Origin of the sequence: Ferrovibrio sp. (assembly GCF_017994015.1) — a bacterium.
Lineage (GTDB): Bacteria > Pseudomonadota > Alphaproteobacteria > Ferrovibrionales > Ferrovibrionaceae > Ferrovibrio.
In genome coordinates this window covers 1-55,253 of the sequence record NZ_JAGOLP010000018.1, presented here as the reverse complement: position 1 = coordinate 55,253, position 55,253 = coordinate 1, and the positions used below count along the sequence as shown (strand labels likewise).

The window sequence follows — 55,253 nt, the reverse complement described above, 5'->3', positions numbered from 1 at the left end:
CGGCTGAAATCCGCGCCAGTCTGGCCGCTCTGCCCAATACCGCCACCTTGGCTGCCGTGTCCGGCGCGGCAGCACAAAGCCTCGCCGATAGCCGGCTGATGCTGGCGCGCGGTGCGGTCAGCCAGGTTTCCTTCACGCCCAAGCAGGCTTTGCCGGCAGGGCAACTGGTGCTGGCCGGCCCGCCCGGTATCCGGGTTGACCGGCTGGAACGCAGCGGCGACGGGTTGAGTGCCAGTATTGCAGCAACGGCGCCGCTCAAGGCCGGGCCGCTGGTGCTGCGGCTGTTTGCGCCCGGCCATGGCTTCGTCGCCTTGCAGAATGTGCCGGCCTATGTGTTGGCCGGCGATGGTGAACCGGCTTTGCCGGCGCGGCGCGGCACTGATCGTGCCGAGGCGGCGCCGGTTTTGCAGGTCGGCGATTCGGTGACTGATCCACTGCCGGCGGCCGGCGGGCGCAATCATTACCGGCTGCTGCTGGCGCAGCCCGGCAGCTATCGCTTCAGCACCAGCGGCGCCACTGACACCGTGTTATCTATTCTGGATGCCAATGGCACACGCCTGGGCCGCGATGATGATTCCGGCCAGCGCTACAATGCCCGCTTGGGCCTCAGCCTGGCGCCGGGCCTTTACACCATCGTGGTGGAGCATTGCTGCGCCGGCCAGGGGCAATACCGCCTCGATATCGCTGCGGGGCCATGAATCTCTTGGCTGTGAGCCTGGTGCTGGCCGGGGCGGCCTGGGGCAGTTTTGCCGCCACGGCGGCGCAGCGCGCAGCAAGCGGCGGCAGCGTTCTGCATCCCAGCCGCTCATCCTGCGCCGGCTGTGGCCGCAAGCTTGGCTGGGGCGAATTGTTGCCGATTGCCGGTTATCTGCTGTGTCGTGGCCGCTGCCAAAGCTGCGGCGCAACGATCCCGGCGCTTTATCCGCTGGCTGAATTGGCTGGGCTGCTGATCGCGCTTACAGCCGTGCTGGCCTTTGGCGATGCCGGATGGCGCCTCGGCGCGGCTTTGCTGTTTGGTGCCGTGCTGCTGGCCATTGCCTTGCGCGATGCGGTGGATTTTATCATTCCCGATCTGCTCAGCCTGCCGCTGCTGCTGCTGGGCCTGGGCGCCATTGCCTGGCTGGAACCGGCAGCCTTGCCGGATCATGCTTTGGCCGCCCTGCTGGGCGGCGCGCTGCTCTGGCTGGTGGCCTGGCTCTATCGGCGGCGGCGCGGCCGCGATGGCCTTGGCCTGGGCGATGTGAAGCTGTTTGCCGCGCTTGGCGCCTGGCTCGGCCTGGAAGGGCTGGCGCCCTGCCTTCTGCTGGCGGCGTTTGGCGCGCTCGGCTATGTCGGCCTGCAAGCGTGGTTCTCAGGCCGGCCGATTGATGGCGCCGCCATGGTGCCGTTTGGCACCTGGCTCGGTTTTGCCGGCTGGCTGGTATATGTTGCGCCCATGCTGCTGGAGAAAATCTGATGCCGCCCGCCGCCTCGTCGCATGCCGAAGGCAATGCCGTGCTCGGCCTGCTGCTGGCGCGCGGCCAGGTACGGGCCGGCGATCTGGAACGTGCCGCCGAACTGGCGCGCAGCAGCGGCGCCAGCCTGGAAGCGGTGTTAAGCCGGCTGGGTCTGGTGGGTGATGCTGATATGGCCACCGCCATGGCCGAAGCGTTGCAAGTGCCCTATGCCGAACCGGCGCAGTTTCCGGCCCAGCCGCCGCTGGCCGAACGTCTGGCGCTGTCCTTCCTGCGCCATGCCTGTGTGCTGCCGCTGCGGGATGATGTGGCTGGGCTGGATGTTGCCATGGCCGATCCGCGCGATGATTTCACCGTCAACGCGCTGCGCCTGATGGTGCAGAAGCCGGTGCGCCGCTTTGTGTCGCCGCGCGGCGCCATTGAACGCGCGCTGGATCGCCTTGGCGAGGCGGCGGCGCCGCTGGTTGCAGCCAGCATCATGCCGGGCAAGGCGGCAGACCGCGATATGCTGGCCGATGCAGCCAGCGGGGCGCCGGCGGTGGCCTATGTGCAGAAGCTGCTCGGCGCCGCTGTGCGGCTGGCGGCTTCCGATATTCATCTGGAGCCGGGCGACAGCCGGCTGGAAATCCGTTTCCGGCTGGATGGCCGCCTGCTGCGCCAGCCCGACCCGCCGGCCGATCTGGCTGCCGCCATCATTGGCCGGATCAAGGTGCTGGCTGGGCTGGATATCGCCGAAAACCGACTGCCGCAGGATGGCCGCGTGCGCCATAGTGTGGATGGCCGCGAGATCGATATCCGGGTTGCCACCCTGCCGGCCCTGCATGGCGAGGCGGTGGCATTGCGCCTGCTGGATCGCGGCCATCTGCGCCAGGATATTGCCGCGCTCGGTTTTGATGCCGGGTTGTCGGCGGGTTTGGAAAAGTTGGTGCAGAAGCCACATGGTATCCTGCTGGTCACGGGTCCTACCGGCTCGGGCAAAACCACCACGCTGTATGGCCTGCTGGCGCGGCTGAACCGGCCGGATGTGAAAATCCTCACCGCGGAAGACCCGGTCGAATTCCGCCTCGATGGCATCAATCAGATTCAGGTGCGGCCCGGTATCGGCCTGGATTTTGCCCGCGTGCTGCGCGCCTTTCTGCGCCACGATCCGGATATCCTGATGGTGGGTGAAATCCGCGATGGCGAAACCGCCCGCATTGCCATTCAGGCGGCCCTCACCGGGCATCTGATCCTGTCCACCCTGCATACCAACGATGCGGTGGGCGCGATTCCGCGCCTACTCGATATGGGCGTGGAGCCTTATCTGCTGTCGGCCACGCTGAATGGCGTGTTGGCCCAGCGCCTGGTGCGCCGGCTGTGCCCGGATTGCGCCCGACCGGTTGCGGTTGACGGGCGGGCCGCGGCCGTTTTTGCCGCTGCCGGGCTGCCGGCGCCGGATCATCTGCATGAAGCCGCCGGCTGCCCGGCCTGCCATGGCACCGGCTATCGCGGCCGCCTAGCGATTGGTGAATTACTGCTGGTGGATGATGCCATCGCCGCGCTGATCGACCGCCGCGCCGATGCCGCCGAGCTGCTGGCGGCGGCGCGCCGCGCCGGCATGGGCAGCCTGCGCGGCAATGGCCTGGCGCTGGCCGCCAGCGGCGCCACGGCGCTGGATGAAGTGCTGCGCGCCACGAGCGGCCGCTGATGCCCAATTTCCGCTATCAGGCGCTGGATCGCAGCGGCGCGGAACGGAAAGGTATCCTGGCTGGTGCTGATCGCGCCGCCGTGGTGGCTGAATTGCAGGCCGGCGGGTTAATGCCGGTGGCTGTGGAGGCGGTGACGCTTGAGCTTGAGGCGGCAGCGGCTCCGGCGCTTTACAGCGTGAAACACTGCGCCGCGCTGTTTGGCGGGCTGGCAACATTGCTGGTGGCCGGCTTGCCGCTGGATCAGGCGCTGGCGGCCTTTGCCGAGATTGCCGCTGCCGACAAGGCCGGCGCCGCAACCCTGCTGCCGCTGGCCCAGCGCCTGCACCAGCGCTTGCGGCGCGGCGATGAATTTGCGGCGGCGTTGCAGGCCGAGGCGGGTTTGGGCCGTGGCTTCGAGCCGCTGGCCATCGGCCTGGTGGCGGCCGGGCAGGCCAGTAGCGACATGCCCGGCGCGCTGGCGCGGCTGGCGCGGCTCTATGAACGGCGCCAGCGCAATCAGGCGGCGCTGCAATCGGCTTTGCTCTATCCGGCAATCCTGCTGTTTGTCACCCTGCTGGTGCTGGCGCTGCTGCTCAGTTTTGTGATTCCGCAATTTGAACTGATGTTCCGCGATGCACGCCACGATCTGCCTTTGGTGACCAGGCTGGTCTTCGGTATCGCGGAAGGCTTGGGCCAGGCGTTGTGGCTGCTGGCTGTGCTGGCCCTGCCGGCCTGGCTGCTGCTGCGCCGCCGGCTGCGCGCTGGCGATGCACTGGCAGAATCCTGGCGCCTGCGCCTGGATGCGCTGTGGCTGCGGCTGCCGCTGCTGGGCGATCTGCTGCGCGGCCTGGAAAGTGAGCGGCTTGGCTTTGTGCTGGCCAGTCTGTTGTCGGCCGGTGTCGCCCTGCCAGACGCACTGCGCTTCACTGCTGATACGCTACGCAATGCGGTATTCGCGGCGGCCTTGCGCATGGCGGCCGTGAAACTGCGCCAGGGCAGCCGCCTGGTCGATGCCATGCCGGCGGGCGATCTGCTGCCGCCGCTGCTGCGCCGCCTGATCGTGCTGGGCGAGGCAGGCTCAAACCTGCCGGCGATGATGCTGAAGGCGGCGGGCTTGCATGAACAGGAAAGCGAAAGCCGCATGCGCCGCCTGATTGGGCTGATCGAGCCGGCTTTGGTGGTGGTGCTGGGCGGCATCATCGCCGTCACGCTGGTGGCGGTGCTGTCGGCGATTGTCGATCTCAACCGCCTGCCGTTATAATCCTCCCATGCGCAAGCGAGTCCAAGCCGGTTTCACCCTGATCGAATTGCTGGTCGTGCTGGCTATCCTGGCCCTGCTGGCCGGGCTGGTGGCGCCGCAGGTGGTGCGTTATCTCGGCACCGCCAAATCGGAAACCGCGCGTTTGCAGATTCAGATGCTGGTTTCGGCGCTGGAAATGTATCGCCTGGATGCCGGGCGTTATCCGGCCCAGGCCGAAGGATTGCGGGCGCTGGTGGAAAAGCCGGCTGCGGCGGCACGCTGGAACGGGCCGTATCTGCGCGGTGCCGGCCTGCCGAATGATCCCTGGGATCGACCCTATCTGTATCGCCAGCCGGGCCGCAACGGTGCTGATTTTGAGATCGTGTCGCTGGGTGCCGATGGCCAGCCCGGCGGCAGCGGCGAGGCCGCCGATGTCAGCAATATCCCGGCGAAATAACGCCGGCTTCACCCTGATCGAACTGGTGCTGGTGCTTGGCCTGATTGCCGGCGCTGCCTTGCTGCTCTGGCCGCTGGCATTGCGTCTGATGCCGCAGGCCAGTTTGCAGCGCAATGCCGAAGCGGTGGCGGCGCAACTGAACGGCGCCCGCATGGCGGCGATGCGGCAGAACCGCGTGCTGCGCCTTGGCCCGGCTGATTTCAGCCTACCGCCCGGCTTTCGCCTGGCCTTGCCGCCCGGCGGGGTGGATTTTGCGCCGGATGGCTTTTCCGCTGGCGCCCGCCTGCTGCTTCAGGATGCCGATGGCGCCAGCATCACCCTGCTGGTGGAGCCGGTGACTGGGCGGGTGCGGCTGCCATGAAGCACAAGGCCGGCTTCAGCCTGCTGGAAGTGCTGGTTGCCCTGGCTGCCGCGGCTTTGGTGCTGGCAGTGGCGTTGCCGCAGATGCGGCTGACGCTCAGCGCGGCGCGTCAGGCCGAGCGCCAGTCGCTGGCTTTGCTGGTGGCGGAAAGCAAACTGGCGGAACTGGCCTTGCAGCCGGACTTCACGCCATTTGAGGCCAGCGGCGAGGCCGAGGCCGGGCTGCTCTGGCAGGCCAGCATCCAGCCGGCGGAAGGCGTTGCCACTACTAGGCTTGGCCCCAGCCTGTGGCGCCTTAGCGTGCAGGTGCGTGATCGTAGCGGTGAAACCCGGCTCGATCTTGCCACCCTGCGTCTGGCCGAGGCCGGGCAATGAAACCGCGCAGCAGGCCGCAGGCCGGTTTCACCCTGGTGGAATTGCTGGTGGCGCTGGCGCTTACGGCTCTGGCCGCCCTGCTGGTAGCGGCGGCCTTACGCGCCGGTACGCTGGCGCTGGAGCGGGTGACACAGCATCAGCAGCGCACGGAAGCCTTGCGTGAAACCGCGCATCTGTTCCGCCGCCTGTTGCAGGCGGTGCCGCCGGTGGGGCAATACGAGCGCGGCCGGCTCTTGCTGTTTTTCAGCGGTGCGGCCGATAGCCTGGAATTACCGCTGGAAACCGCGCGTGGCCTGGAACGGGCGCGGTTTTATCTTGATGCCGGCAGCCTGCGCATGGCCTTGCTGCCACCGCCCTTTCCGTTGCCAGGTGCAACTGTAGCGCCGCTGCCGCCGGTGGTGTTGCTGGAGGATGTGACGGTTTTGCGCTTCGGTTATTTCGATGGCCGGACGTGGCAGCCGGCATGGCTGCTGGCGGAAAAACTGCCGCAGGCGGTGCGGATCGAGATGGTGCGGCAACACGGCGATGTCTGGCCGGCGCAGATTGTCGAGATCGCGACGGCGCCGAAATGAAGCCTGCCAAAGATAAAACAGGTAAGCAGCAGGGCTTTGCCCTGGTGGTGGTGGTGGCCGGCCTGGCCTTGCTGGCCGGCGCCCTGGCCTTGCTGGCACAACGCGGCGTGGCCGAATCTTATGGCACCGCCAATCTGCTGCTGCGCGCGCGCCAGATCCAGGCGGCGGATGCCGGCCTAGCCATCGCCTTGCAGGCTGTGCTGCGCGAAACATCGGTGCCGGCTGAGGCCGAGTTTGACGGCATGCGGCTGGGGTTGCGGGTTGGCGATGTGGCGCAGCTTGTGGATGTTAATGCGCCGACGGCTGCCGAAAAACTGTTGCCACTGCTGCGCCAGAACGGCGTGGATGCCGCCGCCGCCCAGGATTTGCTGGCGGTGCTGGCCGATTGGATCGATGCCGATGACCGGGCGCGGCCACAGGGGGCCGAAGCGGTAGCCTATCGCGCTGCCGGCCTGGGCTATGGCCCGCGTAATGCGCCGCTGGAAAGCCTGGCCGAATTGCCCTTGCTGTTCGGTTTTCCGACCGAGCTTTATCCCCGCCTGCTGCCGCATCTGACCGTACATAACGCCGCAGCGGGGGCGGTGCTGGTGGTAGATGTGGCGGTGGGCGCGCCCGGCGAGGCCGGCATCTTTCTGCGCCGCAGCCTGGTGGCGTTGCAGCCGGCCGGGCGCCGCAACTGGCAATTGCTGGCGCAATACGACCTGCCCGAATAGTTGCCCGCATCCGGCCGGGGCGATAGCCTGCGCTGGGATTTGGGGGAATGTTTTTATGGCGATGGGGCGCACAGCCACGCTCGCAGATATACCGGCGGCCTTGCGCAGCCTGGGCGGGGCTTTGCCGGCGCCGTTGCGCCGGCTCTGCGGTTTTGAGCCACAGCGCCTGCTGCTTGATCTGGCCGGCGACCGTATCGTGGCGCAGTTTTTTGATGGCCACCGTGCCGGCTCACGCCAGGTTTTGGCGCTTGATGAGGCGGCGGCGGTGGCGGCGTTGCGCAGTCTGGCCGCCCGGCCATTGGATGAAATTGTGCTGCGGCTTGGTGATGATGCCGTGCTGAGCACGGAATTGACCCTGCCCAACGCCGCGGCGCGTGCGCTGCCGGCGCTATTGCCGTTTGAACTGGAACGCCTGGCGCCGCTGCCGTTGAACCAGCTTTGCCATGGCCACGTGCTGCTGGCCGCCGGCCGGCCGGGTTTGCGCGTTTTGCTGCAGATGGCACCACGGGCTGCCATTGAAGCAGTGTTGCAACGGCTTGCCGGGTTTGGCCTGCGCCCGGATCGGGTGATCGGCTCCGGCGAGGCGGTGGTTTTCACCCGGCTGAACCTGCTGCCCGGCGCTGCCCGCGCTGCTGATTTGCGCCCGCTGCCGCCGCGCCGGCTGGCAAACCGCGCCGCCTGGATTCTGGCGCTTCTGGCCCTGGCTGCCGCGCTGGCCTCGCCATTTCTGCATCTGGCCTGGCAAAGCCGGCAAGTGCAGGCCGAGAGTGCGGCTTTGCGCGCGCAACTGGCCGCGCGGCAGGCCGCCGAACCTGTGCGCGGGCTGCAAACTGCGGCGGCGCAGCGGCTGCAAAAGCTGCAAGCCTTGCAGGCAGCGCGGCCGGCTGCCGTGCTGGTGCTGGAGGCATTGACCCGCGCTCTGCCGGATGATGCCTGGCTGACACAGCTCAATCTTGCTGATGGTCAGATCGAGATTGTTGGCCAGGCGCGTGCCGCCACCGCCTTGGTGCCGCTGCTGGAAGCCATGCCGATGCTGGCCGGCGTGCGTTTCCTGACCCCGGTGACCCGCGACGCCGCCTCGGGCCGCGAACGCTTCCATTTTGCTTTGCTGCTGAAGCCTGCCGGGGGGGCGCCATGAACCGCCTGCTGCCCAGCCTGATCCTGCTTGGCCTGATCTTTGCCTTTGGTTTGGTGGCGCAGCTCGGCTTTGGGCAATACCGCCTGCTGGCTGCTGAACTGGAAGCTTTGCGCCTGGAAGCCGCCTTGCTGCGGCGTGAGGCACAGCAGCCGGGTTCGTCGGCCGCGAGCGATCCGGCGCTGCTGGTGCGCGGTGCCAGCGAGGCGGTGGCGCAGGCCGGTTTACTCGATTTCATCAAAAGCGTGGTGGAAGGTGCCGGCGGCCAGGTGGTGGCGTTGCAGCCCCGGCCGGTAACCGGCATTGCAGACGACGGCGCCGTGCTGCTGCGGGCGCAGTTCAATGCCGATTCTGCCGGTTTGCAGGAGGCGCTGCATGCCATCGAAGCCAGCAAGCCGGCTCTGCTGGTGGAAGGGCTGTTGCTGCGCCAGGCCGGCAAACCCGCTGATGGCGCGGCGATGCGGCTGGATGCCACGCTCGACCTGCGCGCATACCGGTATCCCGAATGAGCGAGATTCGTTCTGCCATGCTGCCTGTGCCGCGCCGGGCGCCGTTGCGGCCATTTCCGCTCTTGCTGGCGGCATTCTGCCTTGCTTTGGCAGCCTGGCCCTGGCTGATGCCAAGAACGGATTTGCCGGCCAGCATAAAAACGCCACCAGCCGAGGCGCCGGTGGCTTTGCCCCTGCCGCCGCTGGATAGCCTGCGCGAAACCATGCGGCGGCCCTTGTTTGAAAGCCTGCGCCAGCCGGCCGCCAAGCCAGCAACGGCGCCGCCGCAGGATGGCGCACCGCTGGTGCTGGGGCGTTATCGGCTGCTCGGCATTGTCGGCAGTGGCGGGCGCCGCTCGGCTTTGCTGGCGCCGCTGGCTGGTGGTGCCAGCCGCTTGCTGGCGGCGGGCGATATGCTGGAGGATTGGCGCATAACACAGGTGGGCGAAGCTGATCTCACCCTGATGCGCGGCAGCGAAAGCCAGACCGTGGCGTTGCGCCATGCCAGATAGCAGAGCGAAAAGAAAATTGTGCCATATCAGGGATTCCGCTTAAGGTGCCGAGCATGTTGATCCACCGCCCCCATTTCCGCGCCTTTGTTGCCATGATGCTGCTGCTGGCCGGTCTGGCCGGCTGCACTGTCGAGCAGCAGCAGCAGCCCGCCAGCCAGCCGCGCCTGCCGCCGCAGGCAGCGGCGCAGAATGATCGGGTTTCCGGCCCGGTGCGCCCGGCCAATCCAGGGCAGCAGTCCGGCAAGATCGCCGAGGTGTATCGCGGCGCCGGCACGCAGAGCCAGGTGACCACTTTGGGCGGGCGCGGGCCGGCAGCAGCGGCGACTCCGAGGCCGGCCGGCGATATCACGCTGAATTTTGAGGATGCCGATGTGCGCGAGGTGGCGCAGGTGGTGCTGCGCGACCTGCTGCGGCTGACCTATACCATCGATCCGGATGTGCAGGGCCGGGTGACGTTCCGCACCAACAGCCCGCTCACCCGCGAGCAATTGCTGCCGGCTTTGGAAAGCCTGCTGCGCGCCAACGATCTGGCGCTGAGTGCGGCCGGCGGCGTCTACCGCGTCAGCCGCGCCGGTGTGGTGGCATCCGGCAGCGGGCTATCCGCGCCGCGCACACCAAGCAGTGCAGGCGGCAGCGGCACGGTGCGGGTTTTCCCGCTGCGTTTTGTCTCGGCTGATGAAATGGGCAAAATCCTCAAGCCGGTGGTGGGCGAAAGCCGCGTGCTGCTCACCGATGCGGCGCGCTCGCTGGTGGTGGTGCAGGGTTCGGCTAATGAGCTCAGGCTGGCGGCGGAGACAATCCAGGTCTTCGATATCGACCAGTTGATCGGCCAGACCGTGCTGCTTGAAAGCCTGCTCAATGCCGATGCCGGCACGCTGGCGCTGGAACTGGAAAACCTGTTTCAGAGCGGCAAATCCGGCATGCTGGATGGCGCCGTGCGCATCATCCCGATCGAGCGCATGAATGCCATCATGGTGATCACGGCGCAGCCGCGTTACATCGAGGAAGCGCGCAACTGGATCGCCCGGCTTGATCGCACCCGCAATGCCGCGCAGCGCCGCCTGTTCGTGTATTACATGCAGAATGGCAAGGCGGCTTCGGTGGCCCGCACCCTGCGCGGCATCTATGGCCTGGGTGATGGCGGTGGCAATGCCGCGCCGGCCCGCGGCCAGTCTCTCGGTAGTCAGTCGCTGTCCACCGGCAATGCCGCGCTGGGCCGGCCGGCCATGGCGGCGCCGGCACTCACGGCACGCGGCCAGCCGAATGATCCAAGCGGGCTGCTGGGCCAGGTGCGCAACGCCCAATCGGGGGCGCCGGGCGAGGGCGAAGGCGGCGTGCGGATTTTTGCCGACGAAGCCAATAACGCCATTCTGGCACTGGCGACGCCGAGCGAATACCAGTCGATTGAGGAAACGCTGTCGAAGCTTGATCTGGTGCCGTTGCAGGTGCTGATCGAGGCCAGCATCGTGGAAGTGGCGCTGAATGACACGCTGCGTTTCGGCGTGCAATATTATCTCAATGGCGACCCGTTCAACGAATCGACCGGCGTGGCCGGTGTGCTGAATGCTGTCGCGCGGCCGGCCTTGCCGGCGGGTCTGGTCTCGTCGCTGGATGCCGCCGGCGCCAATGCCGGTGGCTTTTCGCTGTTTCTCACCCGGGGCGGCACGCCGCGCGTGGTGCTGGATGCGTTGTCCTCGATCACCGAACTCAACATGATCTCGTCGCCTTCGCTGCTGGTGCTGGATAACCAGGTGGCGCGGCTCCAGGTGGGCAGCGCGGTGCCGATCATCACCCAGTCAGTGGTGGCGGCGCCGAGCGGCAGCGTCACGCCCACCGGCAATTCCACCAATATCGCCAATGCCATCGATTACCGCGATACCGGCGTGATGCTGGAAGTGGTGCCGCGGGTGAATGCGTCCGGGCTGGTAACGCTGGAAATCGCCCAGGAGGTCAGCGATGTGAGCCAGCCGGTTGCCGGCGCCACGATCCAGTCGCCCACCATCAACCAGCGCCGCATCGTTTCCACCGTGGCCGTATCCAGCGGTGAAACCGTGGTGCTGGGCGGCCTGATCCGCGATGGCCAGAGCGTCACCGACCGTGGCCTGCCCGGGCTGCATAGCCTGCCGATCATCGGCCCACTTTTTGGCACCAAGGGCAATGCTTCCAGCCGCACCGAACTGATGGTGATGCTCACCCCCAAAGTGATCCGCAACCAGCGTGAAGCGCGCGATGCCAGCCAGGATTTGCAGCGCAAATTCCAGGCGGTGCTGACCCTGATGGGTCGTGGCATCAATCCGGCGCCGCGTAACCCGCAGAATGTGTTTGCTGATTAATCTAATTCAGGTTGCAAGATTGTTTCAGTGAGTAGCGAGAGGTTGTCGCTGCGGCTAATCTCGCCGCCATGCAGGCCACACTCGACATCTCTCCGCTGGAAGGCGGCTCGGCAATTTGCCGGCTGCGTGAGGATGTGTTCTCGGCACCGGCACGCGAGGTGATTGCCCAGGCGGCGCGCAACTGGCTTGATCGCCGCCGGATCACGGCGCTGGAACTGACCCATCATGCCGCGCATGGCCGCGCCCTGGCCGATGACGGCACGCATTACGCCAATATGGTGCAGCGTGTGGCCGTGGTGCAGGTGCGCGGCAGCCAGCGCGGTGTTGGCGAGCGGGTGAAGGAACTATACGACCTGGTGGACCAGGCCGGCCAGATGCTGCGCCAGGCCGAACAGGCTATGCCGGCTGATCTGGCGGCGCCAAACGCGACGGCACTGGGCGCGCATTGGCAGGCTGGGCGGCAGTTTCCCGCCATGGTGGCGCTGGCCGGTTGGCTGGCGCCGCTGGCCGATTGGCCGGCCAAGGCCAGCCTCTGTCTTGATCTGCTGGGCGACGAAACGGCTGCGGCGCCGTTGCTGGATGCGCTGCTGGCGGAAATCCTGCAAGCCGATGCGGCTTTGCCGGCTTTGTTTGGCGCCGTACCCAATATGGGCGCGCGGCTGGAGCAATTCCTGGCGCTGCTCTCGGGCCAGGAATTGCCGCTTTTCGCAGCGCCCGATGCCGAAACCCTGGCGGTGCCGGCGGCCGGGCTGGAACGCCGCCTGGCCGGCATGCTGGCGCGTCATGAAATGCCGCGTTTCCGCGCCGGCCTGGTGGATCGTTTCCAGCATTTGCTGGCCGCCCATGGTGGCCTGGATGATGGTGAACCGCCGAATGAACTGAGCGCCCTGCGCAGCCTGCGCAAGGCGATGGCGCCGCTGCCGGCACTGGCACAGGCCGAGGCGGTGCGTGCGGCGCTGAACCGGCGCTATGCCCGGCTCTCAACCCCGGAGGCAATCATCGCGCTGTTCGAGCCGGCGCCGGGCTGGGGTCTGCGCGTCGCCGAGGCGTTCCGGCTGCATGAGGAGCTGGAAGACGGCGCGGCGCGGCAGAATGCGATGAAATACATCGCCTATGCCTTTGACCACCGCGATTTCCTGCGTGATTTTGCCCCGGCCGGCGCGGATCGCGGCAAACTGGCCACGGCTTTGCGCAGCATGGTGAACCGCTCCAGCGCCGCACCGCATCGCAAGGAAGTGTTTAACCGCGCCCTGGCCGGCCTGGGGGCTGCCGTGGATGCCGCCGCCGAAGCCGAGCGCCGCCGCATGGTGCGCAGCCAGGCCGGGCCAGAAGACAAGGTGACTTACAACGGCCGGCATTATGCCCTGCGCAACTGGAGTCCGCTCGGCCTGGTGTTTGGCCCGGTGCCGCAGCCGCCGGCACCGGAACAGCCCTGCCATCTGCATGTGCGTATCCGCAATCCGGTGCTGACGGTGAATTTTGAGGCCGATGCCACGGTGGCGCGGGTGGACGATGGCGGCACCGTGGCCGTGCGCTACCGCTGCCGCGACAAATCCGCCGAGCGCAAGATCAAGGAATATTTCGGCCTTTGACGTCTTAGGCCGCCAAGGCTCGGCGCCGGTCCTCCACCACGCGGTCGGCCAGCCTGCCGCTCAATTCCTGCAAATGGTCGAAATGCGCCTCGAAGCCGCCGACGCCCAATGTGGCCGAGCGCAGTTCGGTGGCCAGGCCGGCCATTTCGGCTTCCGGCATGTGGCAATCGATGATGTCCCAGCCCGGCCAGCCCTCGCGCGCCGCCATGCCCAGGATATGGCCGCGCCGGCTGGAAACAATCGCATGCACCTTGGCGGTAAAGCCATTCGGCACGGCAAAGCATACTGCCTGGATCGGTTCCAACAGCACCGGGCCGCAATTCGGCAGGCCTTCATGCATGGCCATGCCGCCAGCGGTGCGGAAAGCCTGGTCGCTGGAATCCACCGCATGCGACTGGCCGTCCAGCAGGCTGACCGCCACATCCACCACCGGAAAACCCAGCGGGCCGCGTTGCAACGCTTCGCGGATACCCTCATCCACTGCCGGGATGTAGTTTTTCGGAATGGCGCCGCCCACCACGCGGTTATGAAAGACATAGCCGGCGCCGCGCGGCTGCGGATCAATATGCAGCTTCACATCGGCGAATTGGCCATGGCCGCCGCTCTGGCGCTTGAAGCGGGCATGATAGGGCGCGCCATGGCGGATGGTTTCGCGATAGGCGCAAAGCGGCGCCGTGGTGCGCACCGAAACATTGAAGCGTAGCTGCAAACGCTCCACTGCCAGCTTGAGATGGATTTCACCCTGGCCTTTGAGCAGCAATTGCCCATAGGCGCCGCCATGCTCCAGGCTCAGGGCGCGATCCTCCTCCAGCAGCTTGTGCAAGGCGGCGGTAAGTTTCACCTCGTCCTTGCGGTCGGCCGGGGCCAACGCCAGGGCCAGCACCGGTGCCGGCGCGGCGGGCCAGTCGGGCTGCGGCGCCGGGCGGCCATCGCTGCCGATCAGGTCGCCGGTATTGGCCTCGTCCAGCTTGGCGATGGCTGCCACCATGCCGGGCTCGGCCAGGGCCAGTTTCTGCATCTCGCTGCCCATTGGCCGCAGCAGGCCGGCAATGCGGCGGCCGTTCAGGGGTGCATTCTCGGCCAGGCTGCCAGACCAGATGCGGCATAATGAAAGTTTGCCGGTATGCGGCTGATGCAGGGTCTTGAACACGCTGGCGCTGAAGCCCGCCGTTGCATCAAGCCTGAGCCGCGCCGCTGTCTGCGCCGGCTCCGGGGCTTCATGGCGCAAGGCTTTCAGCAGCCGCTGCACGCCGTTGCCATGTTCGGCCGAGCCGAAGAAAACCGGCACGATCAGGTCCTGTTGCAGGTCGCGGGTCAGCTGCGCATAGATTTCCTCGGCCGGCGGGATGCGGTCTTCCAGCAATTGCTCCAGCAGCGCATCGTCGAAATCGGCGATGGTTTCCAGCAGGCCCTGGCGTGCCTCGGCCTCGCGCGGGCGCAGGCTTTCCGGCATGGCGATCAGGTCAGAGGGGGTATTCTCACGCCAGCGATAGGCGCGCTGGCTCACCAGATCAACATGGCCCAGCACCTGCTCGCCATCGCGGATCGGCACTTCGCGCAACACCAGCGGCCGCGCCGATACGGTCTGTAATGCAGCGAGCAGATCGCGCATCAGCAGGTTGCTCTTGTCCATCTTGTTAACAAACAGCAGATGCGGGATGCGGCGCGCATCCAGGAAATGCAGCAAAGGCGCCAGGGTCACGGCGCGGGTTGGATCGGGTTCGGCCACCACCACGGCGATATCGGCCACCATCAAGGCGGCCATGGCATCCTGCGCCAGTTCCACCGAGCCGGGACAGTCGATCACGCTCCAGCTTTCGCCCAGGTATACGAAAGACGCGATATTTGGCTCGATAGTCATCTGCCGGCTGCGCGCTTCGGCCTGGTTGTCGCCCAGCGAAGTGCCGGCGGCAACACTGCCTTTGCGCGGGATCGCGCCTGCGGCGAAGAGCAGAGCTTCGAGCAATGATGTCTTGCCGGCGGTGTAGGGCCCCACCAGGGCGGCCACGCGCGGCTTGGCAAGCGGTTTGGCTACCATGCGCTTTCCTCCCGTTTTCAGATGCCAGAAATGCAGTCTGGGGAATACTCGACGCGGGTTTTTACCGGCCCGTCTGCGAACAGGATTCCACAATCCCGGGAAAGAGTCTCGGATAAAGGTTGTTGGCCCGCCTCGCCTAGGTATAGCTTTGCCGCAAAGCATTGAAATATGGAGGAAACAAAGATGGCTGTGCGCGTGGAAAAACAGGGTCCGGTCACCACGGTGATCCTCAGTCGGCCGGAAGCGCGCAATGCGGTGGACAAGCCGCATGCCGATGCCCTGCGCCAGGCCTTCAAGGAATTTGATGCCGATGCCGCGGCGCGGGTGGCGGTACTGTGGGGCGAAGGCGGCAATTTCTGCGCCGGTGCCGATCTCAAGGCAGTGGCCGATGGCGAGCGCCGCAACGATGCCTCGCCGGAAAGCGAAGGCCCGATGGGGCCGACGCGGCTGTTCATGTCAAAGCCGGTGATCGCGGCGGTGGCCGGCTTTGCCGTGGCCGGCGGGCTGGAACTGGCCTGCTGGTGTGATCTGCGCGTGGTGGAGGCGGATGCCACATTCGGGGTATTCTGCCGCCGCTGGGGCGTGCCGCTGATTGATGGCGGCACGGTGCGGCTGCCGCGCCTGATCGGCCATAGCCGGGCGTTGGACATGATCCTCACCGGCCGCCCGGTGCCGGCCGATGAAGCCTTGCAGATGGGGCTGGCCAATCGTGTGGTGCCTGCCGGCACGGCACGGCAAGAAGCTGAGGCGATGGCCGCCGAGATCGCTAAATTCCCGCAGGCCTGCATGATTGCCGACCGGCTGTCGAGCTATGAGCAATGGACCCTGTCGCTGGATTCCGCCTTGCATGGCGAGGCCGAAAGCGGCTGGCCGATCATCGAGGCCGAGGCCATCACAGGCGCGGCGCGGTTCCGCGATGGTGCCGGCCGCCATGGTGATTTCAGCAAAATATGAGCAGTTAGACCGGGCGCAGTTTCAGCATTTTTTTGATCACGGTAGGCACGGCGGCCTGTTCGGGCGCCAGCCACAGGCCGTCCAGCTGCCCGGCCTGCCGCAGGCTGAGCGTTGCCGCCACGGCCTGGATGCGCAGCGTGAAATGCGTGAAGACATGCTCGGCGCTGCCCGGGCAGGGTTGCCAGTCGAGCGCCAGCGGGGCTTGGGGCAGCGCTTCGGCCAGCGGCCAAGCCGTGTCGCGCCAGGTGGTGCTCGGCACTTCCAGCATGCCGCCCAGCAGGCCCTTTTGCGGCCGGCGGCGGAAATACAGCCTGCCATCCGGCTGGTGCAGCAGGAACGCAATGGTATGCCGCACCGGGCGCAGTGGCTTGGGCGCCTTGGCCGGCAGGCTGGCGGCGATGCCCTGTTCGGCGGCAGCACAGATTTTGCGCAATGGGCAGGCCGGGCAATCCGGCTGGCCGGGTGAGCAAAGCGTGGCGCCCAGATCCATCATCGCCTGGGCATAATCGCCGGGCCGCTGCTGTGGGGTGGCTGCGGCAGCCAAGGCCCTGAGTTGCGGCTTGCTGCCGGGCAAGGGTTCGCGCACCGCAAACAGCCGCGCCAGTACACGCTCCACATTGCCATCCAGCACCGCGGCCGGCTGGTCGAAGGCAATGGCGGCGATGGCGGCTGCCGTATAGGCGCCGATGCCGGGCAGGGCCAGCAGGCCGGCCTCGGTTTCTGGAAAGCGGCCGCCATATTGGTCGCGCAGGGTTTGCGCGCAGGCATGCAGGTTGCGGGCGCGGGCGTAATAGCCCAGCCCGGCCCATTCGGCCAGCACATCCTCCTGCGCCGCATTTGCCAGATCGGTCAGTTCGGGCCAGCGCGCCAGGAAGCGGCCGAAATACGGGATCACGGTGGCCACTGTGGTCTGTTGCAGCATGATCTCGCTGAGCCACACCCGATACGGTTCCGGGCGCGGCTGCCCCGGATTAGCCCGCCAAGGTAGAAAACGATGGTGCTTGTCATACCAAGGCAGCAAAAGAGCCGCAATTTTTGCGGCTTTCCGTTGCGTCGCGGGATTCACGCTGGTGTCTTTTGGTGAAAGGATCGAATTTCTTGGCATGTCGCCAAGAATGTAGGCCAAGGCGGCATGGCAGGCGATGGCGTGGGGGCAAATATGCTGAATTTTCGGATTGGGCTGCTGGCTTTGCTGCTGCTGTTCGGCGCGGCCCAGGCCCAGGCCCATATGCGTGAGATTCGATTGGGCACGCATACCGACCTGTCCGGCCCTGCGGCGCTTTATGGTGTGGCGGTAGTGAATGCGATGCGGCTGCGGCTCGATGCGGTGAATGCCGCTGGCGGCATCCAGGGCCGCCCGGTGCGGCTGATCGTGGAGGATCACGGCTTCCAGCTGGCGCGTGCGGTGCAGGCGGTGAACAAGCTGATCCAGCGTGACCGGGTGATGGCGATTGTCGGCGCGCTGGGTGTGCCGATGAATAATGTGGCATTGCCGCTGCAACTCAAGGCCGGGGTGCCGAACCTGTTTCCGATGGCCGCCAGCCGCAGCATGATCGAGCCGCATCATGCGCTGAAATTCCTCTCCGGCTCGCTGTATTACGACCAGATCCGCAGCGGCCTGGGCTGGATGCTGGCGGAGAAAGGCAAACGCGCCATCTGCGCGCTGTACCAGGATACGGATTACGGCGCCGAGGTTCTGGCGGCGATCCAGAACACCCTGGCGCCGCAGGGTCTGGCCTTGCGCGAAGCGGTGCCACACAAGCCGGGCGATACCGATCTGGCGGCCAATGTTGCGCGGCTGCGCCATGCCGGCTGCGATCTGGTGGTGCTGGCCACATTGTTCCGCGACACTTTGCTGGCCATGGGCGCGGCGCGGCGCAGTGGCTGGCAGGTGGATTTCCTCGGCCCTTCCACGGTCTATGATTACATGATCGAGCAGGCGCCCGGCGGCGTGACGGACGGGCTTTACGCCATGGCCAGTATCGCGCTGCCCTATCGTGACACGGCGGCACCCGAGGTATTGGCCTGGATGGATGCCTACAAGCGCGCCCATGGCGCCGAGCCCAATGCCGGTGCGGTCTATGGCGCCGCCATCATCGACCTGGCGGTGCTGGCGCTGGATCGGGCCGGCGCCAATCCCACCGGCTTGAATGTGGCCCGGGCAGCAGAGGGAATCGGTGGCTATCGTGATATTTTCGGTGGCACGGTGCAGCGTTTTTCTGCCCAGAACCACCAAGGCACGCAGCAGGCTTATGCCTACCGGCTGGAAGCCGGCCGGTTCCGTCGGCTCACCGAGGCGCTGAGTTACCGCTGAAACGGCGCAATCTGTGGATAAGTGTGGTGAACCGCCGTTTATGCGGCGTTTAGTCGCAACTGCACCCACGGTCGATGTTGCGGTGGCGAAACCCTTATGCTAGGTAAACGCGGCTTTCGCGCCGGGTGGTAGCGGAAAACGCTCTGTTCGTGCGCGAAAAATCAGGCCAATCAAAATCTTAGCCACGCTTCGGCATAGATGGCGACGGCCCAAGATCGTTGATGGTTCCGACTGGGGGTTCTCCTCGCGCTGCGAAGTGTGGGGCCGGACCAATAAACAAAGGGTCGTTCGTGGCTCAGCAAAGCGCTCTCGTCTCCGGCATTGCCGGCCGCTACGCCACCGCGCTGTTTGATATGGCGCGTGATGGTGGGCAACTCGATGCCGTCGCCCAGAATCTCGATCAGCTCACAGCCATGCTGGCCGATTCGGCCGATCTGGTGCGGCTGATCCGGTCGCCGGCTTTCTCCCGCGCCGAACAGGGCGCGGCCATCGCCGCCGTGATGGAAAAGGCCGGCTTCAATGACCTGACGCGCCGCTTCGTCGGCGTGCTGGCGCAGAATCGCCGCCTCTTTGTGCTGGCGGATGTGATTGCCGCCTACAAGAAATTGCTCAGCCATCATCGCGGCGAGATTGTCGCCGAGGTGGTGTCGGCCGTGCCGCTCGACGATCAGTCGCTGGCACAGCTCAAATCGGCATTGTCGTCGGCCGCCGCCGGCAATGTGGTGGTCCAGGCCCGGGTTGAACCCGAGCTGATCGGTGGCCTCGTCGTCAAGCTCGGCTCGCGCATGATCGATGCGTCGATCCGTGCCAAGCTCAACTCGCTCAAGTCCGTGATGAAAGGGGTTGCGTGATGGATATCCGCGCCGCAGAGATTTCCGAAATCCTGAAGAGCCAGATCAAGAATTTCGGCGCTGAAGCCGAGGTTTCCGAGGTCGGCCAGGTGCTCAGCATCGGTGACGGCATCGCCCGTGTGCATGGCCTCGACAAGGTCCAGGCCGGCGAGATGGTCGAATTCCCGGGTGGCATCAAGGGCATGGCCCTTAACCTCGAAGTCGACAATGTCGGCGTCGTGATCTTCGGTGAAGATCGTGGCATCAAGGAAGGCGACACCGTCAAGCGTACCGGCGCCATCGTCGACGTGCCGGTTGGCAAGGGCCTGCTCGGCCGCGTCGTCGACGCGCTCGGCAATCCGATTGACGGCAAGGGTCCGCTCCAGGATGTCACCCGCAGCCGCGTGGAAGTGAAGGCGCCGGGCATTATCCCGCGCAAGTCGGTGCACGAGCCGATGCAGACCGGCCTGAAGGCGCTTGACGCCCTGGTGCCGGTGGGCCGTGGCCAGCGTGAGCTGATCATCGGCGACCGCCAGACCGGCAAGACCGCCGTGGCTATCGACACCATCCTGAACCAGAAGGGTGTCAACGCCGGCACCGACGAGAAGAAGAAGCTGTATTGCATCTACGTCGCCGTGGGCCAGAAGCGCTCCACCGTGGCGCAGGTGGTGAAGACTCTGGAAGAGTCGGGCGCGATGGAATATTCCATCGTGGTTGCCGCCACCGCTTCCGAGCCGGCGCCGTTGCAGTTCCTGGCGCCCTATACCGGCTGCGCCATGGGCGAGTATTTCCGCGATAACGGCATGCATGCCGTGATCATCTATGACGATCTGTCGAAGCAGGCCGTCGCCTACCGCCAGATGTCGCTGCTGCTGCGCCGCCCGCCGGGCCGCGAAGCCTATCCGGGCGACGTGTTCTACATCCACTCGCGCCTGCTGGAACGCGCCGCGAAGATGAATGACAAGCTCGGCGCCGGCTCGCTCACCGCTCTGCCGGTGATCGAAACCCAGGCTGGTGACGTGTCGGCCTATATTCCGACCAACGTGATCTCGATCACCGACGGCCAGATCTTCCTCGAAACCGAACTGTTCTATAAGGGCATCCGTCCGGCCATCAACGTTGGCCTGTCGGTCAGCCGCGTCGGTTCGGCGGCGCAGATCAAGGCGATGAAGCAGGTTGCCGGCTCGATCAAGCTGGAACTGGCGCAGTATCGCGAAATGGCGGCTTTCGCCCAGTTCGGTTCGGACCTCGATCCGGCCACCCAGCGTTTGCTCAATCGCGGCGCGCGTCTGACCGAGCTGCTCAAGCAGCCGCAGTATCAGCCGCTGCCGGTCGAAGAGCAGGTGGTGTCGATCTATGCCGGCGTGAAGGGCTATCTCGACCGCGTTCCGGTGAATGCGGTGAACCGCTTCGAAGCCGCCTTCCTGGGTGCCATCCGCAGCAAGCATGGCGATCTGCTCCAGGCGATCCGCGATGCCCAGGCGCTGACCCCGGATATTGAAACCAAGTTGAAGGCGATCCTGGAAGATTTCTCCAAGAGCTTTGCCTGATAACGGCCTGAGGACCACGCGCAATGCCAAGCCTTAAGAGCCTGCGCATTCGGATCAACTCGGTCAAATCGACCCAGAAGATCACGAAGGCGATGAAGATGGTGGCAGCCAGCAAGCTGCGCCGTGCCCAGGAAGCGGCCGAAGCGGCCCGTCCCTATGCCGAGCGCATGGCGGGCATGCTGTCGGCTCTGGCCGGTGGCCAGGCCGGGCAGGATAACGCCCCGCGCCTGCTGATCGGCACCGGTCGCGACGATGTGCATCTGCTGGTCGTTGCCACCGCCGAGCGCGGCCTGTGCGGCGCATTCAATTCCTCGATCGTGAAGCTGGCCCGCCGGCGCGTCGAGGAACTGACCGCCCAGGGCAAGAAGGTGAAAATCCTCTGTGTTGGCAAGAAGGGCCGCGACCAGTTGCGCCGCGACCATGCCGACAAGATCATTGATACCGTCGATCTTTCGAAGGTGCGCCGCATCGGCTTCAGCGAGGCCCAGGCCGTCGCCGACCGCGTGGTGTCGATGTTCGAAGCCGGCGAATTCGACGTGGCGACGATCTTCTTCAACAATTTCGTCTCCGTGATCAGCCAGGTGCCGACCGGCACCCAGCTTATCCCGGCGCAGGTCAGCGATGCTGACAATGCCCAGGGCGATGCTGGCGGCGCGATCTACGATTACGAGCCGGAAGAAGGCGAAATCCTGGAAAAGCTGCTGCCGCGTAATCTGTCGGTGCAGGTTTACCGGGCCTTGCTGGAAAATGCCGCTTCCGAACAGGGCGCGCGCATGTCGGCGATGGACAATGCCACGCGCAATGCCGGCGAAATGATCAAGAAGCTGACCACGGTGTATAACCGCTCGCGTCAGGCCCAGATCACCAAGGAACTCATCGAAATCATCTCCGGCGCCGAGGCCGTTTAAGAACGGCGCGCGCGGGACGAGACGGAACAGCAGGAGCGGAGCAGTATCATGACAACCAAAGGTCACATCACCCAGGTTATCGGCGCCGTCGTCGACGTGCAGTTCGATGGCCATCTGCCGGCGATTCTGAACGCGCTGGTGGCCACCAACCAGGGCAACCATCTGGTGCTCGAAGTGGCGCAGCATCTCGGCGAGAATACCGTGCGCACCATCGCGATGGATTCCACCGATGGTCTGGTGCGCGGCATGGAAGTGTCGGATACCGGCGCGCCGATTTCGGTGCCGGTGGGTCCGGAAACCCTTGGCCGCATCATCAACGTGATCGGCCAGCCGATTGACGAGCGCGGCCCGGTGAACGCCAAGAAGGCGGCTCCGATCCACGCTCCGGCGCCGGAATATATCGATCAGTCGACCGAGCAGAAGGTGCTGGTCACCGGCATCAAGGTGGTTGACTTGCTCGCGCCTTACTCGAAGGGCGGCAAGATCGGCCTGTTCGGCGGCGCCGGCGTGGGCAAGACCGTGCTGATCATGGAGCTGATCAACAACATCGCCAAGACCCATGGCGGCTACTCGGTGTTCGCCGGTGTCGGCGAGCGTACCCGCGAAGGCAACGATCTCTATCACGAAATGATGGAGTCGGGCGTTATCAAGACCGATGGTCCGGGTTCCAAGGTGGCCCTGGTGTATGGCCAGATGAACGAGCCGCCGGGCGCCCGCGCCCGCGTTGCGCTGACCGGCCTGACCCTGGCGGAATATTTCCGCGACCAGGAAGGCCAGGACGTGCTATTCTTCGTCGACAACATCTTCCGCTTCACCCAGGCGGGTTCGGAAATGTCGGCCCTGCTCGGCCGTATTCCTTCGGCGGTGGGCTACCAGCCGACGCTGTCCACCGATATGGGCCAGTTGCAGGAGCGCATCACCTCCACCAACAAGGGTTCGATCACCTCGGTGCAGGCGATTTACGTGCCGGCTGACGACTTGACCGACCCGGCGCCGGCCACTTCGTTCGCCCATTTGGACGCCACCACGGTGTTGAGCCGCCAGATCGCCGAGCTTGGCATCTATCCGGCGGTGGACCCGCTCGACTCGACCTCGCGCATCCTTGACCCGCGCATCGTCGGCGACGAGCATTACCAGGTTGCCCGCCAGGTGCAGAACATCCTGCAGAGCTACAAGTCGCTGCAGGACATCATCGCCATCCTCGGCATGGACGAATTGTCGGAAGAGGACAAGCTGGTGGTGGCCCGCGCCCGCAAGATCCAGCGCTTCCTCAGCCAGCCCTTCGACGTGGCGCAGGTGTTCACCGGCTTCCCGGGTGTGCAGGTGCCGCTGGCCGAAACCATTCGCGGCTTCAAGGAAATCGTGGAGGGCAAGCACGACCATCTGCCGGAATCGGCTTTCTACATGGTCGGCACCATCGACGAAGCCATCGCCAAGGCGAAGAAGATGGCGGCCGAGGCGGCCTGAGCCGTCCCGGCAGCATCACAGCCACGGTAGGTAGAGGAGTAACGCAGCATGGCCGAGACCTTCGGGTTCGAGCTGGTTTCGCCCGAGAAGCTTCTGCTCTCGGTTGATGCCGAAATGGTCACCGTGCCGGGTGATGCGGGCGATATGGGCATCCTGCCGGGCCATGCCCCGGTGATCTCGTCGCTGCGCCTCGGTGTGATCGAAGTGACCAAGGCCGGCGGTGGCGAGGAACGTATCTTCGTGGCCGGCGGCTTTGCCGAGATGTCGAACAACAAGCTCACCGTGCTGGCTGAAGAGGCCATGCCGGTGGCTGATCTGAAGCGCGACAAACTGGAAGCCAAGCTGAAGGATGCGCGCGAAGACCTGGCCGATGCCAAGGAAGATCACGCCAAGGCCCGCGCCCAGGCCGAGATTGAAAAGTTCACCGCCATGCTTGAGGCGGCGGCGTAGTTTTCGCCGGATATTGCTTCCAGACGGCGCGGTTCATCCCGCGCCGTTTGTTTTTCTAGCGCCTGAAAATGCTTGTCTCGCTCGGGCGCCGCGTTTCCCAGCCGAGACGCTCCAGTTCCGGCACATTGCTCGGCTCCTGCTCGTAGCCGGCGCAGAGATAGGCCACCAGGCGCCAGGGGCTGGGCAGCTCCAGGTCGCTACGCACTTGCTCCGGGTCGAGGATCGAGACCCAGCCGCAGCCCAGATTGGCGGCGCGGGCGGCGAGCCAGAAGCCATGCACGGCCATTACCACGGAATATTCCAGCATTTCCGGCATACTCTGGCGCCCCAGGCCATGGCCTTGCGCGGTGCCGGCATCGCAGAACACTGCCAGATGCACCGGTGCCTCGCGCAGCCCGGCCAGTTTCAGGCCGGCATAGAGCCTGGCGCGGTCGCCGTCATAAGCCGCTAGGGCCTGGGCGTTGGCAGTTTCAAAATTTTTTATCACCAGGCTGCGTTTTTCGGGGCTTTGCACCAGCACAAACCTCCAGGGCTGGCTATTGCCGACGCTGGGGGCCAGGGCGGCCATGTCGATCAGTTCCGGCAGCAGGCCGGGCGGCAGCGGATCGGTGCGGAAATGCCGCACATCACGCCGCCATTGCAGCAGGTCGGCGAAACGATCACGGAAGCCGGGATCGAAGCTGGGGGGATCGGCTGGCGGCGAGGTGATAACGGGCGGCTCTGTTGGCATGCGGGCCTCGGTTGGGCCGCCCGTTATGTCCCTATAGGCGGGTCAGTGCAACAGCCTTAAAGGGCTGTGCCGCTGGGCTGCTGGATTGCCGAGAGCAGCCACTTGCCGGTGCTGCCGGCGCGCAGGAAGGTCCACACCTCGACGCTTTCGCTGCGCTGCTCGCGGCTGCCCTCCACCACACTGCCATCGGCGCGGTTGATGGTATAGTCCAGTGCGCTCCAGCGCATCGCCACGGTGGCGTAATCCACGCCGTCCTCGCGCCAGGCTTCGGCCAGGTCGCCCTGTTCCAGCACCACATCCTCGATCTGGTTGCTCTGGCCCAGGCTGGCCAGTTCTGCCAGGTCACGCGACAGGAAGCTGGCCATTTCCGGGGTGCAATATTCGGTCAGGGCCACCACATCGGCCTTGCTCCAGGCGGCCTGCACATCCTTGAGGCGCTGTTCAAAAGCCTGGTAATCGGCCTCGCCGATGCCCACGCCGTCGCTGTTGTCAGCCATGGCGGCGTTGCCGGCAGGAGAACCCGCGCCGGGGATATCATAGCGCGGGTTGTCGCTGGCTTCGCGGGCCAGCGGTGCCGGCTCATAACTGGCGGGCACAGGCGCCCCGCCGGCCATCGCCGGGCGACCGGGCTGCATGCCGGCCTGGGCGGCCGAGCGGCGACGGAAGAAGCTGATGGCCAGCCAGGCCAGGCCGCCGATCAGCAACACTTGCAGCAGCAGGCCGAACATGCCGGCGGCGCCCATGCCGCCCGCACCAAACAGGCCGCTGCCGAATAACAGGCCGATCAGGCCGGCGCCGAGCAGGCCGCCCATCAGGCCGCTCATGAAGGGCGAACGACCGGCGGCGGCTGGTGCGGCGGCGGCCGGCTGACCGGCACGCGGCGCAGCCGCCTGGCTGGTGCTGCCGGCAGCCGGCGGCGGGGTGACGCTGCGCTGCACCGGGGCAGCCGAAGGCGCGGTCGGGGTTGACGGCGCCGCATCATAGGTGCGGCTGCCGCGGCTGCCCATGCTGCCGCCGGAACGGCCGGCCTTGGCTTCCACCAGGGCGGGCAGCACGGTCAGCATCAGGCCCAGCCCGATGATGCCAAGAAGCTTGAATTTACGCATGACCTACATCTCTCCCCGTTAATCGTTTCGCCTGATCATAGCGCAGGCGGCAGCAAAAAATTATGGAATATTTATGTAGGATGCTGGGGGCGGAGTGCAAGTGCCGTCCCCAGCATAGCCATTATTCCGCCGCCTTGCTGCCGGGCCGGTAGATTTCGCCGCCATTACCGCTTGCCGGATCGCGGAATTCCGCCGCTTTGGCTGCCATGCCGGCCTGGCGGATTTCCTGGCTGATCTGCATCGAGCAGAATTTCGGCCCGCACATCGAGCAGAAATGCGCGGTCTTGTGTGCCTCCTTGGGCAAGGTGCGGTCATGGAAATCGCGCGCCGTTTCGGGATCGAGGCCAAGATTGAACTGATCTTCCCAGCGGAATTCGAAGCGGGCGCGGCTCAGGGCGTCGTCGCGCCGTTGTGCGCCGGGATGGCCCTTGGCCAGATCGGCGGCATGGGCGGCCAGCTTGTAGGTGATGACGCCGGTTTTCACATCATTGCGATCCGGCAGGCCGAGATGCTCCTTCGGCGTCACGTAGCACAACATGGCGCAGCCAAACCAGCCGATCATCGCCGCGCCGATGCCGCTGGTGATGTGGTCATAGCCGGGCGCAATATCGGTGGTCAGCGGCCCCAATGTGTAGAACGGCGCTTCGCCGCAGGTTTCCAGCTGGCGCTCCATATTCACTTTGATCTTGTGCATCGGCACATGGCCGGGGCCTTCCACCATCACCTGGCAATCCCAGGCCCAGGCGATGCGGGTCAGTTCGCCCAGTGTGTCCAGTTCAGCGAATTGCGCGGCATCATTGGCATCGGCGATGCTGCCCGGACGCAGACCGTCGCCCAGCGAAAAGCTGATATCGTAGGCGCGCATGATGTCGCAGATATCTTCGAAATGCTCATGGAGGAAATTCTCGCGGTGATGCGCCAGGCACCATTTCGCCAGGATCGAGCCGCCGCGGCTGACAATGCCGGTGACCCGCCGGGCGGTGAGCGGAATATGCGCCAGCCGCAAACCGGCATGGATGGTGAAATAATCCACGCCCTGCTCGGCCTGTTCGATCAGCGTGTCGCGGAAGATCTCCCAAGTCAGCTCCTCAGCCCGGCCGCCGACTTTTTCCAGTGCCTGATAGATCGGCACCGTGCCGATCGGCACCGGTGCGTTGCGGATAATCCAGTCGCGGATATTGTGGATGTTGCGCCCGGTCGACAGGTCCATCACCGTGTCGGCGCCCCAGCGGGTTGCCCACACCATCTTCTCCACTTCCTCGGCCACGCCAGACGTGACGGCGGAATTGCCGATATTGGCATTCACCTTGACGCGGAAATTGCGTCCAATAATCATCGGCTCCAGTTCGGCGTGGTTGATATTGCAGGGGATGATGGCGCGGCCGCGCGCAATCTCGTCGCGCACAAATTCAGGCGTCACAAATTCGGGAGTCGCGGCGCCAAAATCCACGCCGTCGCGCGGCGCCGCTGCTGCACATTGCCGTGCCTCGTTTTCCCGGATCGCCACATATTCCATCTCGGCCGTGATGATGCCGCGCCGGGCATAGGCATATTGTGTCACCGCCTGGCCGTTGCGCGCGCGCAACGGGCCAGACCGTGGTGAGCCGGGCTGCTGCGGGAAGGGCGGCACTGCCTGCTGGGATGACGAGAAGCCATTGTCTTCCGGCCGCAGCGCGCGGCCCGGATACTGCTCCACATCGCCGCGTGCCAGCACCAGCGCCTCACGCCAGCGCGGCAGGCCACGTTCGATATCAATGTCGTGTGCCGGGTCGCTATAGGGGCCGGAGGTGTCGTAGACACCGAGCGGCGCCTCCCCGGCACTCGGATGTGTAGTAATGGCGCGATACGGCACCCGGATGGCGGGATGGATTTTCCCGTTTTCATAGTATTTCGTCGAAGCCGGAAGCGGCCCAGTGGTGATTGTGGTGGTCTTCATGCGGATCTCCTGTCCGTAATGGCTTGCGGAGATCCGGGATAGGGGTGGAAGAAGATGGCGGCAAATAGCGTGACGCGGGTGCGTCAGCGGCTTGTTTGCGGTTCCGTTCCCTCCGCCGGCATGACCCGGATCAGGTTCTAAGGGTCACGGCGCCGGCAAACAGCCCAGCCGAATCTCAGCCCCCTGGCGGGGCACCCCTCGGTAAGCCAAAAACTAGGATAGCTTGCTGGTGGCGGTCAAGCTTGCCGGCGCAACCTGAATGGGTTCGGGAATCGCGTCGCCTGACGCTGGATAGGGGCTTGCAGAACCTCGCCCGCAGACGATCCCAGCGGTTGTGTGCCAAGGCAAAAAAACCAGACGAATCGGGGTGATATGCCTGATTTGGCACAATGGTGTGCTGTTTTTGCAACAGCGAAGCAGTCATCCTTAAAAAGCCGCATTGCCTTGTTGACCGGCCTGCGCAGACTCGCGTAGTCTTCGCTCCGAAGTGGCAAAAGCCCGTGCATAAGGCTTAAGCCCTTGGGGTTTACATACTTGGGAGCGCATATACATGATCCGCAAACTTTTCTTTGGCCTAGTCGGTGTCGGCATGCTTGCCGCAGCGCCGGCCTTCGCCCAATCCAGCGCCACATCCGGCGACGCCTCGACCAATCCGGTGATCGCCAATAATGCGGTTGCCTCTGTTGCCGCGCCTGCGGCTTCCACTGCCACGGTTGGCCTCATCGGCAATGCCGCTGCTGGCGCGATTGGCGGCGGCTTCTCGGGCGGCGGCGGCGTCGGCGGCGGCGTGGGCGGCGGCGGCGGCTTCGCCCCTGCGGGCGGTGGCGGTGCTACCCCGGCCGGCGGTTCGGGTCCGCAGAGCTTCCTGAATTCGCGTGATGCCGGTCGTGCCGGCGGCGCGGGCGACAAGCGTTTCGGCGCCTGGTTGCAGGGCGCTTATTCCACCGTCGACAACACTCAGGTCGGCTTGCAGTTTGACGGCTCGGTTTACAACCTCGTCGGCGGCCTGGATTACATGGTCAGCGACAAGGTCGTGGTCGGTGTTGCCCTGGGCTACGAAATGCTCGACATCACCACCGCGTTCAACGCTGGTTCGATCGAAGCTGATGGCTTCGGCGTGACCCCGTATATCGGCATCGCGCTGACCAATGCCTGGAGCCTGGATGCGGCTGCCGGCTACACTTGGCTGAGCTACGACACGAAGCGTAACACCAACATCACCGGCTCGTATGATGCCGAGCGTTGGTTCGTCGCTTCCAACCTGACCGGCAATTATGCTTCGGGTCGCTGGCGCCTGATGCCGAAGGTCGGCGTGCTGTATCTCGAAGAAGAATCTGACAGCTATCGCGACTCGACCGGTGGCGCACTGGTTGGCAGCGTCACCAAGCTGGGCCGTATCTCGGCGGGTGGCCGCGTCGGCTACGCCTTCGATAGCGTGATGCCCTACTTCAAGCTGATGGGTGAGTATGATTTCGAGAAGAACGGCTCCGTCCGCCTTGCCAACGGCACCTTCTCGCATGACGACGATATGGGCGGTCAGGTTGGCGTTGGTTTTGATTTCTACGGTTCCAACACCCTGTCCGGCAATGTCGAAGCGTCCTACAACTCGCTGGGCCGTACCGACCTGGATGTGTGGACCACCACTGCCCGCCTGCGCGTGAAGTTCTAAGCTTGAGGGCTGCCGCGCTCCCGGCAGCCTGAGCTTGAAAAAACAGAGGCCCGAACCGCAAGGTTCGGGCCTTTTGTTTTGCCCCGGGCTTAGTAGATTAAGCCAGTTATGTTGACAGGCAGGGCAGAGATGAAAAGTCGATGGATGGTGGCTTTGCTGCTGCCAATGCTGGGTGGTTTGCTTGCCGGTTGCGCCAGCGGCCCGGCCTTGTTGCAATCTAATGCCGCGCGTGCCGATGCCGCTGCCCGCAGCGCCAATCCCCCGCTGGTAAAAACCCGCTTCGAGACCCGGCAGTTTGATCTGATCGGTTATTATCGCCAATCGGCGCCGAATGATCCGCGTTTGGCGATTTTTATCGAGGGCGATGGCGTGGCCTACATCACCCGCACCCAGCGTGCGGTTGATCCAACGCCGGAAAAGCCGGTGGCGCTTGATCTGGCGGCACGCGATGCGGCGCCAAACCTGCTCTATCTGGCCCGGCCCTGCCAGTATGTCGGCGGCCGCAATGGCCGCAATTGCGACTCGGCCTATTGGACCACGCATCGTTATGCGCCGGAAGTGGTGGCGGCACTGGATGAGGCGATCAGCCAGTATGTTGGGCATTTCGGCGGCCGGCGCCTGGCGCTGTATGGCTATTCCGGTGGCGCGTTGCTGGCCCTGTTGCTGGCCGGGCAACGCGGCGATGTGGAGAGTGTCACCACCATCGCCGGGGTGCTGGATCATCAGGCCTGGACCAGCCATTTCGGCGACACACCGCTTTATGGCTCGCGCAACAGCCTCGAAGTGGCCGAGCGCCTGCGGCGTTTGCCGCAGCGCCATTTCACCGGCCTGCGCGACGATCAGGTGCCGGCAGCGCTGGCGCCGGCCTTCATGCGCCGGCTTGGCTTGCCGCCGGAAAAATTCATCACGCAACTGCCCAGGGCAGACCATGAATGCTGCTGGGCCGAGCTATGGCCGCAACTGGCCTTACAGGCAGCGGTAACACCATGAAGCTGCCAGCATAACCATGGGCAAGCCAGTATCGCCGCAGCCACGCCAGCCGGCCCGCAGCCAGCCGCAGCATACAAACAAGCCGGCTGCCGGCGCAGCCCGGATTGAACGCCTGGCCGCTTATGCCGGCGTGCCGGTGCTGTGGTTTGCCGTTGCCGGGCCGGTATTTTCACTGCCGGTGTTCAAGCGCGGCCTGTGGGAATTGGCCGAGCCATTGGTGATCGCCCATTTCGCGGCTTCCGGATTGGCTGCCTTGTTGTTGGCAGCCTGGCTGGCTGGCGGTGGCCGGTTCTCGCGGCCCGCCCTGCTCTTGGCGCTGCCGGCATTTGCCTTGGCCGCCTGGCTGCTGGTGAGCGGGCCGGGCGGCTTCGTGGCGGCAGAATGGCGGCTGCGGCTGCTGGGCGTGCCGCAATCCGGCCTTGGTCCCCTCTGGTATGCCGGATTTGGCCTATGGCTGCTGCTGGGTGATCTGGTGCTGCGCCATGCCTTGGCCTGGCGGCTGGTATTGTGGGGCGGTTTTGCTGCCAGTGCCGTTATCCTTGTGGTGTTGGGCATCGACCGTATCAACAACAGCGTCTCATCGCTGTTTCATGTGCTGGCCTATTATGCCTGGCCGGGCCTGGCGCTGCCGGCTATCGCCTGGGCTTTGCCTATACGCGACCGGCTGGCCCTGGTCGAGCGCCTGCTGGCCATCCTGATTGCTTTGGGCCTGCTGGTACTGGGCAAGGCAATAAGCATGATGGCCGGGGCAGGGGCGGGCCTGGTCATCGCCTTGCTGTGGTGGCGCCTGCCGCAAGACGGGCTGCCCGGTCTGCTGCGCAAGCCGGTAGTAGTGGCCGCACTGGTGGCTACCGCTGCGCTGCTGCCGCTGCTCCTGGTCAGCCTGCCGGAGGTTACTGCAAATTTTGACTCGCTCGAATCACGGCGCAAAGTGTGGCTGATGATCTGGTCGGTGCCGGCGCATGAGCCGCTGGCCTGGCTGGTCGGCAATGGTGCTGGCAGTATGCCCAGCACTATGCTGACACAGCTTGCGTTTTCGGAGCATCCACTCTGGAAAATTGACGAATGGGACATGCTGAAGTCGCGTTACTTCCATGCCCATAACTGGCTGTTGCAGGCGTTGCATGATGGCGGCCTGCCTGCGGTGCTGCTGCTGGCCTGGCTGCTGATACAGCCAGTATGGCTGGCGCCAGCAGCACGGCGGGGCATGGCATTGGGTTTGGTCGTGGCCTATCTGCTGGCACTTGGCTTATGGTTTGAGCTGATTTTTGCCCTGCCATACTTGGGCCTGGCCTGGATTGGCATAATGCAGCCGGCACAGCCGGGTGTAGCTGGCGCAACAGCAATGCGGCACGCCGCAATCGCCGCCTTGTTTGTGTTTGCCGGGGTGTTTTTCTGGGCGGCCGTTGGGCTTGAGCGCTATGCCCGGCAGATCGATCAGCAATTGGCCTGGTTCTCCAACACGCCCGATATAGAGCGGCCGCCGCTTGGGCCGCCGCCCGCGCTGCCAACCGATCCGCGTGATGCAGATATGCAACTGGCAGACATGTTGTCCTATCAAATCCAGGGCGTAATTTCTCGCCAGGAAGAAGCGCACGTGCCGCCTTATCCGGAACGTGAAGTGCAGCGTATCGAATGGATTTTGCAAATCCTGCGCACACGCCTGCCGGATACCCGATCCCCTTTGTTCCTGCTGCATGGCGAAAGAATATTTTCCGACCTCATGCTGCGGCCTAGCATGGCGGCTTATCACCCACTGCTGCTGCCGCATCTATCGCTCTGGCGTCAGATTATTGAGCGTAGCCTGCAACTGGCGCCACACCGGTCGGATATGGCTCAGGGATACCTGAACTGGACCTTACAGAGCGGGCGGCGCAGCGAAACGCTGAGTTTGGCGCGTCTAATACGCCAAGCTAAGGCGGAAGACCCGATTGGCTTGTTTTTTGAGGGCGCGGTGCTGACGCTGGAGGATAATGCCGCGCACAAATCCCAGGGCATGGCCTTGCTGCGCCGCTCCCTGGCAGCCGGCGTGGAGCAGTTCTTTCCGGTTGATGCCTCGTTCAAACGTAATATTGGTGCGCTTTGAGGCTGCCGGGTCATTCGACAAGCCAAATGATTTCGGCTATGCAGCGCCGCAGTTAATCAATTGATCCGTTCGCCGGGAGCAGCCGTGTCGGAAACCGTCGCCCAGTCACAGACAGACCCTGAAAATCTGGCAGTAAAACTGCCGCGACGGGTTTCCGCCGTGACCGTGACCTACCATACCGGCCCGGTATTGTGGGAAAATCTGGTGGCGCAACTGGCGCAGCCAGAGCTGGATGAGTTGATCCTGGTGGATAACGGCAACCTGCCGGAAACGCGCCGCCGGCTGGCCGAACTGGCAGCGACCGAGCCGCGCCTTCGCTTGCTGCAACCGCAACGCAATCTTGGCTTTGCCGCAGGCTGCAATTATGGCGCCTCGCAGGCCAAGGCGGATTACCTGGCTTTTGTGAATCCGGATTGCGTGCTGCTGCCTGGCACTTTCAGCGCCATGATGGATGTGTTCGAGGCCGAGGCTGGCGCCTGGATTTGTGGTGGTCGGCTGCAACATCCCGATGGCCGAGAGCAGCGCGGCGGAAGACGCCAGGTGGTGTCGCCCTGGCGCACCTTGATGGAGGTATTGCGGCTTGACCGGGTATTTCCCAATCACCCGTATTTTCGCCGTATCAACAGTCTTGAAGATGAAATGCCGTCCGGAACGGTGGATGTGCCCACGGTCTCAGGCGCATTCATGGTGATCCCGCGCCGCCTGTATGAACGCCTGGGCGGCATGGACGATCACATGTTCCTGCATTTCGACGATGTTGATCTCTGTATCAGGGTCGGGCAGATGGGCGGGCGTGTGCTTTATGCCAGCCAAGTACCGATCCCGCACCATCTCTCCACGTCGGATGTCTCACGCATTTTCATTGAATGGCACAAGGCGCGCAGTGCCAGCTATTATTTCGTCAAGCATTTCCAAACCAGCTATCCACGGTGGTTCCTGTCGCTGGTTTCCACCCTGGTTTGGCTGCGCTTCTGCCTGCTGTTTTTTTCACGTTTACCAAGCGATCTGCCCGGTATCATGCGCCGTCTGATGGGCCGGCATCAGAGCTGAAAGCGCGAAACCCCGCCCTGACCGAATGCGGTTCAAGGCAGGGTTCGGCAAACAATAACAGCCTTACTTCTTCTTGGCGGCCTCTTCAGCCGCCTTCTTGGCTTCTTCGCTCTTTTTCAAGGCATCCTGGGTGGCGGCATTGGTGGCATTGGCCGGACCCTGCTGGGTGGCAACCGGCGCCGTTATGCCGGTAACTGTGCCGGCAGTCTGTGCCTGGGCGCTGTTGAACTGAGCGGTGCCGAATAGCAGACCGGCCGCAGCGGCGATGATAAATGCGATCTTCATATTGCCCTCCTGGAGCTAATGCGCGTCTAGCTTTATATCATATGGCGGGCGAAACGGCAGGATTCCAGATCAGTGAGTGGAATTTTACAATTCAAACCAAAGCTCGGCATCGCCCTGGCGGCAATACTGCTGCTGCTTGCCAGTTGCCAGCAAGTGCCGCCGGATGCCGGCCTGGCGCATGATCCGCCGGCCAAGGCGCAACAGGTGATGTTTCGTGACGGCGTGCCGCATACCGACCGGCTGGGTCGCTTGCGCCGCGAATACGATCCGGCCGCTTCGTTCTTTCCCATCGGTATCTATCATGCCCTGCATGGCGAGGCTTACGGGCAGCAACACGATCTCAGCAGCTTCAAAACGGCCGGTTACAATACCGTGCATCTCTGGCCGGTGCAGGATATCGATGCAGCGCTGGATGCGGCGGAAAAGCTTGGTCTTCAGGTGATCTTGCAGGACCCCGACGAGGCCTTGGCGCAACGGCGCAAGGATAGCCCGGCCGTGCTGGTTTGGATGCTGGGCGATGAACTAAGCCAATATGCCGTGGGCGACAAGCTGGTGCCGCGTCTGGCCGAATATGAAGCCAAAACGGCGCGGTTCAAAAGTTTTGATCCGCACCGCGCCAACCTGCTGGTGGATGGCCCCGGCATGCGGCCGGAGCAATATGCGATCTGGCCGCTCTGGCTGCACAAGGCGGATATCCAGGCGCAATTCAATTATCCATTTATCCGCCGCTACGATCCGGTGCTGGATATTGAACGTGTTGGCCGCATCGTGGCGCGGGCGGTGCGTTTGAGCGGCGGTACAAAACCGATCTGGTATATCTCGCAGGCTTTCACCTTCCCGGCGGTTGGCTGGTACCTGCCCAGTATCGAGCAGTTGCGCGCCACGGTGTTCACCGCGCTGGTGCATGGCGCCAGCGGCATCATCCATTTCAGTTATGACAGCCACGGCACCCGCGATGGCGGGGTGATCGGCATCAGCCCGGCGCCGCAGCATGATTATCATGCCGTGCCGGATTATGATGCCGATGGCAAACCATCGGTCGCAGCCAGTGCGGCGGAGCGCGCCGCCAGCCAGGCCTTGTGGCATCAGGTGGCGGGATTGAACCGCGAACTGGCCGCACTGGCGCCCAGCCTGCTGCGACCGACAGCTGCCCTGAATTGCAAGGTGACGGCCGAGGGGCCGCATCGCCGCGCCTTGCCGCTGCGCCTGCTGGCCAAGCAGACCGAACGGCCGGATGAAGTGCTGCTGATTGTGGTGAATATCGAAGCCGTGCCGTTGCAGGCGCGCTATGAATGCGATGCGCCGATTGCCGCGCTTTCGCCGTATTTGCCGGATAGCAGCAGTGCCATGCAGCTCGCCGCACCGTACACCATTCAGGATCATCTGCCGCCCTTCGGCGTGCGGCTCTATCGCCTGCGGCTGCAATGAACCGTGCGGTCGTGGATAACCCGGGCAGGGATGTGGTGGCCGGCCTGAGCTGGGCGCTGGCGGCGATGCTGCTGGCTTTCTTTATCAATGCGTTTCCGGCCTGGTCGGCTTTGAGCCAGCAGCTTGGAAAGCAGGCCGCCCTGCTGCCCTTTGGCCTGCTCGGCCTGATCCTGCTGCCTCTGGCGCTGCTGGCCTGGCGCCGCCGGCCTTGGGGTTGGCGCTGCATTCTGGCCGGTATCCTTTGTGCCGGCCTTGGCCTGCTAGCCACCGATCCGGCCTTTCCGGCCAAACGTATCCATGTGGCGGAATATGCCGTGCTGGCGCTGGTGCTGCGCCGCGCCCTGGCGCCGTGGCTCAAGGGCTGGAGCCTCACCCTGGCCGCTGCTTTGTTTGGCCTGCTGGCCGGCCTGCATGACGAAATGGTGCAGGGCCTGCTGCCCAGCCGCAGCTTTGGCCTGCGCGATATCGGTGTTGATGGCCTGGGCGCGCTGGCCGGCAGCTTGCTCGGCCATGGCCTGCGGCTGGCGCCGGGCGCAGCTTCGGCGGCAGCCTTGCGCTGGCGCGATCTGCCGCCAGCCTCATGGGCCTTGGGCCTGCTGCCGCTTGGCCTTGGCGTGGCCCTGCTGGCCTGGCCGCTGGAGCGGCTGGCCGGCAGCGCCATTCCGCTCTGGACCGTTTCGCCCTTGCTGGCCGGCTGTGCTCTATTGCTGGCGCAGCCGCCGGTGTCTGATCCGGGCTGGCGCCGCCTGCTGCTGATCCTGCTCCTGTTCACCGCGCCCTTGGCGCTTTATCCATTGCTGAGCCATGTTCCGCCGCTGGTTTTTCGCTAGTCTGTTCGGCGCTGCCGCGCTTGCCGCTTCAGCCACCGTGTGGTGGCCGGGCGCCGCGCCGCGCCGCAACGTGATCCTGCTTACCGTGGAAAGCACCCGCGCCGACATGGTGCGGCCGGATACCGCGCCCAACCTGCTGGCTGCCGCAGATGGCGCGCTGCGGTTCCAGCAGCACCGCGCCATCTCGGGCTGGACTGCGCCGAATATCGTCGCGCTGCTCACCGGCCTGGATGCGTATGAAAATGGCATTCATGCCTCGGGTGATACCGTGCCGCGCGACCGTGACTTGCCGTTGCAGGCGCTGAGCCGCCAGGGCTGGCGCGTCAGCGGCCTACAGGCTTTCATGCGGATCGATCAATTCCAGCATCTGGGCCTGTTGGTGGAGCCGGGTGAAGCCCTGCTGCCCTGGCTGGGTGGCCGTGTGCTCGATGGCAAGCCGTTTTTCCTCTGGTATCATTATCTCGAAACCCATCTGCCCTATGCGCCCGGGCCGGATTTCATGCCGGATTGGAAAAGCCTGCTGCCGCCGGGCGACAATGCGGCGATTGACCGGGTTGAGGCAGCGGGGCGGCAACCATCGGTGCCGGCCGGCAGTGTTGCTTTCAAACCGAGCGACCGCGCTGCGATTGTTGCCCTGCATGAAGCCACCTTGCGCGAATTTGATGCCTGGTTCGGCCGTTTCTGGCAGTTCTTCCAGGCCAGTGGCCTGGCCGAAAATACCATTCTGGTACTGACCGCCGATCACGGCGAGGAGCATCTGGAACGCGGCCTGGTGGGCCATGCCTCCACCACGCATCAGGCGCAATTGCATGAGGAGATCGTGCGGCTGCCGCTTTTTGTCTGGCTGCCCAGGGATATGCAGCAGCCGCCACAAATGGTGGCCAGCCCCAGCGACCACCGCGATGTGCTGCCCAGCCTTTTGGCCTGGCTCGGGCAGGCGCCAAAAACCGACATACCATTGCTGGATCAGGCGCCGCATGCCTGGCGCGCCTTGACCAGCCAGGCCGGTTTTGCCGAACCCGATCCGGATCAGGTGCGCACGTTTGTTGCCGCCCGCATTGAAGGCGATTGGAAACGCATCGAGCGGCGGGTGGATGGCAAGCTGGTGGCGGCGCAGCTTTATCATCTGCCCAGCGATCCGGGCGAACACTATGACCGCAGCGCCGAACGGCCTGATATCGCCGCCCGCCTGGCCGAGGCGATGTTGCGCGATTTCGCCGCCCGGCGGATTGATACCCGTGTCGCCAATCTGCCGGCAGAGCCGGGTGCCGCGCCGCGCTGGCAGATGCCTGCCGGCAGCCAGGCGCTGCGCTTTGCCGATATTGCCGGCGGCATCCGGCTGGCTTGGAGCGGCGATGCAACAGCGCGTTATGTGCTGGAATATGAAGCCGGCGATGGCGGCGCCATGAGCCTCAAGGGCCGGCTGGATGTGCTGGGCCTGGAAAAGGATTTTGGCCGTATCGATGAAGCCTATTGGCGCAGCTATGTGCTGCCCTATGGCAAGGTGCGGCTGCGTGTTGGCCTGGCCGGCCGCAACGATGCCTGGAGTGACTGGATCGAAGTGAGGGCGCTGCCATGAAGCTATCGCGCATCAAGGCGGGCGCGGCGTTGCTGATGCTGCTGGTCAGCTATGCCGCCTATGCGCAAGGCTGGCGGCAAACGCCGCTGCTTGATCCGGCCCGCGCAGAGCGCGTTGCGCTGGCCGAGCGGGTCATCCGCGAGGAAAAGACGGATGATGCGGCCGAGCGGATACTGGCCGAGCTATACTGGCAGCGTTATCCCGATGTGGCAGAGAGCCCAGTTTTTGGCCGCCAGGGCCGCCTCGGCATCCAGGGCGCCCGCGAACATTACCAGCGCCATGGCCGCCATGAAGGCCGTGTCTGGGGGCTGGATTAACTGTCGTTCAGCGCCGGCCCAAAGCCGCGCAGGGCTGGCCGCGCAGGCGGCCATCGCATACTTCCACGCCGCGCATGAAATCCGCCCATTGGTCGCCCGTGGCGGTATCGCGCAGCGGCGGCGGCACCTTGTCGGTGGCGGAATGCCAGGCGCGCTGCACCAGATACAGGCTGTCGATGCCCTGGATCACCTTGGCCATGACAAATTCATTGGCCAGCTTGCCCGGCGCCGGTTTGCTGCCGGCGCATTGCATGGCGAAGATGGTGGTGGGATAGCCCTTTTCCCAGCGGGTTTCCACCGGATGGCTGGAAAATGCCGCGCAGCTATTCTTCCATTCGGCCTGTAGGGTTTCGGCCACCTGCTTGGGGTCTTTGCCGGTCACGCCGAAGAACACCACGATGGCCATGCGCTCGGTCCAGTTTTCCAGTGTCTGGCCCTTGGGCAGAAACTCAAAGACGCGGCGCTCTTCCTTCATATCCTGTGCCACCAGCACATAGCCGGGCAGTTCCGGCGCCAGCACCTGTTCGGCCGGCGGCGGTGCATCGCGGCCGACCTGCCGCTGCGCCGGGGCTTGTTGTGCCGGGGCTTGTTGCGCCGGCTGCGCCAGGGCGATGCCAGGCAGGCAGAACAGGGCAACGAACAGGGCGGTGAGGGGTTTACGCATGTAACAGACTCCAGCGAATCGAGCACTTAGACTGACGGAATTTTGTGGCGGAATTGCGGTGGGGATCAGATCAGGCCCCGGCCGCGGAAACTGGTATGGCCCTGGCGCCCGACAATGACGTGATCATGCAGTGTGATACCAACAGCGCGGGCGGCATCGCGCACCTGCTTGGTCATCTCGATATCGGCCTTGGAGGGCGTCGGGTCGCCCGAGGGATGGTTATGCACCAGGATCACCGCGCTGGCCTGTAATTCCAGCGCCCGGCGCACCACTTCGCGCGGATAGACCGGGGTGTGGTCCACCGTGCCGCGCTGCTGCTCCTCGTCGGCGATCACCACATTCTTGCGGTCCAGGAACAGGATGCGGAATTGCTCGGTGGGGTTATGCTGCATGGCGGCGTGGCAGTAATCCAGCAAAGCCTGCCAGGAACTGATGGCATGGCGGTGCAGCACCTCGCCCTTGAGCAGCCGCAAGCCGGCCACTCGCACCAGCTTGAGCATCGCCACCACAGCTTCCGAGCAGCCGGCCTGGCGCAGGCGCTGCGGCTCGGCGCTGAGCAGGGCGCCCAGGCTGCCGAAAGCCTGCAACAGCTCCTTGGCCAGCGGCTTCACATCGCGGCGTGGGATGGCGCTGAACAGCAGCAATTCCAGAATCTCGTAATCCGGCATGCCGTCGCCGCCGGTTTCCAGAAAACGCTCGCGCAGCCTTTCACGATGGCCCAGATAATGCGGCTTGGCCGCTTCGGCATCGGGGCTTTCGGGGCTGGCCGCTTTAGGCATAGGGTGGCTTGTGCAGACCCTTGGGCGATAGCGTGAAAATCTCGTAGCCGGTCGCGGTGACGCCGATGGAATGCTCAAACTGTGCCGATAGCGAGCGGTCCTTGGTCACGGCGGTCCAGCCATCGGAGAGCAGCTTCACCTGCCACTTGCCGGCATTCACCATCGGCTCGATGGTGAAGAACATGCCTTCGCGCAGCGGCACGCCGGCACCCGGCTCGCCGTAATGCAGGATATTCGGCGGCTCGTGGAAAATCCGGCCCAGGCCATGGCCGCAGAAATCGCGCACCACCGAGAAACGTTCGCGCTCGACAAAGCGCTGGATGGCATGGCCGATATCGCCGGTGGTGGCGCCCGGCTTCACCACTTCGATGCCGCGCATCATGGCTTCATAGGTGATGTCGGTCAGCCGGCGCGCCTTCACGCCCACATCGCCAACCGGAAACATGCGGCTGGTATCGCCATGCCAGCCATCCAGGATCACGGTAACGTCGATATTCATCACATCGCCGTTTTCCAGCACCTTGTCGCCCGGGATGCCGTGGCACACCACATGATTTACAGAGGTGCAGATCGATTTCGGATAGCCGCGATAGCCCAGCGGCGCCGGCACCGCCTTGCGCTCAACGATGAAATCATGGCACAGCCGGTCAAGCTCGCCGGTGGTAACGCCCGGCACCACATAGGGGATGATGAAATCCAGCGTTTCCGCTGCCAGTCGGCCGGCGCGGCGCATGCCCTCAAAATCCGCCGCACTATGCAGCCGGATGGCGCCCGGGCGGAGATCCGCCAAGTCGTCCTCGTCCTCGGCCAGCGCGGTATTCTGATTCACTAGCGTAATCCTTATTCTTCAATCGGCAGGGCGCGCCTAAGGGCAATACCCTGTTGCGTTACGGAACAATCGTAACATAGCGCCTCGATGCCGGCTTTCCTAGCCTCGCGGAATGCGGCCGCATAGCCCGGATCACAATCCTCGGCTAGGCGAAAATGGCGGCAATCCGGGCGCTGGACCAGGAACAGCATCACTGCCCGGTTGCCCCGGCGGGCCTCGGCGGCCAGCTCGCGCAGATGTTTGGCGCCGCGCGCGGTGACACAATCGGGGAATTCCGCCATGCCGGCGCGGCGGCTCAGATGCACATTCTTCACTTCCAGATAGGCCGGCGGGCGGTCTGGTCCGGCCAGTCGGAAATCCACCCGGCTGTTGCTGCCATAGGCCACTTCCGGGCGGATTTCAGCATAGCCGGTCAATTCCGGGATGGCCTGGGCCTGCAAAGCCTCGGCCACCAAGCGGTTGGGCAAGGTCGTGTCGATGCCCACCAGCGCCCCGGTATCAGGTATTTCGGTCAGCACCCAGCCCCAGGCCAGTTTGCCGCTGCCTGGCTTGAGCCAGATATTCATGCCCGGCTCGCCCAGGCCCAGCATGGCGCCCGGATTGGGGCAATGCGCCAGGGCCGTGCTGCCATCAGGCAGCAGCACGTCGGCCAGAAAGCGTTTATAGCGCCGGATCAGCCGGGCCGGTTGCAGCGGGGTTGGAAAAAGCATGACCACCCCCCATAACCGCTTTTGGCCGGTCTGGTCTAGCTATGGTGGAAATGCTATTTCCTCAGGGCCATGACAGACGCACAGACATCCAGCCCGAAAATCGTCACCGCAGCCATGCTGGTGATCGGCAACGAAATCCTGTCCGGCCGCACCCGGGATGCCAACACGCATTTCCTGGCCGGCAAGCTGACCGAACTGGGCATCCGCCTGGCCGAGGCCCGGGTGGTGCCGGATATCGAGGCCCGCATCGTGCAGGCGGTGAATGAGCTGCGCGCCAGCTATGATTATGTCTTCACCTCGGGCGGCATCGGCCCGACGCATGATGACATCACGGCGGATTGCATCGCCAAGGCTTTCGGCGTTGGTATCGACATCCAGCCCGAGGCGCGGCGCCGGCTGGAAGCGCATTACGAGGCCGGCATGCTGAATGCCGCCCGCCTGCGCATGGCGCGGATTCCCGATGGCGCCAGCCTGATCGATAATCCGGTGAGTGCCGCGCCCGGCTTCCGCCTCGGCAATGTGATGGTGATGGCCGGCGTACCGGCGATTTTCCAGGCCATGGTGGGCTCGGTGGCGCCCGATCTGGTGGGCGGCGACAAGCTGCTGTCGCGCACGGTGATCGCGCTGATCCCGGAAGGCGCCATCGCCGAGCAGCTTGGCAAGCTACAGCAGGATTATCCCGATCTGGATATGGGTTCCTATCCGGCTTTCCGGGGCGGCAAGGCTTCCTGCGCCATTGTGCTGCGCGGCACCAACAAGGCCCGGCTGGATGCCGCCGCCGAGGCGATGCACGGCATTTTCCGCGGCATGGGCGGCGAGCCATTTGAGAACGAGATTGTGTGATGCGGCGATTTTTTCTGATGCTGGCGCTGCTTGGCCTGGGCAGTGCTGCCACCATACAGATGGCTGGGGCACAGATGCCCAATGCCTTGCAGCCGCCGCCGCCTTTCCTGGGCCGCGACCTGCTGGCTTTATGCCAGGGCGCCGAAGGCAGCCCGCAGCGCGCCGGCTGCCTGCGCTATCTCCAGGCCGCCGTGGCGATGTATGAGGCCATGGTGGGCGAGGGCAAGGAAATTTCCTGGTTTTGTGCGCCGCGTGAAGCGCCCGCTGCCAGCCTGCGGCAACAATTCATGGAATATGGCGCCGATAACGTCGAGGACATGAGCCAGGATGCCATCAAGGCCGTGCGGCTGGCGCTGACCGATGCCTTCCCCTGCCAGGAATAGGCCGGCCAGCCTTCCTTTTGCCCCAATCCGGGCGCAGAATTTATTCTGGTAGAACTTCGGAAGGAGATGTGCCTTGCGCTTTGCGCCTGCCATAGCCCTCTGCCTGCTGCTGGCCGGCTGCGGCCCGCCGCTGGTCTGGGACCGGCCGCAAACCGCAGCGGCTGACTTGCAGCTTGATCTGCGGGAATGTCGCGGCATGGCGCGCCAGCAGGCTTTTGCTGAAAGCTGGCCCGGCTTCTATTCGCCCTATGGCTTCTACCGCCATGGCTTCTATGACCGGCGCGGCGGCTTTGTGCCTTATGCGCCGTTTGGCGGCCCTTTTGGCGATCCGTTTCTGGAGCGCGATTTCCGCGAGGCATCGCTGCATGAATTCTGCATGAAGGCACGCGGTTATCGCCTCACGCCGGCGCCCCAGGCCAGGGCGGAGCCAGGCTGATGCCGCGCCACGCCTGCCTGATTGCGCTGCTGCTGCTGCTCGCGGCCTGCGCCTGTGCCGATACCGAATGGGCGCGGCCGGATACTGCCGCCGCGCAGCGCGACAGCGATCAGCGCCAATGCCAGCAGATTGCCGATTACCAGGCTTTTGATGAAAGCTTCGGCGGCACGGCGAAATATCCGCCCTTCCGCGATACACAATTTCTCACCGGCGGCGGTGGTGATGATGGCGGCGGCGGCCTCACCGTGTCTTATTCCCAGCGCGGCCCGCGGCTCTACGAATTGACGGAATATTGCATGGAGCAGCGCGGCTACAGCCTGCGCAAACTGGCGCCATGATGATGAAGCCGCCCTTCATGCTGCTTGCCATGCTGGCATTGGCGGCCTGCACGCCAGGCACCGCCACTGAATGGGCGCGGCCGGATACCACGCTGGAGCAACAGGCCAAGGACGAGGCGGATTGCGCCCGCATCGGCGACCAGAAGGCTTTTGATGCCAGTTTCCGACCGCGCGTTTATGGCATGGGCGCCAATCTCAGGGTGGAAAGCCCAAGCTACTCCGAGCGCAGTTCGGATATGTATTTCTATACCAATGAATGCATGTTGCAGCGCGGCTACCGGCTGGTGCCGGTAACACCAAAAAGCTAAATCTCGCCCGCACGGTGGCAGGCCACTTGGCGGCCTGAATGTTCGCGCAAGGCCGGGGTTTCGCTGCGGCAGCGTTGCTGCACAAAGGCGCAGCGTTCGGCCAGCGCGCAGCCAGGCTCGGCGCTGGCCAGGCCGGGATTACCTTGCAGCAAGTGCCGCTTGCGTCTGGTGCCGGCTGGCGGCGGCTGCGGCTTGGGCAAAGCCGCCAGCAAGGCCCGGGTATAGGGATGCGCCGGGGCCTGGAAGATGGTGGCGGTATCGCCCTGTTCAACAATGCGGCCGAGATACATCACCGCCACGCGGGCGCAGAGATGATCCACCACCGCCAGGTTATGGCTGATGAACAGGTAGGTGATGCCGAACTGGCGCTGCAAGCCTTGCATCAGATTAAGCACGCTGGCCTGCACGGAAACATCCAGCGCGCTGACCGGCTCGTCGGCCACGATCAGTTTTGGCCGGGTGATCAGGGCGCGGGCGATGGCGATGCGCTGACGCTGGCCGCCGCTGAATTCATGCGGGTATTTCTCGGCGTCACCGGCGCGCAGCCCCACCATATCCAGCGCCTCGGCCACCCGCGCCACGCGCTCGGCCCGGTCGGCGCGTTCCAGCGCTTCCAGCGGTTCGGCCACGATACGGCCAACACGCTGGCGCGGATCGAGCGAGCCATAGGGATCCTGGAACACCATCTGGAAATCACGTCGCGCGGCCCGCAGCGCCGCCGCATCCAGCGCATTCAGGTCCTGGCCCTGAAACAGCACACGCCCCTGGCTGGGCTGTTCCAGCGCCATGGCCAGCCGGGCCAGGGTGGATTTGCCGCTGCCGCTTTCGCCCACCAGGCCCAGGCTTTCGCCGGCGGCCAGGTCCAGGCTGACACCCTGCACCGCCAGCACCTGACGCGCCGGGCCGAACCAGCCCTGGCCGGGCAGGCGATAGCTGCGATGCACCTGCTCGATGCGCAGCAATGTCATGGCACGCGCCCCTGGCGTGAAATATCGGTGCGCCAGCATTTCGCCACATGCGCCGGGCCGATGGCGATATCCGGCGGGGTGCTGTCGCGGCAGCGGTCCTGCGCCAAGGCGCAGCGCGGCGCGAAGGCGCAACCACGCCCCAGTTCATGCAGGTCTGGCACAATGCCGGGAATGGTGGGCAATTCTCCAGCCATTGACCATCCAGGCGGGCGGCCCAGGCGCGGCATGGCGCCGAACAGGCCCTGTGCATAGGGATGCGCCATGGCGGCAAACACATCCAGCACCGGGCCATGCTCCACCGCCTGGCCGGCATACATCACCAGCACGCGGCGCACACTTTCAGCGATCACACCCAGATCATGGCTGATCAGCATCAGCGCCATGCCGCGCTCGTCCACCAGATCGTCGATCAGATCAAGAATCTGGCCCTGTATTGTCACGTCCAGCGCCGTGGTCGGCTCGTCGGCCACCAGGATATCGGGATTGCAGGCCAGCGCCATGGCGATCATCACACGCTGGCGCTGGCCGCCGGAAAGCTGGTGTGGATAGGCTTCGGCGCGGCGACGTGGCTCAGACAGGCCAACCCGATCCAGCAGGGCCACCACCCGCTCAAAGGCCTCGGCGCGGCCGAGTTTTTGATGCAGCAGCATCGGTTCGGCCACCTGCTCGCCGATACGTTGCAGCGGGTTGAGCGAGGTCATCGGCTCCTGGAAGATCATGGCGATGCGGTTGCCGCGCAGGCGGCAGAGTTCGGCTTCAGGCAGTCGCAGCAGGTCGCGGCCATCATAGACAATGCTGCCGCTGGCTCGCGCACCTTCCGGCAGCAGGCCAAGCAGCGCCAGTGCGGTAAGCGATTTGCCGCAGCCGCTCTCGCCGACAATGCCCAATGTCTCGCCGCGTTCCAGCGTGAAATCCAGCCCGCGCACCGCCCGCGCCGGGCCGCGCGCGGTGGCCAGTTCCACATGCAGGTCGCGCACTTCCAGCAGGCTCATGGCAGCAGGCTCATGGCGCTCACCGTTGCCGCGACAGGCGCGGATCGGTCAGATCGCGCAGGCCGTCGCCCAAAAGGTTGAGGCCCAGCACACTCAGCATGATCGCGATGCCGGGAAACACCACCAGCAGCGGGGCGCGGAAGATCAGCGCCTGGGCTTCGTTCAGCATGCGGCCCCAGGATGGCGTGGGCGGCTGGGTGCCAAGGCCGAGATAGGACAGCGCGGCCTCGGCCAGGATGGCGAGGGCAAACTGGATCGTCGCCTGCACTACCAGCACCGCCAGGATATTCGGTAGCACATGCTCGATGGTGATGCGCAGCGCGCCCTTGCCGCAGGCGCGTGCCGCCAGGATGAAATCACGCGCCCAGATCGCATTGGCCGAGCCGCGTGCCACGCGGGCAAAGATCGGGATGTTGAAAATGCTGATGGCGATAATCGAATTCAGCGATTGCGGCCCCAGCACGGCGGCAAACATGATGGCCGACAACACGGCAGGAAAGGCGAAGGTGAAATCCGCCGCCCGCATCACGCCTTCCTCCACCCAGCCGCGCCGCGCCGAAGCCCACAGGCCCAGCGCCGTACCGATACTGGCGCCGATGCCCACCGCCAGCACGCCGACGATGATGGAATTCTGCGCGCCCACCAGCAGCATGGAGAAAACATCGCGGCCAAAGGCATCGGTGCCGAGCCAGTTCTCCGCCGAGGGTGGGCCGAGGCGGCGGCGGATATTGATTGCGGTCGGATTGTAGGGGGTCCATAGCAGCGACAAGGCCGCCATGCCCAGCATCAGCAGCGTGAGCAGGCCGCCGGCAACAAAGCTGCGATGGCGCAGCGCGCGGGCGAGGAAATCACGCATCCTGCGCCGCTAGACGAGGGTCGATCAGCGCATAGAGCAGATCAACGAAAAAATTCACCACCACCACGGTGAAGGCGAGCAGGATCACGGCAGCTTTCACCACCTCGATATCGCGGTTGCTGATCGCCTGGAATACCAGCCGGCCCAGGCCGGGCAGCGAAAACACCTGTTCCACCACGATGGCGCCGGCCAAAAGGCCGCCGAATTGCAGCCCGATCACGGTTATCACCGGGATCAGCGCGTTGCGCAGCACATGGCGGCGCAAAACGGCGCCCTGCGATAGCCCTTTGGCCCGCGCCGTGCGCACAAAATCCTCGCGCAGCACTTCCAGCAGGCTGGAGCGGGTGATGCGGGCCAGGATCGCCGCCTGCACCACCGCCAGCGCCAGGCTGGGCAGGATCAGGCTTTTATAGCCGGCGGCGATGTCGGCCCAGCCGGCAAAGCCGCCAGCGGCGAACCAGCCCAGATGCACGGCAAATAGCAGGATCAGCAGGATGCCGAACCAGAAGCTGGGGATCGAGATGCCGATCTGGCTCAGCCCCATGATCAGCACATCGCCCAGCCGGTTATGCTGCCGCGCCGCCAGCAGGCCCAGGCCGAGCGCCAGCGCAATGCTGAGCGCCATGGCATTCAGCGCTAGCGGGTAGGTGAGCCACAGTCTTTCGGCGATCAGCGGCCAGACCGGGGTTTTATAGGCATAGGAGATGCCGAAATCGCCTTGCAGCAGGGCGCCGATCCAGGCCAGGTAGCGGATATGCGCCGGGCGGTCGAGGCCAAGCTGGCTGCGTAGCACGGCCAATTGCTCGTCGCTGGCATCGGTGCCGAGCAAAAGCAGGGCCGGGTCGCCGGGCAGGATTTCCAGCACCAGGAACACAATCAGCGAGGTGGCCAGCAGGGTCGCCAGCAGGGTCAGGCCACGTTTTGCCAGGAAACCGGCCACGCGCTACAGGCTCCAGCGCCGCGCTGCCAGCCGGCGCAGCAGGTCGCGCTTCTCCTGGGCGGTCAGGGCCGGCCAGGCGCCGATTTCCTCGCCGGTGCGCCAGCAGCCCAGGCAATAGCCGCTGCCGGTGTCGATCCGGCACACTTTGGTGCAGGGTGAGGGTGGATGCACGTCGGTATCGTCCCAAGCGGCCATACTCGCGGGTAGCACCCCCGGCTGTTCCTGTCCAGTACTCTAAAACCCGGCTAATTTCCGCCCCGGCCCTTGATGCCCCGGAGGGGAGCGCTTATCTGTCGGTCGCGCCAAAAGGAAGCGATCAGGGGAGTAGGTGGGCATAATGATCGAAATACGCGATTTGGTGAAGAAATTCGGCCCCTTCGCCGCAGTTGACGGGATTTCCCTGAGCGTTGCCAAGGGCGAGGTGCTGGGCTTCCTGGGTCCCAACGGCGCCGGCAAATCCACCACCATGAAGATGCTGACCGGCTTCCTCACCCCCACATCCGGCAGCATTGCGGTTTGCGGCCATGACGTGGCCGAGAACCCGCTGGCCGCCAAGCGCGTGATCGGCTACCTGCCCGAAGGCGCCCCGGCCTATGGCGACATGACGGCGCGCGGCTTCCTCGATTTCATCGCCGATGTGCGCCGCCTGTCCGGCTCGGAACGTCAGTGGCGGCTCGACAAGGTGATCGATCAGGTCAATATCAAGGATGTGCTGGATCAATCGATCGACACGCTGTCCAAGGGTTACAAGCGCCGCGTCGGCCTGGCCCAGGCAATCCTGCATGATCCGCCGGTGCTGGTGCTCGACGAGCCGACCGATGGCCTCGACCCGAACCAGAAGCATGAAGTGCGCGGCCTGATCCAGGGCATGGCCAAGGAAAAGGCGATCATCATTTCCACCCATATCCTGGAAGAAGTGGAAGCGATCTGCCACCGCGCCGTGATCATCGCGCGCGGCCGCGTGGTGGCCGAGGGCCGCCCAGAGGGCGAAGGCTGGCGCATCGGCGAGCTTTATGCCCAGCCGGGCCGGCTCGATGCCGCCTTCCGCCAGTTGACCCAGCCGCGCCAGGCCGCTTGAGGATTCCATCATGACCGGATTGTCCGCCGTATTCCGCCGCGAGCTGGGGGGCTATTTCTCCACCCCGGTGGCCTATGTCTTCATCGTGGTGTTCCTGTTCACCACTGGCATCTTCACTTTTTATCTCGGCCAGTTCTTTGAGCGCGGCCAAGCCGACCTGAAGGCGTTTTTCCTGTTCCATCCCTGGCTCTACCTGTTTTTCCTGCCGGCTATCGCCATGCGGCTCTGGGCCGAGGAGCGCAAGAGCGGCACCATCGAATTGCTGCTCACCTTGCCGATCCCGCTGGGCCAGGCAGTGCTGGGCAAGTTCCTGGCCGCCTGGGCCTTTGCCGGCATCGCGCTGGCGCTCACCTTCCCGTTCTGGATCACCGTGGCCTGGCTCGGCCAGCCCGATCATGGCGTCATCCTGGCCGGCTATCTCGGCAGCCTGCTGATGGCCGGCGGCTATCTCGCCATCGGCTGCTGCCTCTCGGCGCTGACCCGCAACCAGGTCATCGCCTTTGTGCTCAGTGTGCTGGTCTGCTTCGTGTTCACGGTTTCCGGCGCGCCGATGGTGCTGAATTTCTTCTCCGGCTGGGCGCCGAATCTGGTGGTGGATACCATCGCGTCGTTCAGCTTCCTGACCCATTTCAACGCCATCACCGAGGGCGTGATCGATCTGCGCGACCTGATCTATTTCGTCTCGCTGATTGCGGCCTGGCTTTATGCCACTGCCGTGGTGGTTGATATGAAGAAGGCGGGCTGAGCCATGAACACGCGTAACAAAGCACTCCTCACCGGCACCGGCCTGGTCGCGGCCTTCGCGCTGTTCTTCGCCGTCAATGTCGCCTCCAACCAGGGCCTGCGCGATGCGCGGCTTGATCTGACCCAGGCGCGGCTCTACACGCTCTCGGATGGTACCCGCAATGTGCTGAAGGGTTTGCAGGAGCCGGTGACGCTGCGCTTCTTCTTCTCCGACAAGCTGGCCACCCAGGCGCCGCAGATCAAACAATATGGCCAGCGCGTGCGTGAATTGCTGGAGCGTTATGCGGCCTTGTCGGGCGGCAAGCTGCGGCTGGAAGTGATTGATCCGGAGCCGTTCTCGGAAGCCGAGGATCGCGCCGTTGCCGCCGGCATCCAGGCGGTGTCGTTGGGCCAGTCCGGGCAGAATTTCTATTTTGGCCTGGTCGGCACCAACAGCGTGGATCAGCAGGAATCAATCCCGTTCTTCCAGGCCGAGAAGGAACAATTCCTCGAATATGACCTGACCAAGCTGGTCTATGGCCTGAACAACCCGAAGAAGCCGCAGATTGCCGTGCTCGGCTCGCTGCCGCTGGAATATGGCCCTGGCGGCATCATGGCGGCGATGCGTGGGCAGTCGCAGCCCTATCTGGTGCTGGGCCAGATCAAGCAGTTCTTCGATGTGAAGATGCTGGAAGGCGCCAAGGCCGAGGATATCGATCCGGCCAAGATCGATACGCTGCTGCTGGCGCATCCGAAGGATCTGTCAGACGAGCTGCAATATGCCGTTGACCAGTTTGTGCTCAAGGGCGGTCGGCTGATTGTGTTTGCCGATCCCTATTCCGAAACCATGGCGGCGATGCCCAATCCGATGACCGGCCAGCCGATGCCGGGTGGCGATAGCGGGTCGCTGCTGCCCAAGCTGTTCAATGCTTGGGGCGTTGAAGTTGAGCCGAAATTTGTTGCTGATCTGGCGCTGGCGCAGCGGGTGCAGACCGGCCGCAGCGGTGCCGGCGCGGTGGCGGATTACATCCCCTGGCTGGCGTTGACCCAGGCGCAGATGAACGCCGATGATATCGTCACCTCGCAGATCACCGCGATCAACATGGCCTCGGCCGGCGCGATCAAGAAACGTGAGGGCGGCACCACCAGCATCCAGCCGCTGATGCAATCTTCCAACAATGCCATGCTGATGGATGTGGCCGATCTGCGTGGCGATCCCAACCCGCAGGCGCTGGCCGAGAAATTCAAGGCCAGCGGTGAAGTCTACACCCTGGCCGCCCGCATCAGTGGCCCGGCCAAGACTGCTTTCCCTGATGGCCCCCCGGCGCCCAAGGCCGATGCCGAAAAGAAGGAAGGCGAGGGCAAGCCGGCCGAGACTGCGCCGCAGGTGAAGGAAAGCGCCAAGCCGATCAATGTGGTTCTGGTGGCCGATGCCGACCTGCTGGATGATCGCTTCTGGGTGCGTACGCAGCAGATGTTCGGCCAGTCGCTCTATGTGCCGATTGCCGCCAATGCGGATTTTGTCGTCAACGCCATCGACAATCTGTCCGGCTCAGGCGACCTGATCGGCCTGCGCAGCCGCGGCAAGTCGCAGCGGCCGTTTGATGTGATCGAAGGTCTGCGCCGCAATGCCGAGCAGCAATATCAGGCGCGCGAGCGCAGCTTGCAGAAGAAGCTTGAAGAAACCGAGAAGCAAATTGCCGATTTGCAGAGCAAAGCCGGCAGCCCGGCGGCGGGTGCTGCGGGCGCCAATGCGCTGGTCAGCGCCGAGCAGCAGGCTGCCATCGAGGGCCTGCGCGGCGAGATTCTGAATACACGCAAGGAACTGCGTAATGTACAGCGCGAGCTGAACCGCGATATCGAGCAACTGCAGCTCGGCATCAAGTTCATCAATATCGGCCTGGTGCCGCTGCTCGCCGCCGTGGTGGCAATCGGCCTCAGCCTGGCCTGGCGCCGCCGCCGCGTAACGCGGCGGGTTGAAGGGTAAGGGGTTGCGTGATGAAGGGTAAGCTTGGCATCGTTCTGCTGGTCGCTGCGGTCGCGCTGAGCGGCGTGGCCTGGTATGTCGCCGACCGCCGCGAACAGGCCACAGAGGCGGATTTTGCCGCCAAGCCGCTTTTCCCCGGCCTGCCCAAGCGGGTCAACGAGGTGACGGCGATTGAGGTGGAAAGCCTGAAGGGCAAGTTCCGCATTGAACTAGCCGGCGAAAACTGGGTGATGCCGGCCAAGGATGGCTATCGCGTCAAGGCCGATATCCTGCGCAAGAATGTGCTGGGCATCGCCGGGCTGGAAACCATCGAGCCGCGCACCGACAAGCCAGAGCTTTATGATCGCATACAGGTCAGCGACCCGGCGGCCTACAAGCCAGCCGATGAAGCCGCCAAGGGCGATCCTGGCCCGATCAAGGTGAAGTTGCTGGATGCCAAGGGCGTTGCCCTGGCCGATCTGGTGGTTGGCAAGGTGCGCACGCGCGAGATTGGTTCCAAGCCGGCTGAGCTGCATGTCCGCCTGGTGAACGAGGCCAAGGCATGGCTGGCACGTGGCCGGGTTGAACTGCCGGCCGATCCGGTGGCTTGGCTCGACAAGGAGATGGTCAAGATCGAGCGCGCCCGGGTGGCTTCGGCCACCATCACGCATAGCGATGGCGAGGTGCTGGAACTGGTGCGCACCAATGGCGAGAACGGCACCGCCAAGGATGATTTCAAGCCGGCCCAGGCTTTGCCCGAAGGCAAGAAGCTGTCGTCGCAATATGATGCCAATTCGGCGCCCGGCGCGCTGGCTTTCATCAGCTTCGACGATGTGGCCCGCGCCGCCGCGCATGATTTCTCCAAGGCCAACCGCACCGAGATCGTGACGCTGGACGGCATCCGCGCCACCGTGCGCAGCCTGCCCGCTGCCGACAAGAAGGCCTGGATCACGCTGCAACTGGCTTATGATCCGGCGCTGGTGAAGGAAGACAAGGACAATGCCGCCCTGCTCAAGCCGGAAGCGGCGCAGAAGCAGGTGGAAGAGGCCAATAGCCGGATGAATGGCTGGGCTTATCTGGTGTCCGAATATGCCGCGCGCGACCTGCTGCGCCGGCTGCCCGAATTGCTTGAGGATGAAAAGCCCAAGGAAGACAAGAAGGATTGAGTTCTGCGGAGACGCGGCGTTGACAATGGGATGCCCGGGTCAAGCCCGGGCATGACGAAACACAAAAGGCGTCACCCTCGGACTTGATCCGAGGGTCCATCGACCGCCTCGGCTCCGGCGATTTGTGCCGATTGAAGACGAGGGTCCAGACCATGACCGACCAGACCATGCAATTCCAGGCCGAAGTGGCGCGGCTGCTGCATATCGTCACCCATTCGCTCTACAGCCAGAAGGATATTTTCCTTCGCGAACTGATCTCCAACGCCTCCGATGCCTGCGACAAGCTGCGTTTTGCAGCCCAGACTGATGCCGATCTATGGGCCGGCGACACGGAACTGCGCGTGCGCCTCAGTGTTGATAAGGCGGCGCGCACATTGACGCTGGCCGATAACGGCATCGGCATGAACCGCGATGAACTGGTGGCCAATCTCGGCACCATCGCGCGATCCGGCACCGGCGAATTTGTCTCCAAGCTGAGCGGTGATGCCGCCAAGGACATGTCGCTGATCGGCCAGTTCGGTGTCGGTTTCTACTCGGCCTTCATGGTGGCGGAAAAGGTCGATGTGGTGTCGCGCCGCGCCGGTGAGGCGCAAGGCTGGCGCTGGACCTCGGATGGCACCGGCAGTTTCAGCATCGGCGAGGCAGAAGCCGATACGGCACGCGGCACGGTGATCACATTGCATCTGCGCCAGGGCGAGGATGAATTCCTCGATCCGGTCAATCTGCGCCGCATCGTCAAAGCTTATTCCGATCATATCGCGCTGCCGGTTTTGCTGGTGCAGGACGGCCAGGAGGACGAGACGCTGAATGCCGCCTCGGCACTCTGGACCCGGGCCAAGAGCGAGATCAGCGACGAGCAGTACAAGGATTTCTACCATCACACGGCGCATGCCTTTGATGATCCCTGGCTGACCCTGCACACCAAGGCGGAAGGCAAGCTGGATTACACCTTGCTGCTCTATGTGCCCAGCATGGCGCCGCGCGATCTGTTTGATCCGGCGCGCAAGCCGGCTTTGCGGCTCTATGTGCGGCGCGTTTTCATCACTGATAATTGCGACGGCCTGGTGCCGCCCTGGCTGCGTTTCCTGCGCGGCGTGGTCGATTCCGCCGATCTGCCGCTCAATGTCAGCCGCGAAATGCTGCAAAACAATCCGGTGCTGGCGCGTATCAAGCAGGCCATCACCCGCCGCGTGCTCAGCGACCTGGAGCGTAAGGCCGAGAAGGAACCGGAAGCCTATGCCAGCTTCTGGGAAACCTTTGGTGCCGTGCTGAAGGAAGGCATCTACGAGGATGCCGAGCATCGCGAAAAGCTGCTCAAGCTGGCACGATTCCGCTCCTCAACCCAGGAGGGCTGGGTGTCGCTGGATGAATATCTTGGCCGGCTGAACGAAAACCAGACCGCGATCTACACCATCAATGGCGATCAGCTCGATACATTGCAGCGCAGCCCGCAGCTTGAAGGTTTCAAGGCAAAGGGCGTGGAAGTGCTGCTGCTCACCGATCCGGTGGATGATTTCTGGCTCTCTATGGTCACCGACTGGCAGGGCAAGCCATTCCGCTCGGTGACACGCGGCGGCGCCGATCTGGATGCGATCAAGCCGGCCGAAGATGCCGCCAAGCCGGAAACCAAGCCTGAGGCGGTGGAAGGCGCTGCGCTCGGCACGCTGATTGCGGCGCTCAAGACCATCCTGGGCGATGCGGTGCGCGATGTACGCGAAAGCACCCGGCTGACCGATAGCGCCTGCTGCCTGGTGGCCGCCGATGGCGATATGGACATGCATCTGGAACGCCTGCTGCGCATGAACAAACAATTCGCCCAGGCCGCAGCCAGCACCCGCATCCTGGAGATCAATACCAGCCACGCCCTGATCCGCCGCATGGCTGAACGCGCCGGCCAGCCTGGCGCCACCGAGGCGTTGGAAGATGCGGCGCAATTGCTGCTGGATCAGGCCCGTCTGGTGGAAGGCGAGCCGCCGCGCGACCCGCAGGCTTTCGCCCAGCGCCTGGCCAGGATGATGGCGGCGGGGATTCCCGCCGCCTGAGCCGCAATTACATCCCGATCTTGCTCAGCGGCACGCTGGTGATGCCGTAGCCGGCTTCCTCCGGGATGCGCAGATGCGGCTCACCGGGGGCTTCCTTGTCCAGCACCGGCATCACGCTGATGATGCGGTCGGTGGCGGCGGCCTTGAAGGCGGCGGCGCAATCGCGGCTGCGGGCCAGCTTCACCAACTGCATCCGGGTGGCGAAAACGATGGTCTTCTGTTTCGCTTCCCAGGCTGCCAATGCGGCATCGGGGTTGACCCATTCGGATTCAACCGCTTCCGAACCATCATGGCTGCCGATCTGGTCGGCCGGCGCGGGCGCCAGGAAAAACCAGGTATCGAAACGCTTCGGCATGTTTTGCGGCGTGATCCAATGCGCAAACGGCACCAGCGCATCCAGCGCATAGTCAATCTGCTCGGCTTCGGCCAGGTCGCGCAAACTGCGCTCGCCGCGGTTCAGCGGTTCGCGCCAGTCATGTAATTGCTGCACCCGGGCGGCATCCAGAAACCGGGCCGAGCCTTTTGGCCGCGCCAGCAGCAGGCCGGATTCCTCGAAGCTTTCCCGGATCGCGCCAAGCGCATAGGGCAGCAGGTCGGCGGCAAAATTGCCTGGCGTGACATGGCTGCCCAGCGCCGGGTCAAAATCACCCTCGGCCAGCTTGCCGCCGGGAAATACCAGCGCGCCGGAAGCAAAGTCGATGGCGTAATTGCGCTTGACCATAAAAACCTGCAAGCCGGCCTCGGCATCATCGCGCAGCATCAGCATTGTGGATGAAGGCAGCGGCGGCTTCGGCGGCAGGGGCGCGGCGCCATTGATGGCAGCATTCATAAGCGTTTCCTCGGATTTTTTTGTTGTTTGCTAGGATACTGTACGACGCAAATAATAGCGTTGGTAGCCGCCCGGTCCCGGCGAGCGCACGGCATCAAAACCGAAGCGCCCGAACCAGCCGAGCAGCGGCAGCAGCGCCTTCTCCACGCTGGCTTCCACCGCGCCCAGGCCCTGGCCACGCGCATGCTCGATAGCGTAGCGCAGCAGCAGGCCGCCAATACCGCGCCGCTGCGCTTCCGGTGCCACCGCCACGGCATGCAGCAGCAGGGCATTATGCAGCGGCAGCAGCACAATCAGCCCGGCCAGGTCGCCATCGGCTTCGGCGACATAAACCGCATCATCGGCGATCAGCGCGGCGTAATCATCGGTCACCGCCTGGGGCGGGCGCGGCAGCACGGTGGCATGGATACGATAAGCCTGGCCGGCAAGCTGTTTCAGCCGCGCCGCGTCACGCGGCTCGGCAGGGCGCAGGCGGGCAGGCGGATTACGCTTAATCTCGGGCATCGTCATTGCACATAAAGTCGGATGTGCCGTGCTCGCTGTCAATCTATGCGTTTCAGCGCCGGCCCAGATCGATGGCGCCCAGGATCGGGCCGCCGCGTGATGCCTGCACCAGGATCACGGCGCCTTTTTCCTGCCAGTTGTAATCGCCCAATCGCTGCGTCAGGTCCAGGCTGAGGGCTTCGCCGCTCCAGCGGCCGAGATCGGCCCAGCTGCGTGCCACATTCACATAGGTCAGCAATTTGCCGCGATTTTCGCCGCGTTCCACGGTCACGTCATGCCGCTTGTCGTAGAAGCAGAGCCAGATCGTTGCCTCGCCCTGCCAGGGTTTCAGGCCGGGAATCAGCAGTTTCTGCGGCCGGCCGGCAGCATCATACTCGGCGCTGAGTGGCAGATGTTTATCCTTGCGCGCCATCTGCAAAGCGGCTTCCACCGCCTCGCGGTTCGAGCCGATGGCGGGGTATTGGCCATCCACCATGGCCTGTGG

General features: G+C 64.5%; 57 protein-coding genes and 1 riboswitch (1 of these 58 running past the window's edge). Of the genes, 39 read left to right on the top strand and 18 right to left on the bottom strand.

Annotation, left to right across the window (positions count from 1 at the left end; translation table 11 throughout):
- From KBB36_RS11305 to KBB36_RS11240, 14 genes are all read left to right on the top strand, one after another.
- Positions 1-698, top strand: partial view of a hypothetical protein gene (locus tag KBB36_RS11305; RefSeq protein WP_290980384.1) — the 3' portion only. It extends 325 nt beyond the left edge of the window; only the last 698 of its 1,023 coding nucleotides appear in the window; its start codon lies beyond the left edge, outside the window; its stop codon occupies positions 696-698.
- Positions 695-1,456, top strand: coding sequence for an A24 family peptidase (locus tag KBB36_RS11300; RefSeq protein ID WP_290980381.1), 762 nt, complete (start codon positions 695-697; stop codon positions 1,454-1,456). Before KBB36_RS11305 ends, KBB36_RS11300 begins: the two co-directional genes overlap by 4 nt.
- Positions 1,456-3,141 (top strand): GspE/PulE family protein, encoded by a 1,686-nt coding sequence (locus tag KBB36_RS11295; RefSeq protein WP_290980378.1) that lies wholly within the window; start codon positions 1,456-1,458, stop codon positions 3,139-3,141. Before KBB36_RS11300 ends, KBB36_RS11295 begins: the two co-directional genes overlap by 1 nt.
- Positions 3,141-4,382, top strand: coding sequence for a type II secretion system F family protein (locus KBB36_RS11290; protein ID WP_290980377.1), 1,242 nt, complete (start codon positions 3,141-3,143; stop codon positions 4,380-4,382). Before KBB36_RS11295 ends, KBB36_RS11290 begins: the two co-directional genes overlap by 1 nt.
- A gap of 7 nt (positions 4,383-4,389) precedes the next feature.
- Positions 4,390-4,818: a type II secretion system major pseudopilin GspG gene (gene gspG / locus KBB36_RS11285; RefSeq protein WP_290980374.1), complete on the top strand. Its 429-nt coding sequence runs from the start codon at positions 4,390-4,392 to the stop codon at positions 4,816-4,818.
- A complete protein-coding gene (locus tag KBB36_RS11280) occupies positions 4,793-5,179 on the top strand; it encodes a Tfp pilus assembly protein FimT/FimU (RefSeq protein ID WP_290980371.1) in 387 nt (128 codons plus the stop codon). Before gspG ends, KBB36_RS11280 begins: the two co-directional genes overlap by 26 nt.
- Positions 5,176-5,553 carry a type II secretion system minor pseudopilin GspI gene (gene gspI / locus KBB36_RS11275; protein WP_290980368.1) on the top strand — a complete coding sequence of 126 codons (378 nt, stop codon included), beginning with the start codon at positions 5,176-5,178 and terminating at the stop codon, positions 5,551-5,553. The genes KBB36_RS11280 and gspI overlap by 4 nt, the downstream gene beginning before the upstream one ends.
- Complete coding sequence (locus KBB36_RS11270; protein WP_290980365.1) at positions 5,550-6,125, top strand: prepilin-type N-terminal cleavage/methylation domain-containing protein; 576 nt, start codon at positions 5,550-5,552, stop codon at positions 6,123-6,125. Before gspI ends, KBB36_RS11270 begins: the two co-directional genes overlap by 4 nt.
- Complete coding sequence (locus KBB36_RS11265) at positions 6,122-6,838, top strand: type II secretion system protein GspK (protein WP_290980362.1); 717 nt, start codon at positions 6,122-6,124, stop codon at positions 6,836-6,838. Before KBB36_RS11270 ends, KBB36_RS11265 begins: the two co-directional genes overlap by 4 nt.
- Positions 6,839-6,893: 55 nt before the next feature.
- A complete protein-coding gene (locus KBB36_RS11260; RefSeq protein WP_290980359.1) occupies positions 6,894-7,976 on the top strand; it encodes a PilN domain-containing protein in 1,083 nt (360 codons plus the stop codon).
- Positions 7,973-8,482: a type II secretion system protein GspM gene (gene gspM / locus KBB36_RS11255; RefSeq protein ID WP_290980356.1), complete on the top strand. Its 510-nt coding sequence runs from the start codon at positions 7,973-7,975 to the stop codon at positions 8,480-8,482. The genes KBB36_RS11260 and gspM overlap by 4 nt, the downstream gene beginning before the upstream one ends.
- A complete protein-coding gene (locus KBB36_RS11250; RefSeq protein ID WP_290980353.1) occupies positions 8,479-8,973 on the top strand; it encodes a hypothetical protein in 495 nt (164 codons plus the stop codon). Before gspM ends, KBB36_RS11250 begins: the two co-directional genes overlap by 4 nt.
- Before the next feature lie 53 nt (positions 8,974-9,026).
- A complete protein-coding gene (gene gspD, locus KBB36_RS11245) occupies positions 9,027-11,306 on the top strand; it encodes a type II secretion system secretin GspD (protein WP_290980350.1) in 2,280 nt (759 codons plus the stop codon).
- Positions 11,307-11,374: 68 nt separating this feature from the next.
- Complete coding sequence (locus KBB36_RS11240; protein WP_290980348.1) at positions 11,375-12,898, top strand: hypothetical protein; 1,524 nt, start codon at positions 11,375-11,377, stop codon at positions 12,896-12,898.
- 4 nt (positions 12,899-12,902) lie between these two features.
- On the opposite strand, the gene KBB36_RS11235 is transcribed toward KBB36_RS11240, so the two are convergent.
- On the bottom strand, positions 12,903-14,936 hold the full coding sequence (locus KBB36_RS11235; RefSeq protein ID WP_290980346.1) for an elongation factor G: 2,034 nt from the start codon (positions 14,934-14,936) through the stop codon (positions 12,903-12,905).
- 183 nt (positions 14,937-15,119) lie between these two features.
- On the opposite strand from KBB36_RS11235, the gene KBB36_RS11230 reads away from it, so the two are divergent.
- Positions 15,120-15,890, top strand: coding sequence for a crotonase/enoyl-CoA hydratase family protein (locus tag KBB36_RS11230; RefSeq protein WP_290980343.1), 771 nt, complete (start codon positions 15,120-15,122; stop codon positions 15,888-15,890).
- 4 nt (positions 15,891-15,894) lie between these two features.
- On the opposite strand, the gene mutY is transcribed toward KBB36_RS11230, so the two are convergent.
- Positions 15,895-16,956, bottom strand: coding sequence for an A/G-specific adenine glycosylase (mutY, locus tag KBB36_RS11225; protein ID WP_290980340.1), 1,062 nt, complete (start codon positions 16,954-16,956; stop codon positions 15,895-15,897).
- Positions 16,957-17,049: 93 nt separating this feature from the next.
- Here mutY and KBB36_RS11220 point away from each other — a divergent pair, with 93 nt between their 5' ends.
- From KBB36_RS11220 to KBB36_RS11195, 6 genes are all read left to right on the top strand, one after another.
- Positions 17,050-18,204, top strand: a complete 1,155-nt coding sequence (locus tag KBB36_RS11220; protein WP_290980337.1) for an ABC transporter substrate-binding protein — start codon at positions 17,050-17,052, stop codon at positions 18,202-18,204.
- A gap of 290 nt (positions 18,205-18,494) precedes the next feature.
- A complete protein-coding gene (locus KBB36_RS11215; protein ID WP_290980334.1) occupies positions 18,495-19,055 on the top strand; it encodes a F0F1 ATP synthase subunit delta in 561 nt (186 codons plus the stop codon).
- Positions 19,055-20,584: a F0F1 ATP synthase subunit alpha gene (atpA, locus tag KBB36_RS11210; protein ID WP_290980331.1), complete on the top strand. Its 1,530-nt coding sequence runs from the start codon at positions 19,055-19,057 to the stop codon at positions 20,582-20,584. Before KBB36_RS11215 ends, atpA begins: the two co-directional genes overlap by 1 nt.
- A 23-nt stretch (positions 20,585-20,607) precedes the next feature.
- Positions 20,608-21,492 carry a F0F1 ATP synthase subunit gamma gene (locus KBB36_RS11205; RefSeq protein ID WP_290980328.1) on the top strand — a complete coding sequence of 295 codons (885 nt, stop codon included), beginning with the start codon at positions 20,608-20,610 and terminating at the stop codon, positions 21,490-21,492.
- Positions 21,493-21,540: 48 nt separating this feature from the next.
- The gene (gene atpD / locus KBB36_RS11200) at positions 21,541-22,959 is read left to right on the top strand and encodes a F0F1 ATP synthase subunit beta (RefSeq protein WP_290980324.1); all 1,419 of its coding nucleotides are present in this window, start codon (positions 21,541-21,543) and stop codon (positions 22,957-22,959) included.
- 48 nt (positions 22,960-23,007) lie between these two features.
- Positions 23,008-23,409: a F0F1 ATP synthase subunit epsilon gene (locus tag KBB36_RS11195; protein WP_290980322.1), complete on the top strand. Its 402-nt coding sequence runs from the start codon at positions 23,008-23,010 to the stop codon at positions 23,407-23,409.
- Between the two features lie 55 nt (positions 23,410-23,464).
- On the opposite strand, the gene bluB is transcribed toward KBB36_RS11195, so the two are convergent.
- The 3 genes from bluB to thiC form a co-directional block, all read right to left on the bottom strand.
- The gene (gene bluB / locus KBB36_RS11190) at positions 23,465-24,139 is read right to left on the bottom strand and encodes a 5,6-dimethylbenzimidazole synthase (RefSeq protein WP_290980319.1); all 675 of its coding nucleotides are present in this window, start codon (positions 24,137-24,139) and stop codon (positions 23,465-23,467) included.
- Between the two features lie 56 nt (positions 24,140-24,195).
- On the bottom strand, positions 24,196-25,245 hold the full coding sequence (locus KBB36_RS11185; RefSeq protein ID WP_290980317.1) for a TIM44-like domain-containing protein: 1,050 nt from the start codon (positions 25,243-25,245) through the stop codon (positions 24,196-24,198).
- Between the two features lie 121 nt (positions 25,246-25,366).
- Positions 25,367-27,181: a phosphomethylpyrimidine synthase ThiC gene (thiC, locus tag KBB36_RS11180; RefSeq protein ID WP_290980314.1), complete on the bottom strand. Its 1,815-nt coding sequence runs from the start codon at positions 27,179-27,181 to the stop codon at positions 25,367-25,369.
- 89 nt (positions 27,182-27,270) lie between these two features.
- Positions 27,271-27,390: riboswitch (TPP riboswitch) on the bottom strand.
- Positions 27,391-27,731: 341 nt separating this feature from the next.
- On the opposite strand from thiC, the gene KBB36_RS11175 reads away from it, so the two are divergent.
- The 4 genes from KBB36_RS11175 to KBB36_RS11160 all read left to right on the top strand — a co-directional run bounded on the left by KBB36_RS11175 (position 27,732) and on the right by KBB36_RS11160 (position 32,976).
- On the top strand, positions 27,732-28,850 hold the full coding sequence (locus KBB36_RS11175; RefSeq protein WP_290980311.1) for an autotransporter outer membrane beta-barrel domain-containing protein: 1,119 nt from the start codon (positions 27,732-27,734) through the stop codon (positions 28,848-28,850).
- A gap of 129 nt (positions 28,851-28,979) precedes the next feature.
- On the top strand, positions 28,980-29,840 hold the full coding sequence (locus KBB36_RS11170) for an alpha/beta hydrolase (RefSeq protein WP_290980309.1): 861 nt from the start codon (positions 28,980-28,982) through the stop codon (positions 29,838-29,840).
- A gap of 16 nt (positions 29,841-29,856) precedes the next feature.
- Entirely contained in the window at positions 29,857-31,926 is a 2,070-nt protein-coding gene (locus KBB36_RS11165; RefSeq protein ID WP_290980307.1) for a hypothetical protein, read from the top strand.
- An 84-nt stretch (positions 31,927-32,010) separates the two neighbouring features.
- Positions 32,011-32,976, top strand: a complete 966-nt coding sequence (locus KBB36_RS11160) for a glycosyltransferase family 2 protein (RefSeq protein WP_290980304.1) — start codon at positions 32,011-32,013, stop codon at positions 32,974-32,976.
- Positions 32,977-33,039: 63 nt separating this feature from the next.
- Here the strand turns inward: KBB36_RS11160 and KBB36_RS11155 are convergent, their stop codons facing one another.
- Positions 33,040-33,261 carry a hypothetical protein gene (locus KBB36_RS11155; RefSeq protein ID WP_290980301.1) on the bottom strand — a complete coding sequence of 74 codons (222 nt, stop codon included), beginning with the start codon at positions 33,259-33,261 and terminating at the stop codon, positions 33,040-33,042.
- Positions 33,262-33,333: 72 nt separating this feature from the next.
- Between KBB36_RS11155 and KBB36_RS11150 the strand changes: the two genes are divergently transcribed.
- Genes KBB36_RS11150 through KBB36_RS11135 form a run of 4 tightly spaced genes read left to right on the top strand, consistent with a single transcriptional unit; the run spans position 33,334 to position 37,415 of the window.
- The gene (locus KBB36_RS11150) at positions 33,334-34,689 is read left to right on the top strand and encodes a hypothetical protein (RefSeq protein WP_290980298.1); all 1,356 of its coding nucleotides are present in this window, start codon (positions 33,334-33,336) and stop codon (positions 34,687-34,689) included.
- Positions 34,686-35,519: a VanZ family protein gene (locus tag KBB36_RS11145; protein WP_290980295.1), complete on the top strand. Its 834-nt coding sequence runs from the start codon at positions 34,686-34,688 to the stop codon at positions 35,517-35,519. The genes KBB36_RS11150 and KBB36_RS11145 overlap by 4 nt, the downstream gene beginning before the upstream one ends.
- The gene (locus KBB36_RS11140) at positions 35,494-37,098 is read left to right on the top strand and encodes a sulfatase-like hydrolase/transferase (RefSeq protein ID WP_290980292.1); all 1,605 of its coding nucleotides are present in this window, start codon (positions 35,494-35,496) and stop codon (positions 37,096-37,098) included. Before KBB36_RS11145 ends, KBB36_RS11140 begins: the two co-directional genes overlap by 26 nt.
- Complete coding sequence (locus KBB36_RS11135) at positions 37,095-37,415, top strand: hypothetical protein (RefSeq protein ID WP_290980289.1); 321 nt, start codon at positions 37,095-37,097, stop codon at positions 37,413-37,415. Before KBB36_RS11140 ends, KBB36_RS11135 begins: the two co-directional genes overlap by 4 nt.
- Before the next feature lie 7 nt (positions 37,416-37,422).
- Here KBB36_RS11135 and KBB36_RS11130 read toward each other — a convergent pair whose 3' ends face one another.
- The 4 genes from KBB36_RS11130 to sfsA form a co-directional block, all read right to left on the bottom strand.
- Entirely contained in the window at positions 37,423-38,079 is a 657-nt protein-coding gene (locus KBB36_RS11130) for a hypothetical protein (RefSeq protein ID WP_290980286.1), read from the bottom strand.
- 65 nt (positions 38,080-38,144) lie between these two features.
- Entirely contained in the window at positions 38,145-38,858 is a 714-nt protein-coding gene (radC, locus tag KBB36_RS11125; protein ID WP_290980283.1) for a DNA repair protein RadC, read from the bottom strand.
- Complete coding sequence (map, locus tag KBB36_RS11120) at positions 38,851-39,648, bottom strand: type I methionyl aminopeptidase (protein ID WP_290980411.1); 798 nt, start codon at positions 39,646-39,648, stop codon at positions 38,851-38,853. The genes radC and map overlap by 8 nt, the downstream gene beginning before the upstream one ends.
- Positions 39,649-39,698: 50 nt before the next feature.
- Complete coding sequence (gene sfsA / locus KBB36_RS11115; protein WP_290980281.1) at positions 39,699-40,397, bottom strand: DNA/RNA nuclease SfsA; 699 nt, start codon at positions 40,395-40,397, stop codon at positions 39,699-39,701.
- Positions 40,398-40,466: 69 nt separating this feature from the next.
- Here sfsA and KBB36_RS11110 point away from each other — a divergent pair, with 69 nt between their 5' ends.
- From KBB36_RS11110 to KBB36_RS11090, 5 genes are all read left to right on the top strand, one after another.
- A complete protein-coding gene (locus KBB36_RS11110; RefSeq protein ID WP_290980278.1) occupies positions 40,467-41,240 on the top strand; it encodes a molybdopterin-binding protein in 774 nt (257 codons plus the stop codon).
- Positions 41,240-41,623, top strand: a complete 384-nt coding sequence (locus KBB36_RS11105; RefSeq protein ID WP_290980275.1) for a Rap1a/Tai family immunity protein — start codon at positions 41,240-41,242, stop codon at positions 41,621-41,623. The genes KBB36_RS11110 and KBB36_RS11105 overlap by 1 nt, the downstream gene beginning before the upstream one ends.
- Before the next feature lie 73 nt (positions 41,624-41,696).
- Positions 41,697-42,059: a hypothetical protein gene (locus tag KBB36_RS11100; RefSeq protein ID WP_290980272.1), complete on the top strand. Its 363-nt coding sequence runs from the start codon at positions 41,697-41,699 to the stop codon at positions 42,057-42,059.
- Positions 42,059-42,397, top strand: a complete 339-nt coding sequence (locus KBB36_RS11095; RefSeq protein WP_290980269.1) for a hypothetical protein — start codon at positions 42,059-42,061, stop codon at positions 42,395-42,397. The genes KBB36_RS11100 and KBB36_RS11095 overlap by 1 nt, the downstream gene beginning before the upstream one ends.
- Entirely contained in the window at positions 42,394-42,705 is a 312-nt protein-coding gene (locus KBB36_RS11090; protein WP_290980266.1) for a hypothetical protein, read from the top strand. The genes KBB36_RS11095 and KBB36_RS11090 overlap by 4 nt, the downstream gene beginning before the upstream one ends.
- On the opposite strand, the gene KBB36_RS11085 is transcribed toward KBB36_RS11090, so the two are convergent.
- From KBB36_RS11085 to KBB36_RS11065, 5 genes are read right to left on the bottom strand one after another with little or no spacing between them, the layout of a single operon-like run.
- Positions 42,702-43,673 carry an oligopeptide/dipeptide ABC transporter ATP-binding protein gene (locus KBB36_RS11085; protein WP_290980262.1) on the bottom strand — a complete coding sequence of 324 codons (972 nt, stop codon included), beginning with the start codon at positions 43,671-43,673 and terminating at the stop codon, positions 42,702-42,704. The two genes, KBB36_RS11090 and KBB36_RS11085, sit on opposite strands and share 4 nt — an antisense overlap.
- Positions 43,670-44,665 (bottom strand): ABC transporter ATP-binding protein, encoded by a 996-nt coding sequence (locus KBB36_RS11080; RefSeq protein ID WP_290980259.1) that lies wholly within the window; start codon positions 44,663-44,665, stop codon positions 43,670-43,672. The genes KBB36_RS11085 and KBB36_RS11080 overlap by 4 nt, the downstream gene beginning before the upstream one ends.
- Before the next feature lie 19 nt (positions 44,666-44,684).
- A complete protein-coding gene (locus KBB36_RS11075) occupies positions 44,685-45,521 on the bottom strand; it encodes an ABC transporter permease (protein ID WP_290980256.1) in 837 nt (278 codons plus the stop codon).
- Positions 45,514-46,461 (bottom strand): ABC transporter permease, encoded by a 948-nt coding sequence (locus tag KBB36_RS11070; RefSeq protein ID WP_290980252.1) that lies wholly within the window; start codon positions 46,459-46,461, stop codon positions 45,514-45,516. The genes KBB36_RS11075 and KBB36_RS11070 overlap by 8 nt, the downstream gene beginning before the upstream one ends.
- 3 nt (positions 46,462-46,464) lie before the next feature.
- On the bottom strand, positions 46,465-46,656 hold the full coding sequence (locus tag KBB36_RS11065) for a DUF1289 domain-containing protein (protein WP_290980249.1): 192 nt from the start codon (positions 46,654-46,656) through the stop codon (positions 46,465-46,467).
- A 142-nt stretch (positions 46,657-46,798) separates the two neighbouring features.
- Between KBB36_RS11065 and KBB36_RS11060 the strand changes: the two genes are divergently transcribed.
- The 5 genes from KBB36_RS11060 (at position 46,799) to htpG (ending at position 53,436) form a co-directional block, all read left to right on the top strand.
- Complete coding sequence (locus KBB36_RS11060) at positions 46,799-47,539, top strand: ATP-binding cassette domain-containing protein (protein WP_290980243.1); 741 nt, start codon at positions 46,799-46,801, stop codon at positions 47,537-47,539.
- Between the two features lie 10 nt (positions 47,540-47,549).
- Positions 47,550-48,284: an ABC transporter permease subunit gene (locus tag KBB36_RS11055; protein ID WP_290980241.1), complete on the top strand. Its 735-nt coding sequence runs from the start codon at positions 47,550-47,552 to the stop codon at positions 48,282-48,284.
- A 3-nt stretch (positions 48,285-48,287) separates the two neighbouring features.
- The gene (locus KBB36_RS11050; RefSeq protein ID WP_290980239.1) at positions 48,288-50,249 is read left to right on the top strand and encodes a Gldg family protein; all 1,962 of its coding nucleotides are present in this window, start codon (positions 48,288-48,290) and stop codon (positions 50,247-50,249) included.
- A gap of 11 nt (positions 50,250-50,260) precedes the next feature.
- Complete coding sequence (locus KBB36_RS11045) at positions 50,261-51,394, top strand: DUF4340 domain-containing protein (RefSeq protein WP_290980236.1); 1,134 nt, start codon at positions 50,261-50,263, stop codon at positions 51,392-51,394.
- A gap of 152 nt (positions 51,395-51,546) precedes the next feature.
- A complete protein-coding gene (gene htpG / locus KBB36_RS11040; RefSeq protein ID WP_290980233.1) occupies positions 51,547-53,436 on the top strand; it encodes a molecular chaperone HtpG in 1,890 nt (629 codons plus the stop codon).
- Positions 53,437-53,443: 7 nt separating this feature from the next.
- On the opposite strand, the gene KBB36_RS11035 is transcribed toward htpG, so the two are convergent.
- The 3 genes from KBB36_RS11035 to KBB36_RS11025 form a co-directional block, all read right to left on the bottom strand.
- Entirely contained in the window at positions 53,444-54,265 is an 822-nt protein-coding gene (locus KBB36_RS11035) for a hypothetical protein (RefSeq protein ID WP_290980230.1), read from the bottom strand.
- A 30-nt stretch (positions 54,266-54,295) separates the two neighbouring features.
- Entirely contained in the window at positions 54,296-54,769 is a 474-nt protein-coding gene (locus tag KBB36_RS11030; protein ID WP_290980227.1) for a GNAT family N-acetyltransferase, read from the bottom strand.
- Positions 54,770-54,821: 52 nt separating this feature from the next.
- On the bottom strand, positions 54,822-55,253 hold a 432-nt coding region (locus tag KBB36_RS11025; protein WP_290980224.1), incomplete at its 5' end, for a DUF1223 domain-containing protein.

Bases quoted from the DNA above. Each gene is read 5' to 3' on its own strand.
- thiC (WP_290980314.1), bottom strand. From the start codon at position 27,181: ATGAAGACCACCACAATCACCACTGGGCCGCTTCCGGCTTCGACGAAA.
- KBB36_RS11300 (WP_290980381.1), top strand. From the start codon at position 695: ATGAATCTCTTGGCTGTGAGCCTGGTGCTGGCCGGGGCGGCCTGGGGC.
- KBB36_RS11110 (WP_290980278.1), top strand. From the start codon at position 40,467: ATGACAGACGCACAGACATCCAGCCCGAAAATCGTCACCGCAGCCATG.
- gspG (WP_290980374.1), top strand. From the start codon at position 4,390: ATGCGCAAGCGAGTCCAAGCCGGTTTCACCCTGATCGAATTGCTGGTC.
- KBB36_RS11170 (WP_290980309.1), top strand. From the start codon at position 28,980: ATGAAAAGTCGATGGATGGTGGCTTTGCTGCTGCCAATGCTGGGTGGT.
- KBB36_RS11065 (WP_290980249.1), bottom strand. From the start codon at position 46,656: ATGGCCGCTTGGGACGATACCGACGTGCATCCACCCTCACCCTGCACC.
- KBB36_RS11060 (WP_290980243.1), top strand. From the start codon at position 46,799: ATGATCGAAATACGCGATTTGGTGAAGAAATTCGGCCCCTTCGCCGCA.
- gspM (WP_290980356.1), top strand. From the start codon at position 7,973: ATGAACCGCCTGCTGCCCAGCCTGATCCTGCTTGGCCTGATCTTTGCC.
- KBB36_RS11295 (WP_290980378.1), top strand. From the start codon at position 1,456: ATGCCGCCCGCCGCCTCGTCGCATGCCGAAGGCAATGCCGTGCTCGGC.
- KBB36_RS11230 (WP_290980343.1), top strand. From the start codon at position 15,120: ATGGCTGTGCGCGTGGAAAAACAGGGTCCGGTCACCACGGTGATCCTC.
- KBB36_RS11260 (WP_290980359.1), top strand. From the start codon at position 6,894: ATGGCGATGGGGCGCACAGCCACGCTCGCAGATATACCGGCGGCCTTG.
- KBB36_RS11290 (WP_290980377.1), top strand. From the start codon at position 3,141: ATGCCCAATTTCCGCTATCAGGCGCTGGATCGCAGCGGCGCGGAACGG.
- KBB36_RS11085 (WP_290980262.1), bottom strand. From the start codon at position 43,673: ATGACATTGCTGCGCATCGAGCAGGTGCATCGCAGCTATCGCCTGCCC.
- atpD (WP_290980324.1), top strand. From the start codon at position 21,541: ATGACAACCAAAGGTCACATCACCCAGGTTATCGGCGCCGTCGTCGAC.
- atpA (WP_290980331.1), top strand. From the start codon at position 19,055: ATGGATATCCGCGCCGCAGAGATTTCCGAAATCCTGAAGAGCCAGATC.
- KBB36_RS11250 (WP_290980353.1), top strand. From the start codon at position 8,479: ATGAGCGAGATTCGTTCTGCCATGCTGCCTGTGCCGCGCCGGGCGCCG.
- KBB36_RS11165 (WP_290980307.1), top strand. From the start codon at position 29,857: ATGGGCAAGCCAGTATCGCCGCAGCCACGCCAGCCGGCCCGCAGCCAG.
- KBB36_RS11140 (WP_290980292.1), top strand. From the start codon at position 35,494: ATGTTCCGCCGCTGGTTTTTCGCTAGTCTGTTCGGCGCTGCCGCGCTT.
- KBB36_RS11055 (WP_290980241.1), top strand. From the start codon at position 47,550: ATGACCGGATTGTCCGCCGTATTCCGCCGCGAGCTGGGGGGCTATTTC.
- KBB36_RS11090 (WP_290980266.1), top strand. From the start codon at position 42,394: ATGATGATGAAGCCGCCCTTCATGCTGCTTGCCATGCTGGCATTGGCG.
- KBB36_RS11035 (WP_290980230.1), bottom strand. From the start codon at position 54,265: ATGAATGCTGCCATCAATGGCGCCGCGCCCCTGCCGCCGAAGCCGCCG.
- gspD (WP_290980350.1), top strand. From the start codon at position 9,027: ATGTTGATCCACCGCCCCCATTTCCGCGCCTTTGTTGCCATGATGCTG.
- KBB36_RS11030 (WP_290980227.1), bottom strand. From the start codon at position 54,769: ATGCCCGAGATTAAGCGTAATCCGCCTGCCCGCCTGCGCCCTGCCGAG.
- KBB36_RS11130 (WP_290980286.1), bottom strand. From the start codon at position 38,079: ATGCGTAAACCCCTCACCGCCCTGTTCGTTGCCCTGTTCTGCCTGCCT.
- KBB36_RS11265 (WP_290980362.1), top strand. From the start codon at position 6,122: ATGAAGCCTGCCAAAGATAAAACAGGTAAGCAGCAGGGCTTTGCCCTG.
- KBB36_RS11235 (WP_290980346.1), bottom strand. From the start codon at position 14,936: ATGGTAGCCAAACCGCTTGCCAAGCCGCGCGTGGCCGCCCTGGTGGGG.
- KBB36_RS11075 (WP_290980256.1), bottom strand. From the start codon at position 45,521: ATGCGTGATTTCCTCGCCCGCGCGCTGCGCCATCGCAGCTTTGTTGCC.
- KBB36_RS11220 (WP_290980337.1), top strand. From the start codon at position 17,050: ATGCTGAATTTTCGGATTGGGCTGCTGGCTTTGCTGCTGCTGTTCGGC.
- KBB36_RS11135 (WP_290980289.1), top strand. From the start codon at position 37,095: ATGAAGCTATCGCGCATCAAGGCGGGCGCGGCGTTGCTGATGCTGCTG.
- KBB36_RS11050 (WP_290980239.1), top strand. From the start codon at position 48,288: ATGAACACGCGTAACAAAGCACTCCTCACCGGCACCGGCCTGGTCGCG.
- bluB (WP_290980319.1), bottom strand. From the start codon at position 24,139: ATGCCAACAGAGCCGCCCGTTATCACCTCGCCGCCAGCCGATCCCCCC.
- KBB36_RS11080 (WP_290980259.1), bottom strand. From the start codon at position 44,665: ATGAGCCTGCTGGAAGTGCGCGACCTGCATGTGGAACTGGCCACCGCG.
- KBB36_RS11155 (WP_290980301.1), bottom strand. From the start codon at position 33,261: ATGAAGATCGCATTTATCATCGCCGCTGCGGCCGGTCTGCTATTCGGC.
- htpG (WP_290980233.1), top strand. From the start codon at position 51,547: ATGACCGACCAGACCATGCAATTCCAGGCCGAAGTGGCGCGGCTGCTG.
- KBB36_RS11205 (WP_290980328.1), top strand. From the start codon at position 20,608: ATGCCAAGCCTTAAGAGCCTGCGCATTCGGATCAACTCGGTCAAATCG.
- gspI (WP_290980368.1), top strand. From the start codon at position 5,176: ATGAAGCACAAGGCCGGCTTCAGCCTGCTGGAAGTGCTGGTTGCCCTG.
- KBB36_RS11195 (WP_290980322.1), top strand. From the start codon at position 23,008: ATGGCCGAGACCTTCGGGTTCGAGCTGGTTTCGCCCGAGAAGCTTCTG.
- KBB36_RS11145 (WP_290980295.1), top strand. From the start codon at position 34,686: ATGAACCGTGCGGTCGTGGATAACCCGGGCAGGGATGTGGTGGCCGGC.
- KBB36_RS11175 (WP_290980311.1), top strand. From the start codon at position 27,732: ATGATCCGCAAACTTTTCTTTGGCCTAGTCGGTGTCGGCATGCTTGCC.
- radC (WP_290980283.1), bottom strand. From the start codon at position 38,858: ATGCCTAAAGCGGCCAGCCCCGAAAGCCCCGATGCCGAAGCGGCCAAG.
- KBB36_RS11240 (WP_290980348.1), top strand. From the start codon at position 11,375: ATGCAGGCCACACTCGACATCTCTCCGCTGGAAGGCGGCTCGGCAATT.
- sfsA (WP_290980281.1), bottom strand. From the start codon at position 40,397: ATGCTTTTTCCAACCCCGCTGCAACCGGCCCGGCTGATCCGGCGCTAT.
- KBB36_RS11270 (WP_290980365.1), top strand. From the start codon at position 5,550: ATGAAACCGCGCAGCAGGCCGCAGGCCGGTTTCACCCTGGTGGAATTG.
- KBB36_RS11280 (WP_290980371.1), top strand. From the start codon at position 4,793: ATGTCAGCAATATCCCGGCGAAATAACGCCGGCTTCACCCTGATCGAA.
- KBB36_RS11045 (WP_290980236.1), top strand. From the start codon at position 50,261: ATGAAGGGTAAGCTTGGCATCGTTCTGCTGGTCGCTGCGGTCGCGCTG.
- KBB36_RS11185 (WP_290980317.1), bottom strand. From the start codon at position 25,245: ATGCGTAAATTCAAGCTTCTTGGCATCATCGGGCTGGGCCTGATGCTG.
- KBB36_RS11095 (WP_290980269.1), top strand. From the start codon at position 42,059: ATGCCGCGCCACGCCTGCCTGATTGCGCTGCTGCTGCTGCTCGCGGCC.
- KBB36_RS11105 (WP_290980275.1), top strand. From the start codon at position 41,240: ATGCGGCGATTTTTTCTGATGCTGGCGCTGCTTGGCCTGGGCAGTGCT.